General features: G+C 54.7%; 54 protein-coding genes. 16 read left to right on the top strand and 38 right to left on the bottom strand.

All coding sequences use genetic code 11. From position 1 onward, the window contains the following. Nucleotides 1-80: 80 nt before the first annotated feature. The 6 genes from MMC1_RS00270 to MMC1_RS00245 all read right to left on the bottom strand — a co-directional run bounded on the left by MMC1_RS00270 (nt 81) and on the right by MMC1_RS00245 (nt 7102). Nucleotides 81-1910: an IS1634 family transposase gene (locus MMC1_RS00270; RefSeq protein ID WP_041641528.1), complete on the bottom strand. Its 1830-nt coding sequence runs from the start codon at nt 1908-1910 to the stop codon at nt 81-83. 161 nt (nt 1911-2071) lie between these two features. Continuing rightward, on the bottom strand, nt 2072-3244 hold the full coding sequence (gene hemW, locus MMC1_RS00265) for a radical SAM family heme chaperone HemW (RefSeq protein ID WP_011711755.1): 1173 nt from the start codon (nt 3242-3244) through the stop codon (nt 2072-2074). Nucleotides 3245-3396: 152 nt separating this feature from the next. Then, entirely contained in the window at nt 3397-4128 is a 732-nt protein-coding gene (gene rph, locus MMC1_RS00260; RefSeq protein ID WP_011711754.1) for a ribonuclease PH, read from the bottom strand. After that, complete coding sequence (gene dsrK, locus MMC1_RS00255; protein ID WP_011711753.1) at nt 4129-5631, bottom strand: sulfate reduction electron transfer complex DsrMKJOP subunit DsrK; 1503 nt, start codon at nt 5629-5631, stop codon at nt 4129-4131. 107 nt (nt 5632-5738) lie between these two features. Continuing rightward, nucleotides 5739-6440 carry a respiratory nitrate reductase subunit gamma gene (locus MMC1_RS00250; RefSeq protein ID WP_011711752.1) on the bottom strand — a complete coding sequence of 234 codons (702 nt, stop codon included), beginning with the start codon at nt 6438-6440 and terminating at the stop codon, nt 5739-5741. 326 nt (nt 6441-6766) lie between these two features. After that, on the bottom strand, nt 6767-7102 hold the full coding sequence (locus MMC1_RS00245; RefSeq protein WP_011711751.1) for a TusE/DsrC/DsvC family sulfur relay protein: 336 nt from the start codon (nt 7100-7102) through the stop codon (nt 6767-6769). A 452-nt stretch (nt 7103-7554) separates the two neighbouring features. Between MMC1_RS00245 and MMC1_RS00240 the strand changes: the two genes are divergently transcribed. Further along, nucleotides 7555-7866: a (2Fe-2S) ferredoxin domain-containing protein gene (locus MMC1_RS00240; RefSeq protein WP_011711750.1), complete on the top strand. Its 312-nt coding sequence runs from the start codon at nt 7555-7557 to the stop codon at nt 7864-7866. Nucleotides 7867-8005: 139 nt separating this feature from the next. On the opposite strand, the gene dapE is transcribed toward MMC1_RS00240, so the two are convergent. The 4 genes from dapE to MMC1_RS00220 all read right to left on the bottom strand — a co-directional run bounded on the left by dapE (nt 8006) and on the right by MMC1_RS00220 (nt 12304). Next, entirely contained in the window at nt 8006-9169 is a 1164-nt protein-coding gene (gene dapE / locus MMC1_RS00235; RefSeq protein WP_011711749.1) for a succinyl-diaminopimelate desuccinylase, read from the bottom strand. Then, nucleotides 9169-10020 (bottom strand): 2,3,4,5-tetrahydropyridine-2,6-dicarboxylate N-succinyltransferase, encoded by an 852-nt coding sequence (gene dapD / locus MMC1_RS00230; protein ID WP_011711748.1) that lies wholly within the window; start codon nt 10018-10020, stop codon nt 9169-9171. Before dapD ends, dapE begins: the two co-directional genes overlap by 1 nt. 122 nt (nt 10021-10142) lie before the next feature. After that, nucleotides 10143-11360, bottom strand: coding sequence for a succinyldiaminopimelate transaminase (gene dapC / locus MMC1_RS00225; protein ID WP_011711747.1), 1218 nt, complete (start codon nt 11358-11360; stop codon nt 10143-10145). After that, on the bottom strand, nt 11357-12304 hold the full coding sequence (locus MMC1_RS00220) for a M14 family murein peptide amidase A (protein ID WP_011711746.1): 948 nt from the start codon (nt 12302-12304) through the stop codon (nt 11357-11359). The genes dapC and MMC1_RS00220 overlap by 4 nt, the downstream gene beginning before the upstream one ends. Nucleotides 12305-12645: 341 nt before the next feature. Here MMC1_RS00220 and MMC1_RS00215 point away from each other — a divergent pair, with 341 nt between their 5' ends. Genes MMC1_RS00215 through MMC1_RS00190 form a run of 6 tightly spaced genes read left to right on the top strand, consistent with a single transcriptional unit; the run spans nt 12646 to nt 17722 of the window. Beyond that, nucleotides 12646-13521, top strand: a complete 876-nt coding sequence (locus tag MMC1_RS00215; RefSeq protein ID WP_011711745.1) for a M15 family metallopeptidase — start codon at nt 12646-12648, stop codon at nt 13519-13521. Continuing rightward, on the top strand, nt 13509-14030 hold the full coding sequence (folK, locus tag MMC1_RS00210) for a 2-amino-4-hydroxy-6-hydroxymethyldihydropteridine diphosphokinase (protein ID WP_049757515.1): 522 nt from the start codon (nt 13509-13511) through the stop codon (nt 14028-14030). The genes MMC1_RS00215 and folK overlap by 13 nt, the downstream gene beginning before the upstream one ends. 57 nt (nt 14031-14087) lie before the next feature. Further along, on the top strand, nt 14088-14894 hold the full coding sequence (gene panB, locus MMC1_RS00205) for a 3-methyl-2-oxobutanoate hydroxymethyltransferase (protein WP_011711743.1): 807 nt from the start codon (nt 14088-14090) through the stop codon (nt 14892-14894). Nucleotides 14895-14902: 8 nt separating this feature from the next. Continuing rightward, nucleotides 14903-15772: a pantoate--beta-alanine ligase gene (gene panC / locus MMC1_RS00200; RefSeq protein ID WP_011711742.1), complete on the top strand. Its 870-nt coding sequence runs from the start codon at nt 14903-14905 to the stop codon at nt 15770-15772. 10 nt (nt 15773-15782) lie between these two features. Next, nucleotides 15783-15968: a hypothetical protein gene (locus MMC1_RS00195; protein ID WP_041640464.1), complete on the top strand. Its 186-nt coding sequence runs from the start codon at nt 15783-15785 to the stop codon at nt 15966-15968. Continuing rightward, a complete protein-coding gene (locus tag MMC1_RS00190) occupies nt 15968-17722 on the top strand; it encodes a tetratricopeptide repeat protein (RefSeq protein ID WP_011711741.1) in 1755 nt (584 codons plus the stop codon). The genes MMC1_RS00195 and MMC1_RS00190 overlap by 1 nt, the downstream gene beginning before the upstream one ends. 14 nt (nt 17723-17736) lie before the next feature. On the opposite strand, the gene bioA is transcribed toward MMC1_RS00190, so the two are convergent. From bioA to MMC1_RS00120, 14 genes are all read right to left on the bottom strand, one after another. Further along, nucleotides 17737-19050, bottom strand: a complete 1314-nt coding sequence (bioA, locus tag MMC1_RS00185; protein ID WP_011711740.1) for an adenosylmethionine--8-amino-7-oxononanoate transaminase — start codon at nt 19048-19050, stop codon at nt 17737-17739. Between the two features lie 134 nt (nt 19051-19184). Beyond that, nucleotides 19185-19805, bottom strand: a complete 621-nt coding sequence (gene bioD, locus MMC1_RS00180) for a dethiobiotin synthase (RefSeq protein ID WP_011711739.1) — start codon at nt 19803-19805, stop codon at nt 19185-19187. Then, nucleotides 19802-20446: a hypothetical protein gene (locus MMC1_RS00175; protein WP_011711738.1), complete on the bottom strand. Its 645-nt coding sequence runs from the start codon at nt 20444-20446 to the stop codon at nt 19802-19804. The genes bioD and MMC1_RS00175 overlap by 4 nt, the downstream gene beginning before the upstream one ends. 27 nt (nt 20447-20473) lie before the next feature. Further along, nucleotides 20474-21466, bottom strand: coding sequence for a biotin synthase BioB (bioB, locus tag MMC1_RS00170; RefSeq protein WP_227665286.1), 993 nt, complete (start codon nt 21464-21466; stop codon nt 20474-20476). 25 nt (nt 21467-21491) lie between these two features. Further along, the gene (bioC, locus tag MMC1_RS00165) at nt 21492-22304 is read right to left on the bottom strand and encodes a malonyl-ACP O-methyltransferase BioC (protein ID WP_011711736.1); all 813 of its coding nucleotides are present in this window, start codon (nt 22302-22304) and stop codon (nt 21492-21494) included. Continuing rightward, complete coding sequence (locus MMC1_RS00160; protein ID WP_011711735.1) at nt 22301-22999, bottom strand: alpha/beta hydrolase family protein; 699 nt, start codon at nt 22997-22999, stop codon at nt 22301-22303. The genes bioC and MMC1_RS00160 overlap by 4 nt, the downstream gene beginning before the upstream one ends. Nucleotides 23000-23071: 72 nt before the next feature. Continuing rightward, entirely contained in the window at nt 23072-24259 is a 1188-nt protein-coding gene (gene bioF, locus MMC1_RS00155; RefSeq protein WP_011711734.1) for an 8-amino-7-oxononanoate synthase, read from the bottom strand. 99 nt (nt 24260-24358) lie between these two features. Continuing rightward, on the bottom strand, nt 24359-24991 hold the full coding sequence (locus MMC1_RS00150) for a hypothetical protein (protein ID WP_011711733.1): 633 nt from the start codon (nt 24989-24991) through the stop codon (nt 24359-24361). 115 nt (nt 24992-25106) lie between these two features. After that, a complete protein-coding gene (locus MMC1_RS00145; protein WP_011711732.1) occupies nt 25107-25658 on the bottom strand; it encodes a c-type cytochrome in 552 nt (183 codons plus the stop codon). 70 nt (nt 25659-25728) lie between these two features. After that, nucleotides 25729-26442 (bottom strand): DNA polymerase III subunit epsilon, encoded by a 714-nt coding sequence (dnaQ, locus tag MMC1_RS00140; protein WP_011711731.1) that lies wholly within the window; start codon nt 26440-26442, stop codon nt 25729-25731. After that, nucleotides 26442-27833: a protoporphyrinogen oxidase gene (gene hemG / locus MMC1_RS00135; protein WP_011711730.1), complete on the bottom strand. Its 1392-nt coding sequence runs from the start codon at nt 27831-27833 to the stop codon at nt 26442-26444. Before hemG ends, dnaQ begins: the two co-directional genes overlap by 1 nt. A gap of 262 nt (nt 27834-28095) precedes the next feature. Beyond that, entirely contained in the window at nt 28096-29502 is a 1407-nt protein-coding gene (gene hemN / locus MMC1_RS00130) for an oxygen-independent coproporphyrinogen III oxidase (RefSeq protein ID WP_011711729.1), read from the bottom strand. After that, on the bottom strand, nt 29502-30572 hold the full coding sequence (gene hemE, locus MMC1_RS00125) for a uroporphyrinogen decarboxylase (protein WP_011711728.1): 1071 nt from the start codon (nt 30570-30572) through the stop codon (nt 29502-29504). Before hemE ends, hemN begins: the two co-directional genes overlap by 1 nt. A 398-nt stretch (nt 30573-30970) precedes the next feature. Next, nucleotides 30971-32104 (bottom strand): hypothetical protein, encoded by a 1134-nt coding sequence (locus MMC1_RS00120; protein WP_011711727.1) that lies wholly within the window; start codon nt 32102-32104, stop codon nt 30971-30973. Between the two features lie 122 nt (nt 32105-32226). Between MMC1_RS00120 and MMC1_RS00115 the strand changes: the two genes are divergently transcribed. From MMC1_RS00115 to coaE, 4 genes are all read left to right on the top strand, one after another. Continuing rightward, nucleotides 32227-32985, top strand: a complete 759-nt coding sequence (locus MMC1_RS00115; protein ID WP_011711726.1) for a Nif3-like dinuclear metal center hexameric protein — start codon at nt 32227-32229, stop codon at nt 32983-32985. Nucleotides 32986-32990: 5 nt separating this feature from the next. Then, the gene (locus MMC1_RS00110; protein ID WP_041640461.1) at nt 32991-33857 is read left to right on the top strand and encodes a shikimate dehydrogenase; all 867 of its coding nucleotides are present in this window, start codon (nt 32991-32993) and stop codon (nt 33855-33857) included. Nucleotides 33858-34215: 358 nt separating this feature from the next. After that, nucleotides 34216-34962 carry a prepilin peptidase gene (locus MMC1_RS00105; protein WP_227665339.1) on the top strand — a complete coding sequence of 249 codons (747 nt, stop codon included), beginning with the start codon at nt 34216-34218 and terminating at the stop codon, nt 34960-34962. Nucleotide 34963: 1 nt separating this feature from the next. After that, the gene (gene coaE / locus MMC1_RS00100) at nt 34964-35626 is read left to right on the top strand and encodes a dephospho-CoA kinase (protein WP_011711723.1); all 663 of its coding nucleotides are present in this window, start codon (nt 34964-34966) and stop codon (nt 35624-35626) included. Nucleotides 35627-35719: 93 nt separating this feature from the next. On the opposite strand, the gene MMC1_RS00095 is transcribed toward coaE, so the two are convergent. Beyond that, the gene (locus MMC1_RS00095) at nt 35720-36463 is read right to left on the bottom strand and encodes an arginyltransferase (protein WP_011711722.1); all 744 of its coding nucleotides are present in this window, start codon (nt 36461-36463) and stop codon (nt 35720-35722) included. A gap of 13 nt (nt 36464-36476) precedes the next feature. Beyond that, nucleotides 36477-36710, bottom strand: a complete 234-nt coding sequence (locus MMC1_RS00090) for a hypothetical protein (RefSeq protein WP_011711721.1) — start codon at nt 36708-36710, stop codon at nt 36477-36479. 143 nt (nt 36711-36853) lie between these two features. On the opposite strand from MMC1_RS00090, the gene hslV reads away from it, so the two are divergent. After that, nucleotides 36854-37390 carry an ATP-dependent protease subunit HslV gene (hslV, locus tag MMC1_RS00085; RefSeq protein WP_011711720.1) on the top strand — a complete coding sequence of 179 codons (537 nt, stop codon included), beginning with the start codon at nt 36854-36856 and terminating at the stop codon, nt 37388-37390. Between the two features lie 8 nt (nt 37391-37398). Here hslV and MMC1_RS00080 read toward each other — a convergent pair whose 3' ends face one another. Then, complete coding sequence (locus MMC1_RS00080; RefSeq protein ID WP_011711719.1) at nt 37399-38862, bottom strand: IS4-like element ISMasp2 family transposase; 1464 nt, start codon at nt 38860-38862, stop codon at nt 37399-37401. 134 nt (nt 38863-38996) lie between these two features. Between MMC1_RS00080 and hslU the strand changes: the two genes are divergently transcribed. Together hslU and thiD are read left to right on the top strand one after the other, a co-directional pair. After that, the gene (gene hslU, locus MMC1_RS00075) at nt 38997-40382 is read left to right on the top strand and encodes an ATP-dependent protease ATPase subunit HslU (RefSeq protein ID WP_011711718.1); all 1386 of its coding nucleotides are present in this window, start codon (nt 38997-38999) and stop codon (nt 40380-40382) included. 280 nt (nt 40383-40662) lie between these two features. Then, a complete protein-coding gene (thiD, locus tag MMC1_RS00070; protein ID WP_011711717.1) occupies nt 40663-41445 on the top strand; it encodes a bifunctional hydroxymethylpyrimidine kinase/phosphomethylpyrimidine kinase in 783 nt (260 codons plus the stop codon). A gap of 233 nt (nt 41446-41678) precedes the next feature. Here the strand turns inward: thiD and alaS are convergent, their stop codons facing one another. From alaS to fliQ, 5 genes are all read right to left on the bottom strand, one after another. Next, complete coding sequence (gene alaS / locus MMC1_RS00065; RefSeq protein WP_011711716.1) at nt 41679-44315, bottom strand: alanine--tRNA ligase; 2637 nt, start codon at nt 44313-44315, stop codon at nt 41679-41681. Between the two features lie 104 nt (nt 44316-44419). Then, nucleotides 44420-44872 (bottom strand): regulatory protein RecX, encoded by a 453-nt coding sequence (locus tag MMC1_RS00060; protein ID WP_011711715.1) that lies wholly within the window; start codon nt 44870-44872, stop codon nt 44420-44422. 168 nt (nt 44873-45040) lie between these two features. Further along, complete coding sequence (flhB, locus tag MMC1_RS00055; RefSeq protein ID WP_011711714.1) at nt 45041-46108, bottom strand: flagellar biosynthesis protein FlhB; 1068 nt, start codon at nt 46106-46108, stop codon at nt 45041-45043. A 30-nt stretch (nt 46109-46138) separates the two neighbouring features. Next, on the bottom strand, nt 46139-46939 hold the full coding sequence (gene fliR / locus MMC1_RS00050) for a flagellar biosynthetic protein FliR (protein WP_011711713.1): 801 nt from the start codon (nt 46937-46939) through the stop codon (nt 46139-46141). A gap of 10 nt (nt 46940-46949) precedes the next feature. After that, nucleotides 46950-47219, bottom strand: coding sequence for a flagellar biosynthesis protein FliQ (gene fliQ, locus MMC1_RS00045; protein ID WP_011711712.1), 270 nt, complete (start codon nt 47217-47219; stop codon nt 46950-46952). Between the two features lie 209 nt (nt 47220-47428). Between fliQ and MMC1_RS00040 the strand changes: the two genes are divergently transcribed. Further along, nucleotides 47429-48034, top strand: coding sequence for a hypothetical protein (locus MMC1_RS00040; RefSeq protein ID WP_011711711.1), 606 nt, complete (start codon nt 47429-47431; stop codon nt 48032-48034). Nucleotides 48035-48493: 459 nt separating this feature from the next. After that, nucleotides 48494-49117, top strand: a complete 624-nt coding sequence (locus MMC1_RS00035; protein ID WP_011711710.1) for a hypothetical protein — start codon at nt 48494-48496, stop codon at nt 49115-49117. 200 nt (nt 49118-49317) lie between these two features. Here MMC1_RS00035 and gyrB read toward each other — a convergent pair whose 3' ends face one another. The 6 genes from gyrB to dnaA are packed head-to-tail and all read right to left on the bottom strand — an operon-like array spanning nt 49318 to nt 57491. Then, the gene (gene gyrB, locus MMC1_RS00030) at nt 49318-51756 is read right to left on the bottom strand and encodes a DNA topoisomerase (ATP-hydrolyzing) subunit B (protein WP_011711709.1); all 2439 of its coding nucleotides are present in this window, start codon (nt 51754-51756) and stop codon (nt 49318-49320) included. A 6-nt stretch (nt 51757-51762) separates the two neighbouring features. Beyond that, nucleotides 51763-52452 carry an HNH endonuclease gene (locus MMC1_RS00025; RefSeq protein ID WP_011711708.1) on the bottom strand — a complete coding sequence of 230 codons (690 nt, stop codon included), beginning with the start codon at nt 52450-52452 and terminating at the stop codon, nt 51763-51765. Continuing rightward, nucleotides 52449-53813: an AAA family ATPase gene (locus MMC1_RS00020; protein ID WP_011711707.1), complete on the bottom strand. Its 1365-nt coding sequence runs from the start codon at nt 53811-53813 to the stop codon at nt 52449-52451. Before MMC1_RS00020 ends, MMC1_RS00025 begins: the two co-directional genes overlap by 4 nt. Continuing rightward, a complete protein-coding gene (recF, locus tag MMC1_RS00015) occupies nt 53813-54961 on the bottom strand; it encodes a DNA replication/repair protein RecF (protein WP_011711706.1) in 1149 nt (382 codons plus the stop codon). Before recF ends, MMC1_RS00020 begins: the two co-directional genes overlap by 1 nt. Nucleotides 54962-54971: 10 nt before the next feature. Beyond that, nucleotides 54972-56102, bottom strand: coding sequence for a DNA polymerase III subunit beta (gene dnaN / locus MMC1_RS00010; RefSeq protein WP_011711705.1), 1131 nt, complete (start codon nt 56100-56102; stop codon nt 54972-54974). 45 nt (nt 56103-56147) lie between these two features. After that, entirely contained in the window at nt 56148-57491 is a 1344-nt protein-coding gene (dnaA, locus tag MMC1_RS00005) for a chromosomal replication initiator protein DnaA (protein WP_011711704.1), read from the bottom strand. Between the last annotated feature and the right edge of the window lie 180 nt (nt 57492-57671).

Raw genomic sequence — 57671 nt, 5'->3', positions numbered from 1 at the left:
AAGATCTTAAAATACAGAATCTTACGATGTGTATTTTTTTCGAGTGGCACTACAAACTGTGCATTCTTTGGAAAATGTGCTCAGACGACCATCTTTTTCACCCCGCCTGGGTTTGCATGGATTCCAAGCGCCTGGAAGATTTTCTGTTGTTCAGGCTCAGGTCTGGTGGCTTTGCGCACCTGCAAGGAATGTCCATCGGGTCGTCGAAATGAAGCGGTAATCCGGCACTGGCTGGAGAGGATGTCTCGCAGCGTGCTCCAGCGACCGTGGATACCTTTTTCCGCCAATTGTTGACGTATTATCTGTACGATCTGGTAGGTCAGCACGGTGATAAACAGATGACCATCGCTGCGTTCCTCTTTCCGATGGAAGAGTGGACGCAAGCCCAATTCCGATTTGAGAGAGCGAAACACCGATTCCAGATCCGTGAGGGTGATGTAGGTGCGCCATAAGCGCTCCTCATCCCAGCCGGTCTCGTTGCTACGCAGGCAGTAGACCCCAGGGTGGGTCAGCGAGGTGCCATCGAGCGGTTTTTGTTTCCAATGGATGGCTTGGGCCTGCAAACCACTGTCGTCCGGGATGATTTCGATGTGGTAGTGCTGGCCTATACCACGATTTTTTTCTTTCAGCCGTCCAATGCGCTCCCAAAGTTTATCGATATTCTTTGTGGTGCGGGGCTTGGAAAGCCCCTCGGAGAGCTTAGTCAGACCGGCTTCAAAGCGCTCGGCAAAACGCCGGGAGATCCCCTTTTCCTTTTCCGCACGGCGTTGGGAATGACAGTAAAGCCTCACCTCCTGGCCATCGTCGCTGAGAACTTTTTGGATGTGGATCTGTTCCTTTGCGGCCGTTTCGATACATGCAGCACCGTTGAAATCGAATTGCCGCTCGCGTTCTCGGCTGACCACCAGATAACGATAGCCTTTGTCGCGTAACCAGACAAGATTGGCCTCAGTGGCTACCCCCCGATCCATAACCACCAAGGTACCATTGGGAGCATTCAAGCCTTTGAGCATCCCTTCCAGGGTGCTCCCTTCGGAGACATTGCCGGGGAAAATCTGCGAACGGCGCACAAACCCGCTACCGTCGAGTACCAGACCCAAGGTCAACAGGGGAGAGTCGCAACGCTTCTCCTTTGAGCGCCCCCGCTGAGCTTTGCTGTTTCCTTCTGCCTCTCCCTCAAAATAGGTATTGGTCAAATCGTATAAGGTGACGGTGCCCGGCAGGTTGAATAGATCGTTAATCTTGGAAAACAATCTGTTTTCGATAGCCTCGCGGTTTCTGATCAATAGGTCTGAAACTCGGTAAAATTGCATCAGGCTCATGGTCTCGAAGTCCACATCAAGCAACTCCCCTAGGCCGCTTTGGGCGCTGAGCCATCTATGCAGCGCCCGTTCGGAACCAGGTGCGGCCATGCGTCCAATAATGGCGCCGATGGCTGCGGCTCGCTGAGGGCCGGTTAGTCCGACATCGGCCAACAGTTCTGTAAACCCTGCCTTACCCATGGCCCATAGTCCCACCTGCTCCACCCCCACACTCCGGGGGCGGCTCATTTCAAGAGAGTCCACCAATACTGTTTGCACATCCTCTGGGGAAAGGCCGGTTTCCGTCTCCTTGGCAGACGGGATTGCTTCCGGCTGACGGGTCAACAATTGCGCGACAATACGCTGGGCCTCCCGCTCCACTTGCGAAGGACAATCAAGAGAAATCAGTGTCTTCTGAGGGCTTAGCAGTTGATCGATACGTGAACACAAGGTGGGCCAGTGATTCTGGCCTATGGCGAAATGACGGCCAAGATTCAAGAGTGTCACCTGCCTGACCTTCGTGCCGACACGAAGGGATTGAACCAGGCGATGCGTGTAGTAAGATTCGCCTGTGGCTGTATTGCGGGTTTGTGTGCGTCGTATATACATACTCGGAATGATACCAAAAGCACCATGGTGGCGCAAGACATAATAATTTATTATGGCACTACAAAACATGTTTGAATTTGTGAGTACATATAAATCAATATGTTAAAATACATCAACAGGCCAAACATGCCTAAATTCGGCAGAGAAACGTTAAACATGGGTTAAGGCTCAACCTCCATCAACTCCGCCATTACCCCATCCGCCAACCGTAACCCCCGTGGTGTCAACCACACATGCGTTGCACTCTGCGCAAGCATACCCTGTCGCTCAAACCATGCCAGCCCATCACCCACGCTCTGCTGTAAAGAGACCCCCCTTACCCACTGATAGGTCGCCTTGCTCATCCCCTCGCCCATACGCAAACCCATCACCAACGCCTCATTACCCGCCTCCTGCGGGGTCAACCGCTGATCCCTCACCCATGGCGAACGTCCCGCCTCAACACACGCCATATAACGTGCTGCATCCGCCAGATTGGCACTGCGCCACACCACGCCATCCGCATCACTCCATTTGCCATGCGCCGCCACCCCCACCCCCAAATAATCCCCAAACCGCCAATAGTTCACATTGTGCCTGCACCCATGCCCAGCCCGCGCAAAATTGCTGATTTCATAAGAAGGCAACCCCGCCGCTGTCAGCCGCTCATAGGTGGCCTCCAACAGTGCGAGCTGTCGCTCCTCATCCGCAACCAACGCCTCACCCCCCTGCTGCCGCTGAAAAAAGGGCGTGCCCGGCTCCACCGTCAAGCCGTAACAGGAGAGATGCGGCGGCGCAAAAGCCAATACCTCTGCCAACTCCTCCAACCACCCCGCCACCGTATGGCCCGGCGTGGCAAATATGAAATCCGCACTCCAGCTGCTAAACCCCGCCTGTGCCAACCACCCTAACCCCTGTAACGCCTGCGCCCGGTCATGGGGGCGCTGCAACTGACGCAACCGCCCCTCATCCAACGCCTGCACCCCCACACTCATACGGGTAATGCCCGCCTCACCGTAACCGGCCAAACGCCCCTGCGTGAGTGACTCCGGATTACCCTCCATCGTCACCTCACAACCGCTCTCCAACGGCCAAATCGCCCCAATACCGGCCATTAACCGGCCAATCTGCGGTGGATCAAATAACGATGGCGTACCCCCGCCCAAAAAAATGCTCTGCAAAGGCCGCGCATCCTGTGAAAAACGCCGCCGCCACATACCCAACTCCATGAGCAGGGCATCCACATAACGCTCCTGGGGCACCTGCACCTCGACCCGTGAATGAAAATCACAATAGGGACACTTATGCACACAGTAAGGAATATGGAGATAGAGAGAGAGGGGAAATATGGTCATGATGCCCAATTAGGAGAGAAAAGAGAGCGGTCCTACTCAAGGCCCGCCCCCAACAGAAGAGTGGTTAAGCCAAGCTACGCCTACCCCCCAAAACAAAACAAGGGGCCATGATGGCCCCTTGCACTTTGCTGCTTATCTTCAACACACCAAGCCTACCCCTTGAGCAGGGCCAGCTTCTGGGCTTGTACCAGCGCTTTGATACCTTGGTCGGCCAACGCCGCCATGCTCTCAAATTCAGGCCGGGTAAAGGGAACCCCCTCCGCCGTGCCCTGAATCTCCACAAAACCACCGGCACCGGTCATCACAAAGTTCATATCGGTGTCGCAGCGAGAGTCCTCTTGATAGTCCAGATCCAGCGCGGGCATACCGGCCACCATGCCACAACTGACCGCAGCCACATGATCCCGCAACGGATTGTGGCGTATCAAGCCCGCCTTCAGCAGACCCGTAACCGCATCGTGCATCGCCACAAAAGCACCGGTAATCGAGGCCGTGCGGGTACCCCCATCCGCTTGGATCACATCACAATCCAGCCAGATGGTGCGCTTGCCCAACGCCTGTAGATCCACCACCGCACGCATGGCACGCCCAATCAAACGCTGGATCTCCAAGGTGCGACCACTCTGCTTGCCCTTAGCAGCCTCGCGTCCCATACGTACATTGGTCGAACGGGGCAGCATGCCATACTCAGCCGTCACCCAACCCCGATCCTCATTACGCATCCACCGGGGCTGAGACTCCTCCACCGTGGCGGTACACAACACCTGAGTATCCCCAAAGGCGATTAAACAGGAGCCTTCGGCATGCTTGGTATAGTGACGGGTTATGGTCACCGCCCGCATCTCATCCGGGCGGCGCCCACTGATCCGCAGAGAGCTGTTCAATTAAACAATACCCTTCTTAGCACCCAACTGAATGGCATTACTCACCAGCTGATGCACCCCACCCACCGTATCCATGGGGATACCATAGTAGGGAAGAACCTTGGTAAACTGCGCTTTACAAATGGCGCAAATTAGGGCCAGGAAGTTGACATTATCCTCTTCCATCACCTTTTTCAGAGCTGTCACCCGTGGCATCACACCCTTAATACGCAGATCCATCAACTCGTCGGTCAACAGACCACCACCACCACCACAGCAGAAGGTCTTTTCGTGAATGGTGTCAGGATCCATATCCACAAACCGGTTGGCCGAGGCCCGAATCAAAGCGCGGGGAATCTCAAACTGACCACCGGGATTGGGTCCCATGCGTGAGGCCCGCGCCACGTTACAGGAATCGTGGAAGGTGATGATCTTGTCATCGTTGGCGCTACGATCCATGGTCAACGCACCACGGTTGTACAGATCGTTGGTAAACTCACAAATATGTTGGGGCACGGGATAGCGGGGATCCAGATAGTCAAAGGGACCATTCAACGTGTTCCAGAAGGCATAAGCCACCCGCCACGCATGGCCACACTCACCCACCACAATACGCTTGACACCCAGCTCGCGAGCCTGATCGCTAATGCGCTTGGCGATCTTCTGCATCTGGTCAAAGTTGCCGATAAACATGCCAAAGTTGGCCGCCTCGGAAGCAACCGAACTGATGGTGTAACTAATACCAGCCTGGTGAAACACCTTGGCATAGCCCATCAACGAATCCACATGCGGGGCTGAGAAAAAGTCCGCTGAAGGCGGTACCAACAGAACCTCAGCACCCTTTTGATCCAGGGGTAGACGTACCTCATGACCGGTGGTCTCTAGGATATCATCTTCCAAAAAGTCCAAAGTACCCTTGAGCGCGGGTTTAGGAATGCCCAAGTTATTGCCCAGATCATGTACCTTACCCACGATCTCCGCAGAATACTTATGACCCACGCCAATGCTGTCCATCAGCTCACGGGCCGCCATGGTCACTTCGGCGGTGTCAATACCGTAAGGGCAAAAGACCGAACAACGGCGACACTGGGAACACTGGTGGAAATAGGTAAACCACTTCTCCAGAGTCTCTTCATTAAAGTCCGACGCCTTCACCAAACTGGGGAACAGCTTGCCACCCGGTGTAAAGTAACGGCGATAGACCTCGCGCATCAGCTCGGCGCGCTGCACCGGCATGTTGTTGGGATCTTGCGTGCCCAGATAGTAATGGCACTTATCGGTGCAGGAGCCGCACTTTACGCAGATGTCCATAAACACCTGCAAAGAACGGTATTTGGAGAGCAGATCCCCAAATTTTTCAATGCCTGCCTGCTGCCAATTTTCCACCCGCTCTCCGGGGAAATCCAGCGGCTCCATATGCTTGGCTTGGGCCGGAATGGGCTTGAGATGGCTCATCGTCCCAACCACAGGGGCTGGGGTTACAATGTCGTCACCAATTTCCGGTACATGGATGTCGTCAGCCACGTGAGGACTCCTCAGCTTAGCAAACCCTGTACAGCACAGGGTGCGATGTTCGTGTTCACCACCTCAAACCAAGGTGGATGCCTGTTCCAAACCAACCCGTCGCAAACTTAATACTTGGACCAAGGGTTGACGTGCTTGGCCTCTCTTGGGGTATCGGTCTGGTTGCGGGTGGGGCTGAAGAAGATCCCAACCATATGCATCAACTTGCTGAACGGGAAGATAATCATCAACGCCAATACCAGCAAGAAATGCAGCAAGAAAACCACATCACTGGGGGTCTCAAAGCCCTGCATCCCCAACCAACCCATCATCGCCGCCTTGATCTCCACCACATCCGGGTGGATGGCAAAGGTCATCAGCAGACCACTGCCGCCAATGGCCATGAGCAGCAGCAAAATCAGATAGTCAGCCTTAGACGAGATGTGGCGAAAACGATCCACCATCAGACGGCGTAGGAACAGAAAACCCAGACCACCCACCATGGCGATGCCAGCAACAATGCCAACAATCTGAAAATGGCCAGCGACCTCTGGAATATCTTCCACGAAATAGCGCAAATGACGCAATGTCACCAGCGCCAAGGCAACGTGAAAAAGGTAGCCGCCCATCCAAGTCCACTTATCCCCCTTAAACAGGCTGTTGAAAAAGGCTACCTCGGTAAAGAGGCGCCATGCAACACCCTGTTTGGTCAATGGGGCGGGGGTCGTTGGAATTTTTAAGGGGGCGGGGGTACGGGCATATTTGACGATACGCGCAAGAATACCGACAACAAAAATGCCCAAGGCGAGATAGGCGAGGATCATCAACATCCAGGTTTCCCCTCTGGCTGTTTACAGGTTCATAACCTTACTAAATTTCCACTGGATGACCAGCCCAAGGCTACACGGCGGCCATGCCCTCGTTTAAGTAACTCGCTGTAGGTGTCCAAACCGCAAATCTATCGAACACCTATAGTCAGATCCCTGTTCCGAAGGTCAAGGAAAGACCCATTCTCATGCTTTACACAAAGAAAACCGGCTTTGGCCAAAGGTGTACAGGGGCGAAAGCCGGTCTCTTTTTGCAACCACACCTCAAGGGTGCGGCCTCTCGGTCCGGGGGGTCCCCCCACAAGGGGATCCCCCCCGGCTGATGCGTGTTAGACGCAACCGGTAGGCTTGGGCAGGCCAGCAACCTTACAGGCTTGCTTAGCAGGACCACCGGGATACAGGTCATACAGGTACTTGGTGTTGCCCTTATCTTTGCCCAGCTTCTTACCAATGGCTTTGGTCAGAATGCGGATCATGGGAGCAATCTTGTACTCTTCATAGTACTCACGCAGGAAGTGAACAACTTCCCAGTGGGACTCAGTCATGTCGATGCCTTCTTCCTTAGCGAGGTAGTTGGCAACGTCTTCGTTCCACTGACCGAGATCGACGAGGTATCCGTCTTCGTCAGTTTCGTAGGTGGTACCGTTGAGTTCAAAGCTGGACATATCTCGTTCTCCATAATGGTGACACATTGGTGCCATCGTTCAGGCAAACAACCACACAATGGGTGGCTGTACGCTTTTTCGCGCCGCGATACAGCGTTTTTCAATCAAACATTAGCATATCATGGATTCCTAACGCACTGAAGTCAACCCCTCTAATCACGCTTGCGTGAATTGAAAAAGCGCGCGTTCAACAAGAATTCTCAAAAATCCGTGGGTTGCGTGAATTATACGTCATAAATTTTGACGAATGCTAGGGATTGATTTTATCCATTAGTTGACAGAAAAGCCAAGGATGACCAGAATCCACCCCAACTTTATCTGCGCTTTGGCGCAATCAGCGCCCATGTGTGCAGGCGAAACATCGCCATACCATGGTTGCAACTTCATGAAAAAGTAGCTGTTAATCCCTGTTCCACAGCAGCTACTGGGGTTTATTGCTCAGGAGGCTCTTTATGAAACCCAAGCATCACGTTTTTGTCTGCATGAACCGTCGTCCCGAAGGCCACCCCCGTGGCTCCTGCCAAGCCAGTGGCTCCCAGGGTACCTTCGAAGCCTTTAATACCGAGCTCGAAAAGCGCGGTATGTACGAGCAGGTATTTGTTACCGGCACCTTCTGCATGGGTCCCTGTGACCGTGGCCCCGTGGCCGTGGTCTACCCCGAAGGGGTCTGGTACGGTAATGTCAAACCCGAAGATGTCAGCGAAATCTTCGACAAGCACTTTGTCGATGGCGGCGAACCCGTTGAGCGTCTGCGCATCATGTAAGGGACACACCACGGCTTAAAAAAAGGCGGCCCTCCCCTTGGAGGACCGCCTTTTTATCAACCAACACCGTGCATCCTGGGCAGCACAGGCATACACCGCCCCTTTGCCGCAGCCAAGAACCACCTCTCACCCTGGGGGCTCACCCCTGGGGGGGGTAGAGCCGCTCCAACAGCCGCCGGTATACCTCGGTCAACACCTCTAAATCCGCCACCGGCACCCGCTCATCCACTTTGTGCATGGTACTGCCCACCAGACCAAACTCCACCGTCTGCACACAATGGCGGGAGATAAAACGGGCGTCCGAGGTGCCCCCGCCGGTGGAGAGCTGCGGCTCCAACCCTGTGACCTGCGCCACCGTTGCCTTGACCGCCTCCACCAGAGGCCCACCCTCGGTAATAAAGGGCAGTCCCGAGGTCATCATCTGTAGATCATAATCGACCTCGGCCCCATCCAACACTTGGCGTATGCGGGCCTCCAAGCTCTCGGGGGTGTGCATGGCACTAAAGCGGATATTAAACCCCGCCGTCAGCTCACCCGGCACCACGTTGGTGGCACTACCACCCGACTGCACCGCCGTAAACTGAAGAGAAGTCGGCTGAAAAAACCGATCCCCTTGGTCAAACGTCATGCTGCTAATCGCCGCCAGCACCGGGGCGGCCCGGTGAATGGGATTATCCACCAAATGGGGATACGCCACATGCCCCTGCACCCCGCGAATGGTCAAACGACCGTTCACCGAACCACGCCGCCCATTCTTGATGCAATCCCCCAACTGTGCCGCACTGGTGGGCTCCCCCACCAAGCAGTAATCCATCTTCTCCTGCTGGCTCTCCAACCACTGTAACACCTTGAGGGTGCCATCCAGCGCATCCCCCTCTTCATCACCGGTAATGAGAAAACTTAGGCTATGCTGCTGCGCAAAATGGGGACGCGCCGCCAAAAAACGCGCGGTCGCGGCGACCATACAGGCCAAGCCACCCTTCATATCCACCGCCCCACGGCCCGTGATATAGCCCTCTTCCAGGGTCGCTGCAAAGGGGTCACTGGACCAGCGGCTGGTATCCCCTGCCCCCACCACATCGGTATGTCCGGCAAAGGTAAAATTGCGCCCCTTGCTGCCCAGCCGCGCGTAAAAGTTCTCCACATGACCAAAACGCAGTCGATGCACCGTAAAACCCAGATCCTCCAGATGGCGAATCAGCAGATCTTGGCAGCCATGATCCATTGGCGTCACTGACGGGGCCTGAATTAAGGCCCGCGCCAGTGCCACCGGATCCACCATTTCGGGTGAATAAACCGTCATTAGAACTCCCGCAGCAGCTCGTTGATGCCGGTCTTGGAACGGGTCTGTGCATCCACGGTTTTTACAATCACCGCACAATACAAGTTAGGGCCAGGCTGACCATTGGGCATGGGCTTGCCGGGCATGGTGCCGGAAACCACCACCGAATAGGGGGGCACATAGCCCATATGGATCTCACCGCTGGCACGATCCACAATCTTGGTGGATTTACCCAGATAAACCCCCATAGAGAGCACCGAACCCTCACCCACAATCACCCCTTCCGCCACTTCGGCGCGGGCACCAATAAAGCAATTATCCTCAATAATCACTGGATTGGCCTGTAGAGGCTCCAACACCCCACCAATACCTGCCCCCCCCGAGATGTGTACATTTTTACCAATCTGAGCACAGGAACCCACCGTTGCCCAGGTATCCACCATGGTACCAGAATCCACATAGGCACCAATGTTACAGTAAGAGGGCATCAACACCACACCAGGGGCAATATAGACCCCCTTACGGGCCGTGGCCGGGGGGACCGCGCGAAAACCAGCCTGTTTAAAACGCGCCTCGTCCCAACCCGCAAACTTCAAAGGCACCTTGTCAAAATAGGTGGCCCCCTCGTCGCCCATCACCTGATTGTCGTGCAGCTTAAAATAGAGCAGTACCGCCTTTTTGGCCCACTGGTTGACCACCCAACCATGCTCAGCCTCGGGATGATCGGGGTTTTTCTCCGCCACCCGCAATGTGCCAGCATCGATGGCTTCGATGGTCTCTAAAACGGCCCGACGCACCTCACCTGCGGTGCTGCTATTGATACCGTCACGTTCATCCCAGGCCTTCTCAATGATGGCTTGCAGATCGGACATTGGGGAATTCTCCTTCGCGTTGCACGTATGATTGCATTGAAAAAACGTTTTTTTCTGTTCAATGCATGGTTCAAAAAAGGGGTGGCGGCACCAACCGTGAACAACGCCCCCCTGGTTTTTGCTTAAACAGCCTGGGACTGCCCTATCATCTCTTGAGCGCACTGGGCAATGCGATGCATCGCCTCCCGATTTTGCTCTAACGTCGCCACTAGGGCAATACGGATATACCCATCCGCCGGGTTACCATGGGCCCCTTGACGCCCCAAATAGCCGCCGGGCAGCACCACCACATTATATTTTTCGTAGAGAGTGCGGGCAAACAACGCACCGCCACCGGGTACCTTGAGCCATAGATAAAAACTGGCCTCGGGGCGGGTCACGGGCAAAACCGGTGAGAGAATCGCCATGGACTCCTCCAGCTTGGCCCGGTAGGCCCGCCGATTCTCCTCCACATGCTGCTCATCATCCCAGGCGGCGATGGCCGCTTTTTGAATAAACGGCGGTGTGGCACAACCGGTGTAAGTGCGCAGCTTAAAGTAGTGGTCCAACAGTTGGGCATCCCCGGCGATAAAACCGGTGCGGGCCCCCGGCATGTTGGAACGCTTGGAGAGGGAGTGAAACACCAAACAGCGGGCAAAATCGTGCCGACCCATGGCCGCACACGCCTGCAACAATCCCGGCGGCGGGGCATCATACCAGATCTCCGAGTAGCACTCATCGGCACAGATCACAAAATCGTAGGTATCCGCCAGCCGAATGAGCTCCTGCAACTCCTCCAACGGATGCACCGCCCCGGTGGGGTTGGATGGGGAGCAGAGATAGACCATCTGCGTACGCGCCAACAACTCGGCATCCAACTGGGTAAAGGGGGGGCGCAAATGGGTCTCTTCCGTGGCGTCAATATGGACAGGCTCCACCCCCGCCATAAAACAGGCCCCCTCATAGATCTGGTAGAAGGGGTTGGGGGTCAATACCACCCCCCCCTTGGCCCGATCCACCACCGCCAACGCCACCGAAAAAATCGCCTCACGGGTGCCATTGGCCGACAGCACATGCCGGTCGGGATCCACACTGCCCGCTTGCAGTTCAAAACGGCGGGTCAACCAAGCCGCCATGCTTTCACGCAGGGCTCGCTCCCCTCGGGTGGTGGGATATTTGGCCATATCCCCATCCTGCAACGCCTCCATCATACGCTGGGTTACAAACGCCGGCGTGGGATGCTTGGGCTCACCAATGGAGATGTTCAGAGGGGATAACGCCCCATTGGGGGTAATTCCCTCAAACAAAACCGCCAGCTTCTCAAACGGATAGGGGTTGAGACGCGCCATTTCAGGATTCATGAATGCGATGCCTCCCTGGGGATAGCATGGTTGGTATCTTGGTCAGGGTCATGATCGACCCCCACCTGCCGGGTAGCGGGGTTAACATTACGGCTAAGCCAACGCACCAGATCCATCCAAATATTGCGGATCTCGCTGTTGCTGGGCATGATGCCCGCATATTTAAGCTCAATGGTAATGATGGGTATCTTCTTATACATGCCCGCATAGCGTCCCAAAGAGCCAGGATAGGTACCCAGCGGCGATAGATACAACGAACCCAGCCGCTTGGGGGGATTTTTGGGGGGGCCATCAAAATCCAACAACCCATAAGGGGCATGAATCGAGACGATCACATCAGGCTTAAAGCTCTCGATCTCTTGGGCGATCCAGCGGGATTCCGGCTCGCTCAAAGGGGCTGGACCCGGATAGCGGCGCGGATCGCGCAGGGTATCTTTCTCCCAATATTCTAAGGCCTTGTCGGCCCAATCTGGCGTGCCGAAATTACGGTTTAAATCAACCCCATGGGCGTTCATACGCACCGAATTTTCCTGGAGCAAACCATCTGGATTGGTCAGGGGAGCCACCCGCCAGTGAAACAACCCAGAGTGATACAAATTCAACTTTTCCAACCACCGAAAGGTAATGCTCACCGAAGAGTATTCGTCACCATGAATGCCCCCCAACACCAAAATCCGCCCCCTGGGAAGACGCTGCCCCAGGGGGGGATACTCCTTCACCAAAATGGGAATCCCCCCCACCGAATACCCACCCGTTGGGCGCAATTCTTGCGAAAGACAATCCTGTACCGAAACGCTGCCCAACTTGTTACCAATGCGCTGACAGGTCTGCTCCATGGAGAGCAACGGGCTCAAAGCACCAGTATCGCCCGCCTGTACCGGGGGGCAACCTAAAAAAAAGACAAGGGCCAATGGTAAGGCCCACCAGTGTTGAGCATGGGTCATCAGTGTCTATCCGCTAGCATGAGCACCATTTTAATGGGAACTAATAACAAACACCGTAATCTCGTTAGAAACGATGTTCGTTCACAAGGTGCATCGGGGAGTTTTACCAACCCTAGGCCCAAGCGTCAAATTGGAAACTCAAATCAGGGGAACCATTTTTTTTACGCCCCTCCGTTTTTCCGAAAGGATAGACCAAGCGGAAGCTTGTATCGGAACCGAGTTATGGGGTATAAATCTACGCTGGATCGTTTCTACTTAACAGGGCTTCTCTCTGTTACCAAAAGAGATCAAGACGGTTCGCGTCACATCCAATCTTCTATATTAAAGCGGGTAATCGGGGCATGATGCAACGACGTCAATTTTTGCAGGCTATGGCTGTAGGGGTATTCGGTGGAGCAGGAATGGTCGCCACAGAGGCCCATGCCATCGAAAAAGCTGTGCCCATGCCAAAAAAGACCGAGGCTTATCTGCGTGCCTCCATGGACCAAGCGGAGATCGAAGAGGCGGTGCGTCGCATCCGTAACTTCAATACCGCCCATAAAGACGATATTTTCCTCTCTCCCGCTCAATTTGCTACCCTAAAAAAGGTGAACATTCGCTTTACCCGGCTGGAAAATCTGGTCGGTCATGCCAATTTTCACCTGTTGGGCTTTGATGAAGCGATCAACCTGGCGAAAAATTTTAGCTCGGTGGAGTCCTTCTCCAAGGCTGAGCTGGATTTTCTGGAAGAGCTCTTTTTCCGCGATGCCGGTGCCTATGGCTTTAACGGCTACAAGCCCTTTACCCGTCTGACCGAAGAGATCCCCAAACGAGAGGTCAGCAAGTTGCCCTTCACCGGCAACTATCTCTACCGGGGCACCCCCGTACAGACCTACAATAAAATTCTCCGCGATGTGGGGGATAAGGTTATCCTTACCTCTGGTGTACGGAGCGTGATCAAGCAATTCCGTCTCTTTTTGCACAAAGCCGAAGAGAGTCAAGGCAACCTCTCCATGGCCTCCCGTTCGCTGGCCCCGCCGGGTTACTCTTTCCACGGTATCGGCGATTTTGATGTGGGGCAGGTGGGCTTTGGCTATCTTAACTTTACCGAGCACTTTGCCACCACCGAGGTGTTTAAGCGTCTGCGGGATCTCGGTTATGTCAACCTGCGCTACCCCCGCGACAACCTACTTGGGGTGCGTTTTGAACCCTGGCACATCAAGGTATTGTCGGTCTGAGCACCCCTCTGCTTGCCACACCTGTTGACGCCCAGATTGGCCTAGGAGCCAACCTGGGAGAGCCGTTGCGCAACTGCCAGCAGGCCCTGCTTATGCTGGACAAGCAGCCCCATGTCACGGTGACAGCCTGCTCATCCTGGTATCGTACCGAGCCCTTGGGACCACAACAGCCCGACTATATCAACGGCGCGGCCACCCTGACCACCACCCTGTCCCCCTTGGCGTTGCTGGCGCTCTTGTTGGATGTTGAGCAACAGATGGGACGAGACCGCCACCGGGAACAGCGCTGGGGACCCAGAGCGCTGGATCTGGATCTGCTCTTTTATGCGGACCTGCTGTTGGATCACCCTCAGCTTATCTTGCCCCACCCCCAGTTGCACCTACGCCGTTTTGTGTTGCAGCCGCTTGGGGAGATTATCCCCACCAAGCGACACCCCAAACTGGGCAAAACCGTTGACACCCTCTTGAGTGAGGTTGAAGATAGGGGCCAAGTGGAGCGCCTGAGCTAAGGCGTGTTATTCACAGAGGTTGAGCCACCTTCCTCTTTTCCCCCAGGCAGAACGGTTATGAAAAAACGCGTGCGGGTACCGGATCTGGTACGCATGAAACAGCAGGGCGAGCCCATTGTGGCCCTGACCGCCTATGATTACACCCTGGCCCGCTTGGTGGACGCCGCCGATGTGGATCTGGTACTGGTAGGGGATTCGCTGGGTATGGTGGTACAGGGGCACGAAACCACCCTGCCCGTCACCCTGGATGAGATGATCTATCACACCCGCGCCGTTGCGCGGGGTTGCCAACGCGCCTTGGTGGTGCTGGATATGCCCTTTGGCTCGACCCAAAACGGCCCAGAGCGCACCTTTGAACAGGCCGCACGGGCTATGAAAGAGAGCGGTGCCGCCGCCATTAAGCTGGAGGGGGGGCAGGCTATGGCCGCCACGGTGGCCTATTTGACTGAACGCGCCATCCCCGTCATTGGCCATTTGGGACTCACCCCCCAATCGGTCCACGCCTTTGGTGGCTTTAAGATCCAGGGGCGTGACCAAGCCGCCGCCCAGCGCATCGCCGACGACGCCCTCGCCCTACAACAGGCCGGGGCAGGAGCCATTATTCTGGAGGGCATACCTGCGGCACTGGCCCAACAGGTAAGCCAATCCCTGACCATTCCCACCATTGGTATCGGTGCCGGGGTGGGGTGCGATGGGCAGGTTTTGGTTATCTATGATATGCTGGGACTGTATGGCGATCTGGCCCCCAAATTTGTCAAACGCTATCTTGATGGGGTACCCGTCATAGGGGGTGCCATTGGGGCCTATGTGCAAGAGGTCCGCAACCGCCAATTCCCCACCCCAGACCATAGCTTTGAGAAGTAGGATCAACCATGGAGAGCCTGCAAGATCGCGCCGCACTGCTGGCTTGGCGTAAACGCCAGGGCCACCAAAACATCGGCTTTGTACCCACCATGGGCTGCCTGCATGAGGGCCATTTGACCCTGCTGCGAGAGGCCCGCCAACGCTGTGAGCAGGTGGTGGTCTCGATCTTTGTCAACCCAACCCAATTTGGCCCCAATGAGGATTTTGACCTCTACCCCCGCACCTTTGAGGCCGATTGGGCACTGCTGGAGGCCGAGGGCTGCGATGCCCTGTTCCACCCCACGGTGGCCGCCATCTACCCCCCAGAGAACCCCAACCTGACCCATGTAACCCTACCAGCCCTCGCGGGTATGCTGTGTGGGGCGGTGCGTCCTGGCCATTTTGATGGGGTCGCTACTGTCGTGACCCTGCTGCTCAATCTGGTACGTCCCACCTCTGCCTTTTTTGGTTTAAAGGATTACCAGCAGTTTACCGTGTTACGCAGCATGGTGCAGGATCTGGCCATGCCGGTGGAGGTGATTGGTATACCCACCGTACGGGAGCCAGATGGCTTGGCCATGTCCAGCCGCAACCGCTATCTGGATGCCCCAGCCAGGGCCCAAGCTGTGGCCCTTAGTCAGGGGCTCAACCGCGCCTACCACGCCTATCAAGAGGGGCTGCATGACGCCACCGCATTGGCGCATTTGGTCGAACAAACCTTGCGGCAGGCAGGCATTGCGCGTATCGACTATGTAGCCGTGCGGGATGCCCTTACCCTGCAACCCTGGCAGGGTAAGGGGGCACCCGTGGTGCTGATTGCTGCCCATGTGGGGGCCGCGCGTTTGATTGATAATCTGGTTTTGGGTGCCCAACCCATCCCATCTGTTACCCAAGAATGAGGTTCAAACCATGAATCGCAGAACACGCTATGATGGCCTAAGCGGCACCCGTACCACCAAACAGCGATGGCCTAAACGGGTTCTATTGGTGGTCATCGTGCTGGGCGTGATCACCCTTGCTTTGCAGAGCTGCCAGGGTAAACGGATTGAGTCCACCGAGCGCTACGAATCGTTGACGATCCCGGAGAAAAAGTGATGAAACCGCAGCATGGGCTCAAGGGTGGGCGACCCCAGCGTCGAGGACAAGGCCCGGCCATGCTGCTTGCCGCCGCTTTGATGTGGGGCTCTGCCCAGGCTCAGGAGGCCCCTCCCCAGGTACAGGATGTGATCCCTCAAGGCAGTGCCATTGCCCCACCCGATGCCATTGAGTCATCGGCCCTCACCGGGTTTGAGTCCATTGGGCGGCCCTTTCCCCTTACCCCCAATGCGGTACGCCGCATGCTGGAGCAGGGTCAGGCCCAGTTGGCGCTGATGCTCAGTGAACAGGCCCTCAACCGGGGCAGTGGAGCACCGGTCACGGCGTTGCGTTGGCGGGAGCTCAAGGCCCGTGCCCATATGGCCCTAGGTCAGCAAAGCCAGGCATTGGAGGTACTGGAAAGCCTACCCACCGACACCATTGACCACACCCCGGAACTGGTGTTGATGATGGCCCAAGCGCAGCTCGCTAACGGTCAATTTCAAGAGGCCAGGGGGCGCTTTTCCCGCTTTTTAGTAGAGAATCCCGGCCACCCCCACGCCTATATTGCCCAGCGGGGCATCGGTATCTGTGAGTTAAAGCTTGGCGCGTTGGATCGAGCCCGCCTCCAGTTAGGACTCTACCGGGAGCGCCCAGACCGGCCCGAGCCTGACCCTGAGTGGATCTTGGCCATGGCTGAGCTCTCCCTTGCCCAAGGCGGGTGGGAGATGGCCCGTCATGGTCTTAAACAGCTGCCGGAAGAGACCCGCCGCAGCCAACCTGCGCGGGCGATCTTTTACCGCGCGGTACGCATGCAGGTCGCAGAAGCTGCCCAAACAGAGTTCACCCCCAAGCTGCTCATTGATCTGGAAAGTGCCCTGGCCCATAACCCTGGCGAGACCGAGGCACAGGAGCTGCGCATCCTGCACGCGAAGCTGTTTCACCAGTGGGCCACAACCCCGATTAAACGCGAAAAAAAGCCCACTGCCACGGTTCAACGCCTTATGCAGCGGCGCTGTCTGCTGCGCACTTTGCTTAACGCACCGCAGGGTTTGGAGCAGGCTCTCTTTCTAACCCAGCTGTTGGAACTGGAACAAGAAGCCCCCTTGGGACTCACCGCAGCGGGAGGGCTATTAACCCCTGAGGGTTTGGGCCTGACCCCCCTCACCCCACCGGTGCGGGCGGTCTTGGCTGAAACCCTGCTCCAGCAGCAGCGTCTTGCCGAGGCGGTCGCACTGTTAGGTTCCCAGCGCGAGCGGGATGGGGATCTGATCCGGTTGCAACTGCTGGCCATGGATACCTCCATGAGCGATGTCACCCTGGAGAGCCTTTTAGAAGAGCTGTCGCCCTCTGGCACCAACGGGGAACCTATGGTGTTACCCAGCCCCCTGCTTGAACCCATCGCCAAAGCGCTGCTGGCCTATACGCGGCATGGTCGTGAAGCCCAGGCTGAGCTGCTGTTGGCCCAGCTACAGACCCGTGAGGATGATCCCGCTGTTATACGGCTGCTGGCCTACCAAAAGGGGCTGATGTTGGAGTCACTGGGGGATCTGGAAGAGGCGCTGCTGCACTATGCAGGTATGAGCTTTCCCGCCGAAAAGATTGCCCCAGCTGCCGACCGCCTGCTGCCGGAGAGCCCCAAGGAGGCCACCGCCCGCCTGCTTATTCAACTGGGTAAAACCAGCGAAGCGGACAAACTGCTGGGAAAAACCGAAACCCCGTCAAACAGCCCCAAGGGTGGCACCCCCACCCCTGCTGGTGTGGTCAAACCCTAAGCGGCTTTTGTCCCCTACAGCAGCGTATCCAGGGCCTCTTCAATAGCGTCCCAGCCCTGGTGCAGTTGTGCATCGCTCACACAATAGGGTGGCAGTAGATAGACGGTATTCCCCAAGGGGCGCATCAACAATCCCTTTTCAATAAAAAAGGCCTTCAACTTGGGGCCAATCTCTGCCCCATAGCCGCCATCGGCCACCCGCAGGTCAATGGCCCCAATGCTCCCACAGACCCGGGGCCGCACCGCCTTGGCATGCTTCTGCAAAGGCTCTAAGCGCTGCTGGTGTAGTGCGGCGATCTGGCCAATCCGGGCCAAGCTGCCCTCTTGCTCAAACAGCTCCAACGAGGCCAGCGCCGCCACACACCCCAGCGGATTGGCGGTAAAGGAGTGGCCATGGGCCAACGCCCGTTCAAACCCCTCCCCCATAAATGCCTGATAGATGGGCTCTCGCACCACCGTCACCGACATGGGCATAAATCCTGCGGTCAAGCCTTTGGAGAGACAAATAATATCCGGGTAATCCCCACATTGCTGAAAGGCAAACAGCGTTCCGGTACGGCCAAAGCCGGTCATCACTTCATCCAAAATCACCAACACCCCGGCGGCCCGGCAGCGCTCCATCACCTGCTGCACAAAACCCGCACGGGCCATACGCATACCCGCAGCTCCCTGCACCAAGGGCTCCATAAGCAGCGCCCCACACTGCGGGCCATGGGTGGCGAGGTAGTCATCCAACTGGCTTAATACCAGCGCCTCCCGCAGCTCGGGGGTGGGATCACCCAGCCAGGTGGCCGGATAGTCCAGCAGATCCACATGAAACAGCATGGCTTGAAAGGCGTCAAAAAAGCCCGAGCCCTGCCCCATCGACATGGCCCCCACCGTATCCCCATGATAGCCCCCACGAAACGCCACAAAGCGATGCCGTGGAGTACCCTGGTTAATATGGTATTGGGCCGCCATTTTAAGCGCCACCTCCACCGCCGTAGAGCCATCATCGGAAAAAAAGACGCGGTCTAAATCACCCCCCAATGTTTCACTCAGCCGCGTTGCCAAATTCACCGCCGGGGCATGGGTAAACCCAGCAAAAATCACCTGCTCAAGGGTCTGTGCCTGTTGGGCAATGGCGGCGGCAATGGCGGGATGGGCATGACCGTGGGTCGTTACCCACCAAGAGGCATTTAAATCAATAAAGGTACGGCCATCCACACTGGTCAGGGTGGCACCACGAGCCGAGGCCATGGGAATGGGATCTGGAGCGGTTTGCGCCTGAGTAAAGGGGTGCCAACAGTGACGTTTATCCCATTGGATCAGATCGGCTGAAGGGGTCATCGGTTTCTACGCTCAAAAAGGAGTGATGGAGCATTAAGCCCACGGTAACGCACCCCAGAGCCGCGCACACACTCGGCGGAGGCCCCCTTCGATGGTGCGTTTTGACCACACATCCACCCACCAAACGACCGCGCCTACTCCGCCCAACCCACCGCCGCCAACCGCTCTGGGGTGAGGGGCTCAAGGGGAGGAATATGGGCCAACAGAGGTCGCTGGCCAAAGTGCCGCAAGGCGGCAAAGTTGGAGGGATTGGCCTCGCCACAGGCGATTAATCCCAGCACCTGCAAGCCCCGCCCCTCTAGCGCTTGCAGGGTAAGCAGGGTGTGATTAAGGGTACCCAATCCGGTGCGCGTTACCACAATCACCGGCAGCCCCAACCACACCATAAGGTCCAACATGGTGTGCTGTTGGTTGATGGGCACCAAAACACCACCAGCCCCCTCCACCACCAGTGGAGCCTCACACGGGGGCAGTTGAAAATCCTCCAGATGGATGGCAATGCCCTGGGCCGCAGCCGATGCATGGGGCGAGAGGGGGGCCTGTAGGCGAAACCGTTCGGCAAACAGCCGGCTGCTATCCAGTTGCGCCAGCTCCGTCACCACTTGGCTATCGGTGGCTCCCTCCAAGCCCGACTGAATGGGTTTCCAATAGCTGGCTTGCCACTGATGCAGCAACCAAGCGCTGGCAACACTCTTACCCACGTGGGTATCGGTACCGGTTACAAAGACACCACGGGCAGGCGGGGTTAAGATCAAGGCCGCTTGTCCCGATAGTTTTCGGCCTGATCTTCCAAATTTTCCATGCGTTTGTCCGACAGGCCCAACTTTTTACCAAACCCTTTCAACACCTGACGATCCAGCTCCGAAGGTTGATAATCCGCATCCACCCCTGCGGATTCTGCCAAACCCATGAGCTCTTGTTTTTTCTGCTCCAGGTAGCCATGATCAACCCCTTTAAGGGCTTCTCGCACGCCACCATCGCGTAGGGCATCCAACAGCTCGGGGTTATCCCCCATCGTCTCATCGACAATGCCCAGCGCTTCACGGCCCGCATGGATTTTACGCTTCAAATCCTCCAGCAGGCCACCCCCTTCCAGATGCCCCGCATTGAGCTCTTCCTCTGGCCCCATGTCTATCCCCCCTTCACGGATCACCAGCTCATGCTCTTTAGAGGTATCCGCCTTTACCTGACTCCAACCCAGATAGTCCAAGAGGGGATTCCAGCGCTCTGGGGTCAAATAGTAGTCCGCGGGCAACTCCGCCTGCCGCTGCTTCTCCTCCAGATAGGACTCCACAAAGGGCTCCCAATCGTTTTTTGGGGGGCTGGAATCGGAGCATCCAGCCAACAGCAGTAGGCTTAGCGCAGCGCTCCAAAATCGGTCGCGGGGGGACAACATACTTCAAGCTCCTTGGTCGAAGAGGGGCTACTCCTCCTCTATTTTCTCCACAAAAAAACCAGCATCTTCCACCATTTTAACGGTCTTCTCCGCCATATGACCAGTGGTATTCAGATAGCCTTCTGCAAACAGGGAGTTCGCCGGGTAGAGGGCCATGGACTCCATACCCCGTAGATTGCTCTCTCGCCCCCCTGCTGCCCGTACCTCGGCATCGGGATTAAAAAAGCGGAACAGCGCCAAGGCCCGCAAAGCATACGCCGGCGTCAACTGGTCCACCGCCCCCAGTTGAGCCCCCTCGACATGCACATAAAAATTAACGGGGATCGAGCGGGCCTGCAAGCTCCGCAGGGTGGTGGCAACCTCCACAATCTCTTCGGGCTTTTCCCCCATGCCGATAATGATGCCACTGCACACCTCCAGCCCTGCGCGGCGGGCCTCCTGCAAGGTGTTCAGACGGTCCCCATAGCTATGGGTGGTACAAATAGAGCCATAATAACCATCGGCGGTATTGAGATTATGGTTGTAGCGGTCCAACCCAGCCTCTTTCAGCTCACGGGCTTTGTTGGCATCCAAAAAGCCGGCCGACAAACAGACCTCCACCGGCCAGCGGGATTTAATCTCCCGAATCAGCTTGGACATATGGTCGATGCGCTCCGCATGGGGCGAACGCCCCGACGACACCATGCAGTAACGATAGGCCCCGGATTCATAGGCTTTGCGTGCCCCTTCCAGGATCTCCTCATCACTTTTGATGCTGTATTTCTCAATGGGTGCCTTACTATTTTTAGCCTGGGCGCAGTAGTTACAATCCTCAGAGCAGTAGCCATTCTGCACATTGTTGAGAATATGGATGCGTACACCCCGCCCAAAATGGTGAAACCGCACCCGAAAGGCCGCTTGCAATAAGGGTAGCAGCTCGATACCCGGATCGGTCAACAGCCGCAACCCACTCTGGGCGTCGGGTAGCTGACCAGCCAAGGCGGCCTCGGCCATACTATCCAGCCATGCATGACCGCTCAAACCCGGTTCACCCCGGCGACCCGTTTCAATGGATGGGGCGGTCGTCGAAACTGCGTGTATAGAATCCGTAGAGTACATGATAAGTCACCGTAAAACCGTGTTGTCCACCCCGGGTTGCCTGCAACATGCGCCGCATCAGCGCTGCCGATACCGGACGATGCTGCCCAGAGGGTTGATGCGCCCCAACCTCGCGCAAGGCGCGTAAAAAACCGTGTCCCGAACTGTGGGCCACCGGAATATGATCCTCCTCCACATCCCCCTCACCACCGCTGGGCCACATCTCCTGCAACTGAGCCACATCGGGATAATCCGGGCGCCCAAAGGGGGAGCCATATTGGGCACACACCCCCCGCCACTCCCGAAAGGTCTCATCCCCCAGGGTGGCAAAGGCCAACATACCATTGGTCTTTAACAGCGAACTTAACCCCTGTAATGCCCCTGGCAGATCACCAAACCACTGCATCGCCATGCTCGATACCACTAGGTCAAAGGGACCACGCACCGCGCAGTGCTCCCCATCCATCACCATAAACTGGCGCTGACCCGGTAGATCCGAGAGATGGGATTGGCAGCGCACCAACATGGGCGCTGAAATATCGGTAAACAGAAACGACCCCCCCGGCCACTGGCGCATCAAATGGCGGCTTAAAAAACCGGTCCCGCAACCAATTTCCAACACCCGTGGCCGCTCCGGCAGTGGAAAATCCACCAACCGCTCCGCCAACTCATCGGCCACATGCTGCTGTACCAGCGCCTTACGGTGGTAGTTCAGCGCCCGACCAAAATTTTTCCCCACACGTCCATTGCGGTTGCCTTCCCCTCGGTTGGGCAGGTTCATAACCACGACTCCAAACTCTGTTGTAACGCTGCGGCCATCTGCTGACCATGGGTCAACGGTAAGAGGTGACTACCCCCCTCGATCCACTGTAATGCCGATCCACCAAACATCTGCTCACTCATGGCGGCGCTCACAATGGCATCTTCACGGCTGGCAATGGCCAAAAAGGGGTGCGACCACCCCTGTAATATCGCCCGCCCATCCCAACGGCTAATCGCCGCCAACCCCTCATCCAAACGGGCCACATGGGGCTTGACCCCAGGGGGCAGACCCATGACCGGCAAACCACTCCGGCTGCCAAAATCCCGCAGCACCTGCATGGCATCCACCGTCAACTGCTTGCGCATGCGCCCAATCACCCGCGCACCCACCCCATGGGGAAAATCAGCACCCTGGTGAAAACGGCTAAAACCGTTGATAAAAACCAAGCCCCGGCAACGCTCCTTACAGCGGGCGAGTGCCGCCATCTGCGGGGTTTCGGCCTCCCCCAGCAGCGCTTGCAGCAACCACAACCCCCCCATGGAGTGCCCAACCCCCAGCCAATCCCCCTCCGGCAGGGGCACCGTCACCTGTCCATGGGGATGAAAAAAACCCAAATCGGCCCGTAACAGCTCCACGGGCCCCATATGCCCCAGCATGGGCCGCCACAGGCCAGGAGCCAAGCCCCAACCATGGACCATCAACACGGTTCTCATCGCACACCCATGCCAAAGAGCCTTGCCCTTGCCAATCCTCGACCACCCTTTGACCCCGCCCAAACCCCAGTCTCAACCATTGATCTCTCGCAAACAGCGGGGCACCGCAGCGGCCAGCAGGCTCCAATCCTCATCGCTGTGGGCGGCACTCAAAGAGAGCCTTAAGCGACTGGTTCCCTCCGGCACGGTCGGTGGACGGATGGCGATCCCCAACAGACCCTCTGCCCGCAACCCCTCACTCAACGCCAAAGTACGCTGCTCATCCCCCACCATCACCGGAATAATCGGCGTCGAACTGTTACCTGTATCCAAACCCGCTGCGCGCAAAGCAGCTCGTACCCGCTGGGCACCCGCCAACACCCGCGCCCGTACCTCGCCCATCTGGGGCAGCAACTCCAACGCGGCATCCATCGCCCCCAACACCCCAGGGGGGAGAGCCGTGCTGTAGATAAACCCCCCTGCCCGATTGATCAGGTAGGCCCGCAGCGCGTGGCTACAGGTCACATACGCGCCAAATCCCCCCAACCCCTTGCTAAAGGTCCCCATCACCAAATCCACCTGCCCCGGATAGGCCGCCGCCAAACCAAAGCCATCGGGTCCCAATACCCCGGTGGCATGGGCTTCATCCAGATATAAAAAGGCCCCATAACGCTGTTTGAGCGCGATCAACCCCCCCACATCAATCCGGTCTCCATCCATACTGAACACCGTTTCGGAGAGGATAAATTTAGCGACCTTTTCCCCTGCGTGCCTCTTTAACAACCTCTCCAGATGGTCCAGATCGCCATGCCGATAGCGTAGCTGCCGCACCCCCGCCAATTGGACACCGTGATGCATGGAGGCATGGTTTAACCGGTCGGAAAAAACCAGTGGCTCCCCCCCCAACACCCGTTTATCCAACAGCGCCGGAATCACCGAACTGTTGGCCTGATAGCCCGCATTGAGCACCAATGCAGCCTCACACCCCTTACCTGCCACCAAGCGGGCTTCAATGCGTGCAAAGGGCTCCAGATCGCCACACACCAGCCGCGAAGCCTGGGCCCCTGTCCCCCACTGCTCGGTCCACGCCATGGCCCGCTGCTTCAACAGGGGGTGATCTGCCAAACCCATGTAGTTGTTGGATGAAAAGTTGATCAGCTCCACCCCATCCCGCAACACCCGGCCACGGGGCAGCGGCTGCACCGCGTGCAGCTGACGCCATTGACCCGCCGCCTCTCTGCTTTGACAAAAGGCACGGTATGCTAAGTGTGGTTGCTCCATAGCCGCCAGTTTAGTCAACTTACTAAACAAAGAAAAGGTTTACTTAGCCCACCGGTCACGGCTTTGATGCAGAGGGTAAAAGGTAGGCTGGAGCAAGGTTTAATAACGCATTTTATACCAGCAGACAAAGCTGTGGTTGGCTTGGCTCTTATTACGCTGTCGCATGGGGTCCTGTTGATCCATCTCCAAGATGGAGCGACAGCGCAGTGTCCCTTGTGTACGGGAAAGCGATTCATCCAACAACGCTTCCAGGGTGGCAAACAACGTGGGCGAGACCCCCTCCAGGCGCATCACATTCCCCACCAGCCCTACCCCAATCGCCTCAGAGGCGGTGCTAATGGACTCAAAAGCGAGGCGTAAATGGTGTATATAGCCCTGCTCGTCGTTGTAGCGGTAGCTGTTGATGCCTCCCTCACCATCGCCCTGGGGAAGCTGCATAACGATGCCAGAAAATTGCGTTTCAAAGGCGGCCTCTAGCGGAACATGGGTACGTCCCGTATTGGAGGGGTCTCCTGGTACGCGGCCCGTGCGTTCATGGTAAAGATCATAGGCTTGTACCCAGCCGCCTATAAAAACGCGGGCGATCTTTTTGTTCTGCGCATTGTGTTGCAGCTCAATCCCCACCATGACGATACCCAACAACCCGCCGATAATGAGCAGACCTAGCAGCATCTCAATCAAGGTGATACCCAACATTTTGTCATGGCGATGACAGCACCACCGCAAAAACATGGTTTACCCCCCCTATTTTATCATGCCGGGCCATGCACCCATGGAATACCAAACCCCCCGCAGCACCCACCCCACACGGTTAAGCTGGCTCGACCTCACTTACACGATGAAGCTTTTAACGATTGTTGGCATAAAAATGGACCACATCCTCGATCTGCTCATCGTTTAATTCGCCGATAAAATTGCGCATTTTTTCTGGCTGTGGCGGTATTTTACCCGCTGTTCTAAACTGGTGTAGGCGCAGACGCAGATAGGCCATGCGCTGACCGGCCAAGCGGGGATTTTCATCAAATTGCACCCTACCCCCCTCGCGGTGACAGCGCTCACAGCCCTTAACCAAGCTTTTGCCCCGCTCTGCCCGCTTTTGCTCCACCGGTTGCCAGGGACTTACCCAACGTTGCTGGGCAAAGTGGGCAGCATAGGCCGCCTGTTGGTGCGGGGGTATCTGCCTATGGGCGGCCACCTCGGTGGGGCGTTTGCCTGTGGCATAATCTTTTAAAACCTCTGTTAAATAAAATGTATTTTGGCTGCCAATCAGCGGCGTAACATCGGTTTTAACCGGTTCACCGCTCTTTTTGTGGCAGGGCAGACAGGGCTCTAACAGCGAACCTCCGTAGGATGGACTGGGGATCATCAAAACCGCCACCACACACAGCCGCAGTAACATGCTTGGTTTGACTCCACTTAACAGAATCTACAGCGTTCAGGCACGCCCAGGGATGGATGGACAATACCCCCTAGTTTTTGTTCCACACTGCACCGCCGGACTCTCTGTCCAACAACTGCAAAAAGGCCTCATGGGCCTGCGTGCTCTCTTCACTCACCTGCCAGTCGCGGGGAGCCATCATCAGCCCTGGACCGGGTGCGCCATCTTTTGGGCTATCCGACGGCTGCGCAATTCGGCCGCTCTCATCGGCGGCCATCTCTAAACTAAACTGGTTGCCCCCCATCAGCTCCACATAGACTTCTGCCAATAGGTGGGCATCCAGCAGTGCGCCGTGGAAGGTCCGTCCCGAGTTATCAACCCCCAACCGTTTACACAGGGCATCCAGGTTGACCGTGGAGCCGGGAAATTTACGCCGGGCTAAGGGAATGGTATCAATGGCCCGTTCCATGGGCATGACCAAGCGTTTATTCAGACGGGTAAGTTCGGCATTTAAAAAGCGCATATCAAATTCGGCGTTGTGGATAACCAAGCTATCCTCGCCGATAAAGGCCAAAAATTCGTGGTATATTTCCTTAAATTTTGGGCTGTTGGCCACATCGGCATCGGTAATACCGTGTACTTTGGTGGCGTCAGCGGGTATCTCCCGCTCGGGATTGACATACCATTGCCGTTCATCCCCTTTGCGCATATTGACCAGTTCAACACAACCGATTTCAATAATGCGGTGGCCCTCTTTGGGATCAAAGCCGGTGGTTTCTGTATCCAGAACGATCAATCTCTCCATCAGGAAACCCCCGCTAGGATCTTCTGTGCGCTCTTCTCGCCGTTTAATACACAGTCGGATACGCTCACCCCATCCCGCCAGTTAGCACGCAAATGCAGCCCTTTGTAGCCTGCCAATGCCCTATCAATATCCCCTACCCGTTGCAAATGGCCCTGTTCATATTGGGCGATGGCATGAGTATAGCGGGTTAGGTGGACATATTCGGCCCCGTGTTGGATGCCTAGGGCGGCCATCATATCCTGATCCACCTGAGTCACCACCTTCTCCTCTGACCATTGGGTGATGGAGGGGTTGGTCATACCCCCGATAAAGCAGGTGAGCAGCGCTTTATCTTGGGGAGCTCGACCTGGGAACAGGGTGGTGGAAAAGAGTCCACCAAGGGTTGTAACCTGCTCTTTTCGTGGTATTAAAAAACCAAATCCATCGAGAGAATGGTTTATATCTTGTTTGGCATAGCCCAGGGCCACCGAATCCACAGGGGCGTAGCGGATGCTCTCCAGCAGGTCTGCGGCTTGAGGGCTTAGGGGGCGCAGCAGTTGGGCGGAGACTGAAGCGGGAGTGGCCAGCACCACTTGGGAGGCGATGATGCTGTGGGGTTCACCCCCGTGTTGCCCCCCTTGTTGCCAGCTAACCTGCCACGCAGCGCCATGTTGGCAGAGGGCGGTTACTTGGGCGTTGGTGTGGATGCTCTGGTGGGGCAACCTGTTCGCGATGGTGGCGGGCAGAGTTTCCATACCTGTCTCAAAAGAGATCATGCGTCCACGGGGCATGCCGGCGGCTTTACGGATTTTTCCCAGGGCGATGGCCCCTTTAATCAGGGAGCCATATTTGGCTTCGAGCGCATAGATTTTAGCCACAGCGGCCCGTACAGAGAGCTGTTTAGGGTCGCCTGCGTAGACGCCAGAGACAAAGGGTTCAATGGCGTAATCGAGGAACTCTTGACCCAAACGTCGGATGACAAATTGGGCAATACTCTCTTCTTGTTCGCTCTTACCGATAAAGGGCTCCAGGCATAAGCGTAGTTTGGCAGAGAGGGAAAACAGGGGTGTTTTTATAAATCCTGGTGGGGAGGTTGGCAGCACATGCAGTTGACCCCCTTTCATAACAAAGCGGCGGGCGGCTAGGGGGTTGGCTTCTTGAAGTTCGGATTCCAACGCCATATCTGTGATGATACGGCCCAAGGCATCTTCTTCGTCGCCGGGTTTTTGCAGGGTGGAGTTGGGTCCGTGTTCGATCAGGTAGCCTTCCGGGTTACGGCTGGTGCGTATATTACCGCCCACGCGGTCACGGGACTCCAGCAATATGACTTTTTCTCCCTTTTTATGCAGAAACCAGGCTGTGGAGAGACCGGAGATACCGCCGCCGATGATAAGAATGGGATTTTTTGTCATGCTGTTATAATCCTGAACGGGGCTGGGTGGGGGATCTCTTTTTCAAAGGATAAATTTTTCCGAGGATCATACCTTATTTCATTGTTTTTACGATTGAAAAAAGGTTAAGCGCCACCCTGCACCCGCTGGGTGGGCAAGCAGAGCTCACCCACCCAGCCTCCCCCGATCCCTTTTCATAAGGCTCTAGGGTATGCAAGGTCTCTCCAATAGCCCCTCTACCATATCGACCCGTGCAAGGATCTCCATGGCGATAAACCCCTTACTATATCGTCCGCGAAAAAGTCTTCTTCTGCTCTGCATTCCGTAAATACCAATCAAACGTCATGCATATGTTGCGTATCAATAACCGACCACCCGGCGTACACCGTATCAAACGTCCATCATCCTCAATCAACCCCTCCTCTACCATACGCTTGATATCCTCCTGCTCAACACTAAAATATTGATCAAAATCAATATGATGTTTTTTGGATATCTGCTCACGATCCAACTGAAAATCGCAAATCATGCGCATAATAACATCCTGACGCAACATGTCATCTTCCGTCAGCTCCAAACCCTTGAAAATGGCCAATTCGCCACGCTCAATACGCTCATAATAGGGTTCTAACTCCTTGATGTTCTGCGCAAACGTATTGCCAATCTGGCTGATGGATGTCGAGCCCATCGAAACCAAATCACACTCCGCATGGGTTGTGTAACCCTGAAAATTGCGATGCAATACCCCCTGCCGCTGCGCCACCGCTAACTCATCATCCGGCTTGGCAAAATGGTCCATGCCAATGTACACATAACCCGCTTCCACCAACATCTGCGCCGCCATCTCCAATATCTTTAACTTGGTGTCCGGCGATGGTAAATCCGCCTCGTTGATGCGCCGCTGAGGCTTAAAATATTGCGGTAAATGGGCATAATTAAAAACCGCTAAACGATCTGGATCCAAATCCTCAATGGTCGCCCTCAAAGTTTCCCTAAAACCTGCCTCGCTCTGAAAGGGTAAACCATAAATCAAATCCACATTCACCGACGCATAACCAGAATCCCGTGCCTCATCCACCACCCGCTTGGTCAAATCCAATGGCTGTATGCGGTTCACCGCCTTCTGCACCACCGGATCCAAATCCTGTACACCTATAGAGATTCGATTCATCCCCATCTTGCGCAAACCCGCCACCGCCCCAACCGGTAACTCCCGTGGGTCTGCCTCAAAGCTATACTCCCCCCGCGCATCCTCCACCAACGTAAAGTGCGCGTTCACCGCATCCCACAACCGTTGCAACTGCCCATTGTCCAAATAGGTGGGGGTACCTCCCCCCAAATGCAACTGCACAACCTCCCGCTTGCGGTCAAATAAGGCCCCCATACGGGCGACTTCCTGAAGCAAATACTCCAAATAACGCGCCCCCCGCGCACGATCTGGCGTAATCACCTTATTGCACGCGCAGTAATAACAAACCGTGTCACAAAAGGGGATGTGAAAATAGAGCGATAATGGCTTGCCAGGATCCTTCTGCTGAGAACGCGCCACCGCCTGCCTAAACGCATCAGGACCAAAATCCTCACGAAAATGCGGCGCCGTTGGATACGACGTATAACGCGGACCCGACTTGTTGTAGCGGTTGATCAGCTCTAAATCAAATTGCCATACCTGGCTAATGGGCGCATGCATCACGCTACTCCCTGATGAATTTTCAAGCCCTCTTCCTTTACCGCCCTTACCAACGCTTCAACATGATCCGGGCTCATATCCGGTGCCATGCCATGCCCCAAATTAAAGATATGTCCCGGATGCGGCCCAAACGCCTGCAAAACCTCCCGCGCACCTTGAGCGATACGCTCTGGCGATGCATACAACAGCGCAGGGTCCATATTGCCCTGTAAGGCAACCTTATGACCAATCCGTTCCCTTAATGGACCAATCTCCGAGGTCCAATCCAGACCCACTACATCACAACCACTCTGCGCAATATCTTCCACCATGGCGTTGCAACCCTTGGCAAACAGAATCACCGGTATCCGCTCACCCGCGCTATTGGTCCGATCCAAACGATCCACCACCGCCTTCATGCTGCGCAACGAAAATTCCCTAAAAGTCGGCTGACTCAATACCCCACCCCAGGTATCAAAAATCTGCACCGCCTGTGCGCCATGTCTAATCTGCGCATTTAAATAGGCCGCCACCATATCTGCTAACTTGTCCAGCAGCAGATGCATCGACTCTGGCGCGTCATAGAGCATGCCCTTAACCAAACCAAAGGTCTTACTCGACCCCCCCTCCACCATATAGGTCGCCAACGTCCAAGGAGAACCCGAAAAACCAATCAAAGGGATCTCCTCGTTCAACGCCTTACGAATCGAGGCCACCGCCCGCATCACATAATCCAAACTATCCTCTGGATCGGTATGTATAAGCTTTTCAATATCTCCATGCACACGCACCGGCGGATCCAAAAGAGGACCCTCCCCCGTGGCAAACCGAACATCCATACCCATCGCTTCAGGAATGACCAAAATATCCGAAAACAGAATCGCCGCATCCAACCCATACCGGCGAATGGGCTGCATCGTCACCTCAGTTGCCAACTCTGTATTTTTGCACAACGCCATAAAATCCCCAGCCTGTGCCCGTGTTTTCCGATACTCCGGCAGATAACGCCCCGCTTGACGCATTAACCAAATAGGCGTGCGGTCTACAGGCTGACGAAAACAGGCTTGGATAAAGCGGTGTTTGGATTTCATGAGAAACTTTCACAAAAATAGTAACGGCAAAACAAGCACCCTGTTTTTCAACCATGGTGCGACTTGCCAAACTTAAACAGAGAAGAGTCAGTTCTATGGACTATACGGATTTGGCGGGCGCAGTGTCAATTCCAGGGACCACCGCAGGTTAACAATTATTTCTAAATAGATTTTAAAAGATTGAATTAGAAAAAGGTGCTGTGGATAACTGGAATAAACAAAAAAACATATTGAAATTCAAATCATTAAAAGAGCATATAAACGTGCATAAAGCCTAGGATGATCCCCCTATAATTTGGGGAGCAAAAGATAATCACGTCAAAAAAACGAGTTATGAACAGCCAGAGATAGCAGGTCAACAGGGGTTTTGCACAACGTGTTGTGGATAAGTTTTTCCCCTACTTCACAGGTAAGGGACAAGATTTACCATCCACCTCAGCGGTATCCTTTTTATAAGCTACCGGATAACCAATAAACGCTTGAGCCCCCCCATGCAGGGGTATAATGGTCTCCTCTGTCAAGCGTATCCAACGCTCTCGCACATTAAGTTCCCGCAGTGTTCCATCGGCGTTGGGTTGGGCCGCTTCGGTGTGTTGATAAACCAGACGCATAACCACCACAGGTTGCGTGCTCTTCTGTGGATGGATCAAATAGTGGTTACGGATATCCAATGCCACATCCTTACCCCACTGTTTGAGTGTTTTATACTCATCCGGCTCTAACGAAAGCAAAACATACTGTTCAATTTTAAGATCATGGCTATCGTTGTAGGTGGTTAACAACGTCAGCCGCCGATCCTGCTGAGAAGTGCTAAAAATGGTGGCTTCCTGCTGCTCCATAGCCAATACCTGAGCCGCTAAAGCACTGGCTCCACGACGCCCAGCCGCATTGTGGTAGTAGTTAAAATATTCAAAAAATTTACGTTCCAACTGGTCAATAAAGGTCTCTCCCTGCTCATAGAGGCCCCGTTCCAGATAGTTAAGATGGTGCCCCATGGTGCGCAGCGCCATATCCAACAGTCGCTCAATTTTGACGTGAAAGTTGGTCAACTGATACCGATCATCCTCGTCACTGGGCTGCACCAACAGAGCAAAATCCAAGGGTAACATCATACGCATGAGTTTAATAAAACCCTCATGATGCACATCCCGCCATGCGGTATCGTACTCGTTTAGCCCCGGTAGATCCGGTGCCACCCCCGCAATATTTTTTTTAATCACCCGGTTGGCCAAACGACACCGAAAATGCTTGCGCAGAGAAGCGGGCATAACATCCGCCAGCAGCACCACCAAGGCGCTGTTATGCAGTTTATACTCTTTGGATGAGACCACCGAACCCGGACGTAATGAAGAACGACTGATAAAAGGATAGGGCTCACGCGCTTTGCGAAATTTATTATAGGAATCAATGAGTGTATGTTTGATGAGCGTATCTAAAATTTTTTCCCGCGCTTGCCAATAGGAATCAGCCTCCAAAACCCGCTGGATATTTGGGTCTGGATCAATGCGAAACATATCCCGTGGCATGGTCATGGGTGTGACAACTCCCTAAAGGTAAAAGGGGGAGGCAACCCAGAAACTATCCAAATAGATGGCCTCAAGGTTATACTCATTGAAACAGAGAAAATCGCTTTGAACAAGGATTGACGAAATTTATGGCCAACTTGACCGAGATTGAAACCCACCTACGCAACATACTCCAGTGCGACCGTATTGATGACTACTGCCCCAACGGCGTCCAGGTGCGTGGTGGGCACAACATCACCCGTGTGGTAAGTGGCGTAACCGCCTGTATGGCACTGTTTGAGGCTGCGGTGGCTGTTAATGCGCAGTTGATCATAACCCACCATGGTCTGTTTTGGAATAAAGACCCACGGGTTGTCGAGGGCATGCTTAAACATAGGCTTAAACTACTGTTAGAGCATGATATAACCCTGATGGGGTTTCACCTACCCCTGGACATGCATCCCGAGTTGGGTAACAATGCCCAAATTCTCAATCGGTTGCAACTCATAGCCGGTGAGCCTTTTGGTGTTTATAAGGGCAGTGCCCTTTCCAAAATGGGCCATTGGGAACAATCCCTGTCTTTGGATCAGGTCCAGCAAAAGCTGCAAAAGCTGTTTGGTGGAGAGCCTTTGGTACTGCCCTATGGACCACCAAACATTCGCAAAGTGGCCGTCTGTAGCGGGGGGGCACCAGAGTTGATTCACGAGGCCGTTACCGCTGGTGCCGATCTGTTTTTAACCGGCGAAGCCTCTGAACCGGTTTACCATGTGGCCCGTGAGATGGGCATTCACTTTGTCGCGGCTGGGCACCACCGCACCGAAATGTTTGGGGTGCAGGCTGTGGGTGAAAGGTTGGCCCAAACCTTTTCCCTGGAACACACCTTTATTGATATTCCCAACCCCATATAGGGTTCATGAACATGCTCTCTAAAGCGCTTAATATTAATGGTGAAACAGGCCTACTTGCGGTCATTGGGGACCCTGTAAGTCACTCCCTTTCACCCAAGATGCACAATCTGGCCCTGCGTCATTGTCAACTCAATTATTGTTATGTGGCGCTACCGGTCAAACCACACAATTTAGTGCGAGCGGTGCAGGGTTTTGCGGCTATGGGCATGCGCGGTTTTAATGCCACCATTCCCCACAAAGAGAACCTGCTCCCGCTGATGCACACCCTTAGTGAAGAGGCCAGCCATATTGGTGCCGTTAACACCGTGGTGATTGATGACGATGGCAAAATGACCGGTCATAATACCGATGCCTATGGGTTTATTACCGGACTTAAAGAGGCTTGGCGTAGTGACCTGTCGGGGTTAACCGCCATTATGTTGGGTTCTGGTGGCGCGGCACGGGCCATTTTATATGGACTTATTCAAGCCAAAGCCGCACGGGTTATCATCGCCAACCGTACCATTGAGCGTGCGCAGGCTCTGATTGAGGCCATGCAACCCTATGCACCCAACACACAGCTTATGGTTGCACCGACCCAAGCCGATCAACTGCCGCTGGAGTCGTGTGACCTGCTTATTAACACCACCAGTATGGGGTTAAAGGGAGAGACCATTCCCTATATTGACTTGGCACGACTTCCACACCACGCCTTCGTTAGTGATATTGTCTATGGTGCCCATCCTACCCCACTGCTACGGGCCACCGCACAACATCAATTAGGCGGGCAGGATGGTCTGCCCATGTTGATCCATCAAGGGGCCAAAGCCTTTGAATTATGGACAGGGCACAGCATGCCCGTTGAGCTGGTTGAGCATACACTACGTCAGTAACATGTTTAAATAGATCGGTATTTTATAAAGCTATGGGTTATCCACAGAGGGCTGTTTAAAAGTCGCTGTAAGTGGCCCTGTGGTTATGTTCATAACGTCGTTTTTTTATGAGGTAGCCCTTTCATCCCCAACTTCAACAGAGGATCTAAGGGTAGATACTCCACCTGAGTGTGTCCCTAAAAGAGTTTGTTAAAGAGAGGGTTAACAGGGTTATTCTAGTTATCCACAGGCCCTTTTTATTCTACAATCTCTTTTATTTAAGATAGAACTGTTTGTTAAGAACCCTTTTTCACCAGGAGTTGCTCCATTGCCCCCAACCGCTTGGCTTGATCTTGGCACAGCTCTGGTCATTGGACTGGTGTTTGGCAGTTTTCTCAATGTTTGTGTTCACCGTATCCCCCTAAAAGAGAGCGTGGTTAACCCGCCATCCCACTGCCCCTTCTGTAAAAAAAATATTGTTTGGTATCATAATATACCAATATTTAGTTGGTTATGGTTAAAAGCACGCTGTGCCTATTGTCACCATCCCATCCATTGGCGTTACCCTTTGATGGAGTTATTGGGAGGGGTTGTGGTGGTGATGGCCATTGCCCGTTTTGGTTCAAATGCAGAAGGATGGTTATTGGCACTGTTTGGACTGGCGCTCTTGCTGCTCTCTGCGATAGATATGGAAAAGCGCATTCTGCCCAATATAATCACCTATCCCTTGCTGGTGGTGGGTGTGGTGTGTAGCGCACTGCCCATGTTGGGTAGTCCCTTTCCCTCAATGGGGGATGCCCTTTTGGGTATGGTGGTGGGGGCTGGTGGGTTGTTGGTACTCATTGAGGTGTGGTATCGCGTCACGGGGCGGGTGGCAATGGGCTTGGGGGATGTCAAGCTGGTGGGGGTATTGAGTGCTTGGTTGGGTTGGCAAGCGCTCTATTTTATTATTTTTGGTTCAGCTTTGTTGGGGGTCGTGGTGGGGGGTGGTTGGTTGATATGGGGGGGGAAAGAGAAACAGACCCCTATACCCTTTGGTCCCTTTTTGGCTTTATCGGCTTGGATTTATCTGTTTTTGGATGAATCCTTCAAGCAGGGTTATCTGCTGTGGATGGTTAGGAGTTAGCATGTATCTATTGGGTTTAACCGGTTCTATTGGCAGTGGCAAAAGCACGGTTGCGGCCATGTTGGTGGAGCGTGGCGCACGTTTATTGGATTCTGACCGGTTTGCGCGGGAAGCGTTAGAGCCTGGCACTGAGCAGTGGCATGCGGTGGTAGCCCGTTTTGGTCAAGATATTATGGAGGAAGGCGAGGGGGATATCCGCGCCTTGGATCGTCGAAAATTGGGTCAGATTGTTTTTGCCGATGAGCTTGCCCGTAAGGATTTAGAGTCCATTGTGCATCCTTATGTGTGGCGTATGCAGAGTAAATTATTGGCAAAATGGGCTGAAGAAGAGCCCAATACGGTGGTGGTGATAGATATTCCTTTGCTGTTTGAGACCAATGGCGAGGGGCGCTGTGACATGGCGGTGGTGGTAGGGTGTGGGGATCAACAGTGGGCACGGTTGGAGAATCGCCGGGGTATGAGTGATGATATGAAACGGCGGATTATTGCCCAGCAGATGCCCGAAGAAGAAAAAATTAAGCGTGGGGATTGGGTTATCTGGAATACAGGGACGCTGGATGAGACGGAGAAACAGATTGGTCAATTGTGGAACATGGTCTCGCTAGGGGCCAAAAATGGGGTAGGGGAGGCTTGGCCGGATGGATGGCACAAGTACGGGTACTGAGCCCTGTATAAAGGGATGGGGTAGGGGGGTGCTGGTTGGCCCACGTCAGGGTGGTGCCATGGTACAAGGTTAGGGCGCGGTTTGGCGGTGTGTTTAAGCCAATTCGCTGGGGGTTAGGTCACGCCAGCGGCGGTCGCGGTACCCTTCCAGGGGGGTGAATCTGGATTTATAGCGCATTTTTGGCGACTGTTTGATCCAATAGCCCAAGTAGACCCAGGGTTGCGCGGCCTGTTTAGCCGCTTCGGTTTGCCACAAGATGGCGTAGGTACCGAGACTGCGGGCTTTTTCATTGGGGTCGAAAAAGGTATAAACGGCAGAGAGGCTTTTGGGTTGATCGTCAACCACCGCCACCATGATCAAGCGACCGTTCAACCGAAACTCCACAAACCGGGTATGGGACCAAGAGGCGTTAAGAAACTCCATAAACTGGCTGGGTTGGGGGTCATCCATGGGGCCGCCGGCATGGCGTGAAGCGAGGTAGCGCCGGTAGAGTTCAAACCACTCTTCGCGGTGGGTTGGTGTGGCGGATGCAACGGTTAGGTCTTCATTACGTTTCCATATCCGGCGCATATTACGGCTCATTTTAAACCGCTCGACGGGAATACGTACAGAGACACAGGCATCGCATTGGGCGCAGTAGGGGCGGTAGACATGTTCACTGCTGCGACGAAACCCTCGCTCCATGAGATGCTCATAGAGGGGCGCACTCATGGGCAGGCTGGGTTCTACGAATAGAATGGCCGCTTCATGATTGTCTAAATAGCTGCATGCGTGTGGAGGGGTTAAGAGCAGATCCAAACGCTGCGCTGTTGCATCAATACGTGACATGCCAGTCATGAATTAAACCGTTTTAGCTGAGTACATAAGGTGGTTCGGCGACACCAATGTCGGGATAGCGGCTAATTTTACCCTCTGCGACCAAGGCATCCAACATGCGTTGAACACGCTGTTCATTTTCGCTGTTTGGCTGGCGGCCAAACAGTTTTCGATAGAACATAGTATAGGCCATAACGCGCGTTCCATCCTCAATATTTTTAGGGGTCAGCAGCGCCAGGATTCGATCTTTCATCTCTTGATCGGTCACGGGTTCGTTCTCCTACACTGTTTTTACGAGTTTTGGGTAACCGTGTTAACGTTTTCAGGTGCGCTTGCATTCCCGCCCCGCACGGGGCACCATGCAGCTTTGTACCATTTTTCGATAAGACGAAGATACAGGGAGTATCCACTTTGTTTAAAGGTACCACCATTCTTAGTGTGCGTCGGGGTAACCACGTGGTGATGGGTGGGGACGGTCAGGTCTCTATTGGCAACACCGTGGCAAAATCCAACGCGCGTAAGGTTAGATTAATGTCGGACGGGAAGGTTCTGGCTGGATTTGCGGGATCTACGGCGGACGCTTTTACCCTCTTTGAGCGTTTTGAGGGCAAGCTTTCCAAGCATGGGGGTAACCTGACGCGTGCGGCTGTGGAGATGGCTAAGGATTGGCGCACGGATCGGGTATTACGGCGTTTGGAGGCAATGTTGGCTGTGGCCGATGAGCATTGCAGCCTGTTGATCTCTGGCAATGGTGATGTTTTAGAGCCCGAAGAGGGGGTTATTGCCATTGGTTCGGGGGGTCCTTATGCCTTATCGGCGGCACGCGCACTATTGCGGCATACATCGTTAAATCCGCGTCAGATTGTGGAGAGCAGTCTGGAGGTCGCGGCGGAGATCTGTGTGTTTACCAACAACAATTTGACCATTGAAGAGTTGGGTGGCGAATAGTTATGTCCTCAAGTTTCGCAGTTCGTTTCGGCCAGAATTTGACGTTGTGAACCAAGGGGATCGAGCATCAATGCCTTGCTGAGCCAAGCCTCGACCTCCTGTTCAAAGAGTTCAATTACCTCGTTTTTTTGGTGATTTTCAAGAATGGATGTTCGGCCAAGGGCATCATTGAAGATGGCGCGGAAGGTATGCCAGAGCTTTCGGGCATAGGTCAAAGCGGCCAGATTGTGGGCGAGTTGATCCCGCTGGCTGCCTTTGATCGCCACCATGCTGGAGAGAACAGCATGGCGCATGGCAGCTAGGTGTAGGCAGGCGATGACTGCTTCGAAGGATCGGACGGATTCATTAAGGAAACCAAGGTGCTGTTTGGATTCCTTGTAGAAAACTTCGATTCCCCAGCGGTTGGCGTAGTGCTCGATCATATTTGACAGCCCCATTGACCGGTCTGTGGTCAGAAAGACGGCCCACTCCTTCGAGCCGGTTTTCGGATCGATCAGCCGGACGAAGAACAGACGTATAAGGCCGATTTCGGGGTGCTCTGCATCTAGGAAGGTTCCTTTGAAGCGCTTGGACCCCTTAGCTTTCCTGATCTTGCCCTTGGCAAACCGGGTGTAAAGTTCGGCACTGGTCAGTCTCTCGCCCTGGAATAGGAACTTGGTGTTGTTGCGCTTCCATCGGATCAGGGGGACCACGCCCAGATCCAGGATTTTCTTGACGAACTTAACCGATGAGTACCAAGCATCGGCGAGAAAATACTGGGCCGGAATCCCAGCTTGAATGGCTCTGGCAACCATGTCGACAGTCTGATCAAGCTTAGACATCTTGGCCGCCTCACGGTAACGCCGTCCAAGATGTGAGCGACAATCGAACCGGTAACTGAGGATGTGGAGCAGATTGCTGATCAGAGGCCGCTTTGAAAAACGCAAAGCGGCATCCAGTGGCAAGGTTCCCTGCTTGTTAACCCAGACCAAGTGGGCTGCTTCAAAACCTGCAACTGAGCGGCCGGTATTGTGGTCATGATGCCAGCAAACACCTTCAATACGATCACCACGCTTCTCTTTGACGGTGGTATCGGCAACAAGGTAGCCGGGGCCGAGATCCAGCGTTCGCCACTGGGGTAGTAACTTTTTGATTAGCGCCCAATGCGCATTCCGCCATGGAAATTGGCGTTGGAGCAACCGGTAGAAGGTATCCTTGCCTACCGCGAAGACCGACAGAAAGTGGTCGCGGCAAAAAAGGTGAATGGATGGCACCTTCAACAGAGGATGCAGGATCAGTAACATGATCAGCGTCGGAAGATCCTTCCCCGTTCGTTTGCTCCATCCGCGCCGATTGAATATCGCCTGGAAGCCAATTTCCTGGAGAAAATCGACGATAGCGTTATCTACGCCGAATACTCCAAAGGATTGGGTTTTGATCTCGTCAATCATGGGGGTAGGCACAGTAGCCTGTTCCCTGTTATGCTGATTCATGAAGCTGGCCTCGTCCCTGAGCTATCTGACTGATTCGACACCAGAATTATAGCATACACGAGGCAGCTTTGCCCTTGACTTGGTTGGCAAATATCAGTCCAATTGATCGGTCAACGAACTGCGAAACTTGAGTTATGTCTGAGTTTACCCCCCGTGAGATTGTTTCGGAGTTGGATCGTTATATTATTGGTCAGAACATGGCAAAGAGGGCGGTAGCCATTGCATTGCGCAATCGTTGGCGGCGTCAGCGCTTGAGTGCGGAGATGCGGGAGGAGGTCTATCCCAAAAACATTCTCATGATCGGGCCAACGGGTGTGGGCAAGACGGAGATTGCGCGTCGATTGGCCAAGTTGGCGCGTGCGCCGTTTATTAAGGTTGAGGCGACCAAATTTACCGAGGTTGGTTATGTGGGCCGGGATGTTGAGTCCATTGTGCGGGATTTGGTGGAGATGGGCATAACCATGGTAACGGAGGAGGCCAAGGTTAAGGTGCAGTTTCAGGCCGAAGATCAGGCTGAGGAGCGGTTACTGGATATTTTATTGCCTTTACCGAGCACGGGTCAGGGTGAGGGTAGCGCTCATTTTGGTCTGTTTGGTCAGATGGAGGGTTCATCGGTCAAGCCAGAGCCTACGGCGCAGCAGAAGGAGAGCCGTCAAAAGATGCGCAAAATGCTGCGGGAGGGCAAATTGGATGACCGGGAGATCGACATTGATTTAAAGGAGCAGCGGCGGGTGCCGATGATGGAGGTGATTACACCTCAGGGTATGGAGGGGATTAATTTACAGGATATGTTGGGCGGATTGATGGGGGGGCGCACCAAGACCCGGCGGGTCAAGGTGGGAGAGGCCATGAAGTTGCTCACGGAAGAAGAAGCGGGCAAGTTGGTGGATCAAGATACGGTGCAGCAGGTAGCCATTGAGCGGGTGGAGCAGTCGGGCATTGTCTTTTTGGACGAACTGGACAAAGTGTGCGCGCGGGGGAGTGAAACACGGGGCGGGGATGTATCCCGCGAGGGTGTGCAGCGTGATCTTTTGCCTTTGGTGGAGGGCACCACGGTATCGACCAAGTATGGCATGGTTAAGAGTGACCATATTCTTTTCATTGCGTCGGGTGCGTTTCAATTAGCCAAGCCGTCGGATTTATTACCGGAGTTACAGGGTCGTTTACCGATTAGGGTTGAGTTAGAGAGTTTGGGCAAGGGGGAGTTTGTACGTATTTTGACGGAGCCAGAGAACGCGTTGACACGTCAGTATGCGGCGCTGATGGGGGTTGAAAACATCGAGTTGGTTTTCACGGATGAGGGTATTGAGGCGTTGGCAGAGATCGCCACCCGGGTGAACGAGACGGCGGAGAATATTGGGGCGCGTCGTTTGCACACGGTGATGGAGAAGTTATTGGATGAGTTATCATTCAGTGCGCCAGATCGTGGTGGTGAGCGGGTTGTGATTGATGCGGCGTATGTAAACCGTCAATTGAGCGATTTGGCGGCGGATGAGGACCTTTCGCGCTTTATCCTGTAGTTAGGGGATTAAAACAGACGAAACAGCCGTTGAGAGGCCATACAGCGCTTCTCAACGGTTTTTTTATGGTGCAACAACAGGGCATGGGTTTGGCCATCGCATCATAAGTGTGAAAAGAGTCTAAAAAACCTTAGATAAATAAGTATATAGAGTGGTTAATCCTGCTTGTGTAGGATGGTCGTGCATAAATTTCAGTTTGCCCTTTTCATCATTCTATTCTCTAAAATGGGGATACCTTGAGCCGCTTTTCCTTTTAACCCACGATCAAAGGAGATGCATCATGTTGCCTTGTGTTTTGACCATTGCCGGTTCGGATCCCTGCGCGGGGGCAGGCTTGCAGGCCGATCTGAAAACCATTACCGCGCTGGGTGGTTATGGCGCAACGGTTGTGACCGCCATAACGGTGCAGAACAGCGTCAAGGTCTCGCAGGTCCATCCGGTGGAGGGCTCTTTGGTGGCGGCCCAGATGAGGGCGGTGCTGTCGGACCTACCCATTAAGGCGATTAAACTGGGCATGCTGGGTAATCGTGGGGTGGTGGAGGCGGTGTTGAGCGTATTGGACCACTACCCCGAGATACCGGTGGTGGCTGACACGGTGTTGCGGGGCTCTGCGGGTGGGGCTCTGCTGGCGGATGAGGATGTGGCGCACTTTGTCCAGCATCTTTTACCCCGCTGCCATCTGATAACCCCCAATCTGGATGAGGCCCAGCGTCTGACCGGGCTTGAGGGTGGGGTTGGGGTGGCGGATCTGGAGTCCCTGGCTTATCGTTTGATGGGGTTGGGGTGTGGGGGTGTGGTGCTGACCGGGGGTCATCTGGTAGGGAATAAGGTGGTGGATACCTTGGTCTGCAAGGGTGGGATTAAGCGTTGGATAGGGGAGAAAATTGCGAGCAAAGAGGGGTTTCACGGGACCGGTTGCACCCTGGCCTCGGCGGTGGCATTGGGGGTGGCGAAGGGGTTGGATGATTTTGAGGCGGTGGAGGAGGGGATTGCCTATGTCAGGCAGACCATTCGCCGCAGCATAAAACTCGGCAGTGGTCAGCGCTTTTTGGGGCATGGATAGCCATTTCAGGGGGAGAATGTTTAAATACATTTTGAGTAGTGGATAAAAAAATATAAATATATTCAACAGTATGGATAACTTATTCTTTTTTATAAAAAGCAACCCCCAAGCCAGACGAAGCAGCGCCCCAGCCAGGTTCTGAACCGGTTAAGCCTTAAATTCTGTCGGTTTAGAAAAAACTTAGGGGTCTGTAGCACATACAGACCCCTAGGTTTAGAATCCATGTTCTTGGGTTAGCCAAGCTGTTCCTGTAACCAACCAGGAATCGCGGTCAACATGGTGGGGATAGCCGCAACCTCGGTACCACCCCCCTGCGCCATGTCTGGACGACCTCCACCCTTGCCCCCCACCATGGCGGCGGCAAAGGCCATCAAATCCCCCGCCTTGACCCGCTTGCCCGCCAAATCCTTGGTCACACCAGCGACCAACGAGACCTTATCCCCTCCCAACGCCAACAGAATCACCCCTGAACCCAGCTTATCCTTAACTTGGTCCACCATCTCCCGTAGCGCCTTGCCATCAACCCCCTTAACCTCTACCGCCAGCAGTTTAATACCGCCAACCTCGACAGCCTGCTCCAACAACGCCTCTACCATGCCCCCCGCCTGCGCCGATTGCAGCTTCTCTAAACTCTTCTCCAACTCTTTCTGCTTGCCCAAAAGACGCTCAATACCCTCAGCCAGTTTATTCGGTTGTGTCTTCAAGAGCGCAGCCGCGGCCTTGAGCGCCTCTTGGTCGCCACGGAAGATGGCTCGGGCACGTCCCCCACACACCGCCTCTAAACGGCGTACACCGGCAGCCACAGCGCTCTCAGAGAGGATATGAAAGATACCCATATCCCCACTGCGGCTTACGTGGGTACCCCCACAGAGTTCCATGCTGTCGCCAATACGGACCACCCGCACCTCATCCCCATACTTCTCCCCAAACAGCGCCATGGCCCCTGCGGCCACCGCCTCTTGCGGGGTCATCACGGCGGTCTCTTGGCTGACATTGCTCAATATCGCCCCATTGACCCGATCCTCCACCGCCCGCAACTCCTCTTCACTCATCCCCTGAAAGTGAGAAAAATCGAGACGTAAACGCTCCGCGCTCACATGCGAGCCCGCCTGCTTAACATGCTCCCCCAACACCGCCCGTAGCGCATGGTGCATCAAATGGGTAGCCGAGTGGTGCAGACGAATCGCCTGACGGGTTGCGCCATCTACCTGTAACTCGGCATGATCCCCAAGATGCACCGTACCAGTGACCATTTTACCATGGTGTACAATCAAATCGGGCAGGGGCTTTTGCGTATCGGTCACGGTAAAGCGGGCACCATTGGCCAACTGAATCACACCCCGATCCCCCACTTGGCCACCGGACTCCCCATAAAAGGGGGTCTGGTTGCAGACCACGGAGCCCTCATCCCCCGCCGTCAGACTCTCCACCTCAGCCCCGTTTTTAATCAAGGCCACCACACTGGCCGAGGCTGATTCATGCACATATCCCAAAAACTCACTGGCTCCCACACGCTCCAACAGCGGATGATAAAGGGCGCCCAGACTGGCCTCACCACTGCCCGACCATGCGGCGCGGGCACGCTCCCGCTGCTCTTTCATGCAAGCGCTAAAGCCCTCCTGATCCACCCCAATCTCACGATCACGCAGGATGTCCGCCGTCAAATCCAGCGGGAAACCAAAGGTGTCGTAAAGGGTAAAAAGGGTCTTGCCATCCAGCACATCCCCCATACGCAGACCTGCGACCGCCTCCTCCAAATGTTTAAGACCCGTGCCCAAAGTCGCAGCAAAGCGCTTCTCTTCGGTCTCAATCACCATCGCCAAGGTTTTACGTTGGGCGGTAAGCTCAGGATAGGTATCCCCCATCAATGCCCCTAACGTCTCCACCAACTTGTGCATAAAGGGCTGTTCTAGCCCCAGCAGGCGGCCATGGCGCATGCCCCGCCGCATGATGCGGCGTAACACGTAACCCCGCCCTTCGTTGGAGGGCAACACACCGTCGGCAATTAAAAAACTGACCGAACGAATATGGTCGGCAATCACCCGCAATGAGACCAACTGCTCCGCCGAGCATGTGGTATCATCCACCCCCGCCAAAGCCGCAGCGGCCTTGATAAGAGGCTGAAAAAGGTCGGTATCATAGTTGTTGGTCTTGCCTTGCAGCACCGAAGCCAGCCGTTCCAGCCCGGCACCAGTATCAATGCTGGGTTTGGGCAGGGGGGTTAAGGTACCGTCGCTGCTGCGGTCATACTGCATAAAGACCAAGTTCCAGATCTCGACAAAGCGATCACCATCCTCATCTTCCGAGCCAGGGGGACCCCCCGCTACGGTGTCGCCATAGTCATAGAAAATTTCACTACAGGGGCCGCAAGGGCCGGTATCGCCCATGGACCAAAAGTTATCGGTGGTGGGTATACGGATCACCTTGTCAGCGGGCAGGCCGATCTGTTGGGTCCAGATGGCATAGGCTTCGTCATCTTCGCTATAGACCGTGACCAGCAGGCGCTGGGCATCAATACCCAGATCTTCGGTGACAAAGCGCCAGCCCAGGCGGATCGCCTCCTCCTTGAAATAATCTCCAAAAGAGAAGTTACCCAGCATCTCAAAGAAAGTGTGGTGGCGGGCGGTACGCCCCACATTCTCCAGATCATTATGCTTACCCCCGGCACGCACGCATTTTTGCGCACTGACGGCGCGGCTGTAATCCCGCCGCTCTTCGCCCAAAAAAAGACTTTTAAACTGCACCATACCGGCGTTGGTGAAAAGTAGGGTGGGGTCGTTGCGCGGCACCAGGCTGGAGGATTCCACATGGGTATGCCCATGTTGTTGGAAAAACGCTACAAACCTTTTACGGATCTCATTACCGTTCATCTTCAATTCACCTGCTCAGCATGCATAGGAGCGTCCCACCGGGATGGGTACGGGGTCGGGGTGGGGTTGCAAAAGCAAACCCCAAACGGTTGTTTATAAGGCTTTCAGCCCAAGGCTTCAAGAACCATCCGAATGGTTTGCCCATCAAAACCCCTTCTTGTCAAAAAATCGTGGCGTTTTTTACGGGCTTTCAGATCTTCTGGGGGGGTGGGGCCAAACCGTTTTACCAAGGCTCGGTGGGCATTTTCTTGGGCGGTATCATTAGGGGCCAGCTCGGCGAGGCTGCTTTCGATAATAAGGGCAGGCACCCCTTTTTGTTGCAGTTCATGGCGAATACGCAGGCTGCCTTGGCCCCGCCGGGTGCGATCACGCACCAGCGCCTCGGCAAAGCGCACATCACTGAGATAGTCCATGGCAAGTAGGCGCTCCACCACCTTATTGACCAGCTCCAGAGAGACTTCGGGCAGCGTGCGCAGGCGGTTGCGCAGCTCCATTTCGCCATATTCCCGGCGGCCAAGCCAGCGCAACGCTTGCTCATAGAGTTCTATCTCAGTCATGCGACGGCATCTTTAAGTGGCTGTTTTTTAGGTGGCCCCACCCCGCCCCCCGAGCTGTCGAGTCCTATGAGGTCAGCAAAGGACGCCATGCCCAAAGCTGGGCTTAAGGCGCTTCGGTAGGGGCCGCTGGTGGAGGGTAAAAGAGCACGCCCAGTGCGGTTATACCCTCTACGACCGGCGATTTTTCAGGCTGAAGACATAGGCCAACACCTCAGCCACCGCCTTAAATAACTCTGGTGGAATAAACTGCTCCAACTCCACATCCCGGTATAGGGTGCGTGCCAATGGGGGGTTTTCCACCCTTGGAATGTTGTTTTCATCCGCCAATTCACGAATGCGTGCCGCAATCAGTCCCTTGCCCTTGGCGACCAATTTGGGCGCACTCATCTGCCCAGGGGTATATTGCAAGGCACAGGCATAGTGGGTCGGGTTGGTGATGATAACATCCGCTTTGGGAACCTCCTGCATCATACGGCTCTGGGCCAACTCACGCTGGATCTGACGGATGCGCCCTTTGAGCAGAGGATCCCCCTCCATCTGCTTCATCTCATCCTTAATCTCCTGCTTGCTCATGCGCAAGCCCTTGATATAGTCAAATTTTTGATAAATAAAATCCAATACCGCAATCAGCAAAAAGGCCAGCGTTACCCGCCATAAAATTTCCAACGAGTCTTTAAACATCAAGGTGGTAAATTCTGTGATGGTGGTATCTGCCAACCCCAAAATCTGGTCAATGTTGTTACGCATCGCCAAATAGACGGCAAAACTAATCACAAAAATTTTGACGATGGATTTAAACGCCTCCACCAACGAACGTACCGAAAACAGCCGCTTGAGCCCTTGCAGCGGGTTGACCTTGGAGAATTTGGGCATCAACGGTTCAAAGGTGATTAACCAACCGTGTTGAATAAGGCCAGAGATGATGGCAACCACGAGAAAAAGCGCAAAAAAGGGCGCCAAATCCATCACCACCGCGCGGATGATCTCATTAAAAATAAGCGACACCCCTGTCGGGGTAATATCGTCGGAGATCTGCCCAGACAGAAAAAAATGCATTTTGCGCTGTAAAGCCTGCCACAGCTCATTACCCTGCACCAAAAAAACCGCCAACGCCGCCAACATCAGCAGCGCCGTGGGTACCTCCTTGGAACTAACCACCTGACCCTTATTGCGTGAGTCAGAGAGCCGTTTGGATGTGGGTTCTTCGGTTTTTGAGTCCTTGTCTTCATCTGCCATATCTGGATGCTCCCGATCTCAGGCCGGATACTAGGGCGTAAGCCCAACCACCCGGAAGGCAAGGTTGATAAACAGCTCCATCTCGCGGGTTAAACGCTGCCCGAAAATGGAAAGAGTGAGTCCCATAATTAAAAATCCCATCAACTGTGCCACCGGCATGGCCAGAAAAAAGACCTGGATCTGCGGTGAAGCACGGTTGATCAAACCCATGCCCAAATAGAGCAGCTTGGCGGCCGCAACCACCGGGGCTGCCAGCAGCAGCGCCAGCTCAAACATGTGTACAATACCCTGTAATACAATGGTAATCATGGGTTCACCATGGGGCAAAGGGCTGCCCAATGGCATGCTCACAAACGAGCGGGCCAGCCCTTCTAATAGCCAATGGTGGCCATTGAGCAGTAAAAAAAGCATTAACCCAAAAAGATATAAAAGGTTAGCTAAAACGCCTTCCTGCACGCCCGAGGTAGGGTCCATCACCATTGCCATGGAGAGACCCATCTCAAAGCCGATCATGGTACCCGCAATCTGTACCGACACCAGTACCCAATGGGCGATCATCCCGATCATGATGCCCATGCTAAACTCCACCACGCCCGTAAAGACCATGCGTATCACCTCGCCATTGCCCTCCCCCGGCCAGGGTGGAACGATGGGGTAGATCACGATGGTGATCCATAATAACAGTATCACCCGAATACGTTTGGGCCCAACATTGCGGGAGAAAAAGGGGGCGGCCAAAAAGAGCCCCGAAAGACGGGACATGATCAGCACCATGCGCTCCACCTCGCCAATGGTGAAGCCAAAAAAATCCATCATGGCGGCAGGATCCACGCCTGCCCCCTTAGCTGATTAAAGTGGGAATGGTGTCGAAAAGGTGGCGGAAGTAGTCCGTCAGCTTTTGGATCATCCAGGGCAGGGTGAGCATCAGCGCGAGAAAGGTGGCAAGAATTTTGGGAATAAAGGTCAAGGTCATCTCTTGAATCTGCGTCACCGCTTGCAGCAATGAGATGGTGATACCCACAACCAATGCCGTCAGCAGCATGGGTGCCGAAATCAGCAGGGCTAGGCGGAGGGCCTCAACAACCAGATTTTGGACGGTATCAGCGGTCATGATGCCAGTGGTCCTTTACACAAGCGTGGATCCATCCACCCATCATAACCCGAAGAAAGCAGCAGCCACAGGGATGTTAACGCGCCTCTGGCATGTTTTTTTCAACATACGCCACTCAGAGACCCCCAAAACACCCTTAGGTGGCTGTATCACACAGCATGTGGGCCAATTATGCCGCTTAGACCGACCCTTCCAGGGAGTATAGACCCATGCGTCACCTTGCTTTTGCAGCCCTATTGCTGCTGTTGGCTGCGCCTCTACAGGCCGCCCAACCCTCCGAACATGCGCCAGCTATGGTCAAAATGGCCCGTCAGGCGGTCAAAGATGCCAAATCCGCGCTGTTGCAGACCAACCATGACGCCATGACCTTCGCCACCGATGTTGAGGCGCTGCATGCACGCATCAACCACCTAGAGATGCGCTATACCGAACTGCTCAAAGAGGTCACCACCAAACGGGCCGCCTTTACCCTGCTGGAAGAGGAGCTACGTGCCGCTGATCTGACCCTCAAGGATATGGAAAAGCCCATGCGGGAGGCCAAAGAGCAGTATCGAAAGGCGCAGCTCATGTCCCTGGAGTACCCCGAGGTCTCCACCGAAAAAGAGCGTAAAGCCTATTATGACGTGCAAAAATTGGTCAGCCAACAGACCAAAGGGCAGTTACAAGGGCTGGCTGTGCTAAAAAACCGCCTCACCCTTGCGTATGAATCCCTGGAGAGCGCCGAACAGGCCCTCGAACGTACCCGCCACGAAGCCGAGCAACTGCGCAGTCAACTGGCCGAAGCCAATGGGGTTATCCGCCCCGTGGCCGATTAATACCAGCCCCCAAAATCTTCCCCAAGCTAAGCTCTGGCGTGCAAAACATGCCAGAGCTTTTTTTAGGTGTGTGCCCGGCTGTATGGATTTATAGCCCTCAGGTTTCATCATTTTGTTGCGGTAAAATGCTTAAAAAAATTTAAATAAAACAACTAAATAAAGAACCATTCATACAGACCTTTTTACCCCATGGGTGGTTTCTTCTCATCTGATAGTACTAGAATAGATCTTAATAGTACTAAATATGGTTATTGAGTATTGACGTGCTAGTTATTGAATGATACCTTTAAATTGCTTATTAACTAAGTCTTTTGAACGGATTTTCAGGGAAGTATGGAACTAAAAACCGTTCATTGAAACGCGGATAACCGACACCAAACAAAAATAGTTTAAGTTTCCATAGGGTTATGCGAAACGGTTGGTGTGCAGGTGGTCGGCTCTGTGGTAGGGGCGTTTGCCATGATGTCAAAAAAAGAGCGGAAGGAAAAAATTGCACAGGCTTTTGAGAAGCGGATGGCCCAGCTTGACCGCATTAAAAATGCCGTCTTAAACCAGCATCTGGAACAAAAAGCCTTGGCTTTTATGAGTAAAACCGTGGTGGCGAAACTGCATCAAACGCGCGTGGATCTTTATGCAGCAGAGCGGTTTAAGTTGCTGACTCGCGTCATTAAGGATGAGAGTAAGGCCCAGCGTCAAAAACGGGCGCAAGAGCAATTTAGAATGCGTTGTAAGGCCTTTGATGCACAGAATTTATGGAGTGAGCCCGATCCGCTGGAGGCCCAGCAAAGGGCTGAGGTTGAACAAACGTTACAACGCAAGGCAGAGAAGCGTCTGATCCTGAAAAGGCGCATGCTGGCACCGCTGGTTCCTGCCATCATCTTTTTTATCGCCACGGCTTCAATCTGGGCAACCGGCGAATTGCGAGAGTTGGGTAATACCCTGAAAAAATCCCCCTTTCAGTTTGAGATGTGGGAGGAGGATCACCCGATCATGGGGGAGGTGGTGCGCTTTATCTATGAAGAAAAGAGCAAAAACCGCGAAAAATGGAACAATGTGAACCAGTTCGTGAAAAACCTAAAATAGCTCCACCAAGTGCCTCAGCCGGTATGAACCCTGTTGCCGCCAGCGCGACGGGGGTTCCCGAAGGGTACCTCCCCCAAAAGGGGGGTACCGTATCGGTTGCCGAGGCGCTTTTTGAGCAACAACCCCAAGGTTACGGCTCCTGCTCAAAAACATGGGGGCACTCGGCCCCCATCTGGATAAAATCGCTATGATCCAGCCGACTAAACGTCGAGGTTGGTCACATTCAATGCGTTTTCCTGAATAAAGTCCCGACGTGGTTCCACCACATCCCCCATCAGAGTGGTAAACACCTCGTTGGCACCGACCTCGTCATCGACCCGTACCTGCAACAGGGTGCGCACCGAGGGGTCCATGGTGGTTTCCCACAGCTGATCCGGGTTCATCTCACCCAGCCCCTTATAACGCTGGATAGTCAGACCGCGACGCCCCTCATCCAACACCAACTGTAAAAAGTCCGCGACGCGACCCGCAGGGCTGGATTTCTCATTTTTAACCAATTGGCCCTCATCCCCCATCTCTTCCTGGTAGCGTTTGGCAATGGCCAACATCGCCTTGTACTCGGCAGAGTGCACCATGGCCAAATTAAGGCGCGTAAACTGCAACATGCCATGCACCGCACGCTCCACCAAAATGACCCAACTGCTGGTCTCTGGATCGTGCAGCAGTGAGACCTGCAACCGCTCCTCCTCACCCCCGCGAGCCTGCAACATTTCGGTAAAGGGGGCGATCAACGCACCAGCCGCCGCGCTGTCTTTAAGGATAGCCTCGTCAATATGCAGAGCACTGGCGGCAATATCCAGCGCCAAGGCATCATGATGACGACCCAGACGATCCAGCATTTTACGGTAACGGGCGGCATCCCGCACCAACACCGACAGGGCGGCCTCATCCAGCACCTTGCTGCCGTTGCGCCCCTCCACCCCATGCAGACCATAGTTCATCAAAAGCTGGTTCAGGGCGTCATCATCCTTCAAATATTGCTCCTGTTTGCCCTTAGAGACCCGATAGAGGGGGGGCTGAGCAATATAAAGGTGGCCCCGCTTCACAATCTCCGGCATCTGCCGATAGAAAAAGGTCAAGAGCAGGGTGCGAATGTGCGCACCATCCACATCCGCGTCGGTCATGATGATAATGTGGTGGTAACGCAGCTTTTCAATATTATACTCTTCCCGTCCTATCCCGGTGCCAAGGGCGGTAATAAGCGTGCCAACCTCTTGAGAAGAGATCATTTTATCAAAACGTGCCTTCTCCACATTAAGAATTTTACCCTTCAGGGGTAAGACCGCTTGATGCTTACGATCCCGCGCCTGCTTGGCGGAGCCGCCAGCGGAGTCGCCCTCCACCAAGTAGAGTTCACACTTGGCTGGATCCCGCTCCTGACAATCGGCCAATTTGCCCGGTAGGGATGAGATCTCCAGGGCGCTTTTGCGACGGGTCAGTTCACGGGCCTTGCGGGCCGCTTCGCGGGCATTGGCAGCCTCCACACTCTTGGCAATGATGGCCTTGGCCTCGGCGGGGTGCTCCTCAAAAAAGGTGCCAAGAGACTCCCCAATCACGCTCTCAACAACGGGGCGCACCTCCGATGAGACCAACTTATCTTTGGTTTGAGAAGAGAATTTGGGGTCGGGTACCTTGACGGAAATAACGGCGGTCAAGCCCTCTCGACAATCATCCCCAGAGATGGTGACTTTCTCTTTTTTCAGAAGATTATTGGCCGATGCATAGTTGTTGATGGTACGGGTCAGGGCCCCGCGAAAACCGGCTAGGTGGGTACCCCCATCCCGCTGGGGAATGTTGTTGGTAAAGCAGTAGACATTCTCTTGGTAACTGTCATTCCACTGTAGGGCCACCTCGGCGGTAATGCCGTTGCGCTCATCGCGAAAATGGATGGGGGGCATTAAGGGGGTGCGGGCTTTGTTCAAATATTCAACAAAGGAGCGAATGCCCCCTTCATAGAAAAAGTTGTGGCTCTTATCATCGCGCTCATCGTGGATAAAAATGCGCACGCCGTCATTGAGGAAGGAGAGCTCCCGCAGACGCTGAGAGAGGGTATCGAAGGAGAACTCCAGCACATTGTGAAAAATCAATGGGCTGGGTTTAAACCGCACGGTGGTACCAGAGTCGGGGGTATCACCAATCACCGCCAAGGGTGCGGTGGGCTCCCCCAGATGATAGGTTTGGTGGCAGACCTTACCCCCCCGTTTGATGGTGAGCTCCAGGGTTTCTGACAGGGCGTTGACCACCGATACCCCAACCCCGTGCAGACCACCGGAGATTTTGTAGGAGTTATCGTCAAACTTACCCCCGGCGTGGAGCACGGTCATAATCACCTCGGCGGCGCTACGACCCTCTTCTTTGTGCATATCCGTGGGGATACCCCGGCCATTATCGCTCACCGAGCAACTGCCATCGGTGTGCAGGATGACCTCGACCCGGTCACAGTGGCCCGCCAACGCTTCGTCAATGGCATTATCCACCACCTCAAACACCATATGGTGCAAGCCGGTTCCATCATCGGTATCACCGATATACATGCCTGGACGTTTACGTACCGCATCCAGCCCTTTAAGCACTTTGATGTTGGTTGAATCGTAGGTGCTGTGATCGTGCTGAGCTTCTGGTGCGTTCTCAGTGGTCATGGGTGATCATCTCTCTTCAAGCGTGTTGTCGATGGGCTCAACGTGTGGCCAATCTTGAAAGTGCAGTTTGCGGGCCGTGATAAATGCCCTGTGTTTTCCGTTGGTTTTTCCCAGTTCCAAATCCAGGAAATGGGCAACGGCACTCCCGTTAAGATCTTTTAAACATAGATAACCTTCATGCAACATCTCGGCCCGCTCGCGAACCAGCCGTTTGTTGTTGAGGTTCAACAATTCGATCGCTTTTTTAATGTCCTCCACCTGCTCGGGGGGGCGATCTGGATTGGGCTCAACCTTACCCGAAAGGGTGTACGTAAAGAGTGATTCACAGTCAGGGTGCGTGGGGTCCATATCCTTAGGTAACGCTTGATTGCCTTTAGCGTGACCACAACTGAGCTTTCCGCTCACCGCACCTTGGGATCCACTTGCTATGCAAGAGAGTACCAGATTGTGCCAGACAAAAGTTTGCTTAGGGTTGGGACCCTTTGGCTGAATATGATCGATATGGTAGCCAAGCTCCGTGTCCAAACTCACTTGACAGTAGGCACAAAGGCCGTCTTGCAGGAGTTTAAGTTGTTTGGCCACATCGTCTTTATGTTTAAAGCCTCTCCAAGCTTTTGCTGGATCTGTCGGGCAAGGATCTTTAGTCTTTGCACGGTCTAGCTTGGTGAGAGACGCTGTGTGTTTGACGTGCCTCATTTGCTCTGGGCTCGCATGGCGCGATATTTATGGATCGCACAATCTGCCACACGCAGCTTGGTGTAATCCTTACCATAGATCTGCTCCAAAATTGCCCGCAGATTCAGTGCTTCAATCGTGTCACCATTGCCTTGCCCAACCATATCCAAATAGTGTTTTAGCTGTGTGGTGGGTTCAATAGGTGGTCGGGCATCGACCTGCATTACATCCTCAATGGTCTCCCGGTTATCCCGACCCAAGGTCTGCGTGAGCGGGGGGCGGGCCGTGCCACGACCGTTTTCAATCTCCAAAACCCGGATGTTTTCCCGTTTTACCGTGGTTAGCACCTGGGGACTATGGGTGGTGACCACAAACTGCACCTTAGGAAATGCCTTGCGTAGGTCGGTAAGCACAACCTGCTGCCAAGCGGGGTGCAGATGCATGTCTACTTCATCAATCAACACAACGCCTTCCACGCGTTGGGCAGCCTCTACACCCAGATGCGGGTTGAGTCGCACAGCGCGATAGGCCATATCCGCGACCAGACCAATCATATTGCGGATGCCATCACTAAGCAGATGCACGGGTAAAATGCCGTGCGCCGGGTGTGATACCACAATGCGCCTATGTGTACCACTATACCGTAGCGTACCCCATTGAACCGATTCCAAAGCGAGATCCACAGCCCCTCGTACAGCGTCTAACGCCTGTCCAAATGGGTTATCCCGTTCTGGTGAGGCCAAAAATGCGTTGGCTCCACCATAGTTTGTGGGGCCATCAGAGTGTTCTAATTGATAATCATAATGGGCGCGATCCGTGTCCTGGAACCAACGCTCAAAGCTGTTAAAGCTAGAGGCCGGGCTTAGGGCGTTGGTGTAGCCAAGGGTTCGGCTACCCCACCCCTGTTTTGTTGAGGTGGTTACACGAATGTTGCGCCATAACCGCCCCGTTCCGTAGTAGGCCAGCAATGGCAGATCAACGGAGATTCCTTGGCGTATCCGCACTTGCTGATTTTTTGCAACGAGCACGAGATTTTTGGCACCTGCAACCGTGGTCTTGGATTTTTTGCCTTTTAAGGCACGTTCCCAGTGGATCTCTTGACCTTCGGCCACACCATGGGCAACCAGCGTTAGTGGATAGAGACTCTCCATAGACGGCTGTGTGTGGCTGGGTTTTGTGCGCACATCTTCCGGGGAAAAATGGCTACCTACAGCCTCATCAAATGCCCCTAAATAGGGTCCAAGGGCAACACCAATGGCATCTAGAATAGCCGTTTTACCACCGCCATTTTGGGCGACCAGAACCGTTAGATAATCATCAAATGTGATCTCCAAGGATTCAAAGCAGCGAAAATTCGACAGTGTAAGCGTGTTCAGCTTCATCAAAGGCTCTCCAGGGGTATCTCCTCAGTCAACGCAAACACACCCTGATCCACATAAAAACGTTGGGGGGCCAAGCCTGACCAAGGAATGGTCTGCGCCCGGCAACTGGCCACAAATATCTGTCCCCCGCAACGGGCCAAGAGCCCCATCAAGCGGCTCATGCCATCCGTATCCAACTCCGCCGCCGGATCATCCAGCACAAACAGTGGCCACTCCCCCAGCTGCTCCTGCAACAGCTGCGCCTCCGCCAGCTTTAAGGCCAGCGCAGCCCGCTTCTGCTGCCCCTGGGAGCCAAATTGCGCCAAGGCATGACCATCCAGCCGTAACACCAAATCATCCCGGTGAGGACCTATCGCCGTACCACCACTGCGCCGCTCTGACGCCCGGTTTTCCGCCAGCAACCGGCGGTAAAGGCTCGCCGCCGCCGATTCATCCTCGGCCCAATGTGTCCCATGGCGGTCCAACTGGCAGCTCAGCGTGATGGTCAACCGCTGTGCCATGCCTAAATCTTCCAACATACGGTCCAAATGGGGTTGTAAGCGCTGAAGAACTTGGTAGCGATTGCGGGCCATCTTGGCCCCCAAGGTGGCCAACTGGCTCTCCCAAGCCAGCCACTCTCCAGCCTCTACCCGTGGTAGCTTGAGCAGCCGATTGCGGGCCTTGAGCGCCTTTTGATAGTCACCCGCCACCACCGCATGGCTCAAGGCACCCTGCTGGCGTCCACAGGTAAAGGCGACCCAATCCACAAACCCACGCCGCACCCCTGGCCCATCCTGCACCAGCCGCAGCGTATCCGGTGTGACAATCACCGCCGCCAACGCCTGCCCCAGGGCCGATGCCGCCGAGGCCGATTTGCCATTAATCTTAACCGCCTGCCGCCCGGCCTGCCCAAAAAACTCCAACCGATGCCCCAGATCCCGTGCCGTGGTTTCGCCCCGTAGATGAAACCAAGGCTGTCCATAGCGCCGCAAGGCCGCAGCGGGAGCCCGCCGAAAAGAGCGCCCCGTCGCCAGCAGACCAATGGCCTCCAGTAGGTTGCTCTTGCCGTGACCATTGGGGCCGGTGATCAGATTTAAGCCGGGACCAAACCTGAGCTCCGCCTCTGTGATGTTGCGAAAATCCCGCAGCGTCAACCGATCCAGTTGCATGGATCTATCATCACACCCGCATGGGCATGAGTACATACAGATAGCCGGTAGCCGAGTGCTCCTCAACCAACACGGGGGACTCCTCATCGCGCAATTTCATGCGCACGGTATCCCCATTGGCAACCGAGACAATCTCTTGCAGATAGCGGGCATTAAAGCCCACGGTCATATCTTTACCGGCAAAAGAGCAGGGCATCTCCTCTTCCGCAGCCTCCTGCTCGGGGTTTTGCGCACTCACCTTAATGTGGTCCGAGCTCAGCGCCATGCGGATACCACGGGATTTTTCGTGAGAGAGCACCATCATCCGCTTAACCACCCCAAACAGAGGCTCCTTCTCCAGCTCCAGCAGATGAGGGTTGTCGGTGGGAATCACCCGCTGATAGTTGGGAAAACGCCCACTCACCAGCTTGGAGGTAAGCACAATACCTGGCTTGGAAACGCGGATAAAATTTTCATCCAGGCCCAGCTCTACCGCCTCATCATCCTCTTCTACCAGCTTGCGGATCTCCTGCACCCCCTTGCGGGGAATAATCAACTCAGCGCTCTCCTCCACCGGGATATCCAGCGCCATTTCAGCCATGGCTAAGCGGTGGGTATCGGTGGCGACAATCCGCACCAAGCCGTTCTCCCCTGCCAACTCGGCATCGGCGGCGCTGACCAGATGCAGCAAAATGCCGTTCAGGGTATAACGGGTCTCATCCTGGCTCATGGCAAAGTGGGTCTTGGCGATCATCTCGGCCAGACGCGGGCCAGACAGGGTAAAGCTTTGTCCCTGGGTGGTCTCCGGAAAGGGGGGAAATATATCCGCTCTAATACCCACCAGGGTAAAACGGGCGCGACCACAGGTTAGTACCAGCCGCTCCCCAGCTTCGCTGCGTAGCCGCAGGCTATCTTGAGGCAGCTCCCGTACGATCTCAAACAGCTTACGTGCCGAAACCGCAATGGCACCGCTGCTCTCCACCTCGGCGGGGCAGTGGCTCTTCATGGAGACCTCTAGGTCGGTGGCGGTGAGGGTTAGACCCTCGGCGCTGGCTTCCAGCAGGGCATTGCCCAACTCTGGCATGGTGTTACGCTTCTCCACCACACTCTGCAAACGTTGCAGGGCTTTGAGAAAGGGTTCGCGGCTGACGTGAAATTCCATGGGTGCCTCGCTGTTAATGCTTTGCCGGTGTGCTGGATTGACCGGTTATTTTTGCAACATGCTCTTCAGAGATGCCAACTCATCGGCCAAGGCCGGGGTGCTGCCCTGTTTTTTATCCACCTGACTCACCGCGTAGAGTACCGTGGTGTGGTCGCGGCCTCCAAAACGGTGCCCAATCTCTGGATAAGAGTGCTGGGTAAGCTGTTTGCACAGATACATCGCAATCTGCCTGGGGTGGCTGTAGATGCGCGAACGGCTGTTGGAGCAGAGATCCGTAACCTTGACCTTATAATAATTGGCGACCGTCTTTTGAATCTGCTCCACCGTGACCGCCCGATCCTGCCCCCGCACGATATCCTTCAACGACTCCTTGACCAGCGCCATGGTAATGGGCTTGCCGGTCAGTGAGGCGTAGGCCGAAACCCGAATCAAGGCCCCTTCCAGCTCCCGCACGTTGGTCTGTACCGCATCAGCCAGAAAAAAGGCCACCTCGTCGGCCAATCTAAGCCCTTCGCTGCCTGCCTTTTTTTGTAAAATGGCCACCCGGGTTTCCAGATCTGGTGGTTGCATATCGGCCACCAGCCCCATGCCAAAGCGGGAGCGCAGACGCTCCTCTAAATGTTCAATTTCATGGGGAAAGCTGTCTGCGGTCATGACAATCTGCTTTTTAGCCTCATAGAGGGCATTGAAGGTGTGAAAAAACTCCTCCTGGGTCGCCTTTTTACCCGCAATAAACTGAATATCATCCACCAGCAGCACATCGACCGAGCGAAAATTTTCTTTAAAATCAAATACCCGCTTAAAACGCAGGGAGTTGATAAGCTGGGTCATAAAGTTTTCTGAAGAGATATAGAGTACCCGCTTGTCGGGGTCGATCTCCAATACCCGATTGCCGATCGCCTGCATCACGTGGGTTTTGCCTAGGCCAACCCCACCGTGAATAAACAGGGGGTTGTAGGCGGCGGCTGGGGCTTCGGCCACGCGGGCGGCGGCGGCGTGAACAAACTGGTTGCAGCCCCCCACCACAAAGCTGTCAAAGGTATAGCGGGGGTCAAGGCCGCTATGAAAGTTCTCTTGATCGCCCGTTTCACCACCGCTCTGCACCGGGGTGACGGTCTGGGTTTTGGAGGCGACCGGTTTTTCCAAGGCAGGGTCCGCCGCAAACAACAGGGTGACAGGCTCCCCAAGCTGTTCGCTTAAAATCTCTTCCAGCAATCCGCCATAGCGTTTTTTTACCCAATCGGCAGAAAAATCGTTGGCCGCGTAGACCTGAAATTGGCCATCGCCCACCTCACCCCCTGCTTTCAGGGGGCGTATCCATGCCTCAAACACCTGGACCGAGACCTGCTCGGCCACCGCGTCCATCGCTTTGGACCAAAAATCCTGCATTGTGCCTCTGTGCTCTCCTGCCGGGCAGGCGCGTGTGGCCCCATTGGGGTGGCCGCCTCAATCATCACGGGTTGATGGTGGATGGGGCATTGCCACAACCACAACACCCCATGGTACTCGGGAACGGTGCCGGTCTCAATGGATAGAAGAACGCAACGCGCGCGTTATATCGGTCATTTA

Source organism: Magnetococcus marinus MC-1 (assembly GCF_000014865.1).
GTDB classification, from domain to species: domain Bacteria; phylum Pseudomonadota; class Magnetococcia; order Magnetococcales; family Magnetococcaceae; genus Magnetococcus; species Magnetococcus marinus.
This window is presented reverse-complemented; position numbering and strand designations above follow the sequence as displayed.

Bases quoted from the DNA above. Each gene is read 5' to 3' on its own strand.
- MMC1_RS00270 (WP_041641528.1), bottom strand. From the start codon at position 1,910: ATGTATATACGACGCACACAAACCCGCAATACAGCCACAGGCGAATCT.
- hemW (WP_011711755.1), bottom strand. From the start codon at position 3,244: ATGACCATATTTCCCCTCTCTCTCTATCTCCATATTCCTTACTGTGTG.
- MMC1_RS00250 (WP_011711752.1), bottom strand. From the start codon at position 6,440: ATGTTGATGATCCTCGCCTATCTCGCCTTGGGCATTTTTGTTGTCGGT.
- MMC1_RS00245 (WP_011711751.1), bottom strand. From the start codon at position 7,102: ATGTCCAGCTTTGAACTCAACGGTACCACCTACGAAACTGACGAAGAC.
- MMC1_RS00240 (WP_011711750.1), top strand. From the start codon at position 7,555: ATGAAACCCAAGCATCACGTTTTTGTCTGCATGAACCGTCGTCCCGAA.
- dapE (WP_011711749.1), bottom strand. From the start codon at position 9,169: ATGACGGTTTATTCACCCGAAATGGTGGATCCGGTGGCACTGGCGCGG.
- dapD (WP_011711748.1), bottom strand. From the start codon at position 10,020: ATGTCCGATCTGCAAGCCATCATTGAGAAGGCCTGGGATGAACGTGAC.
- dapC (WP_011711747.1), bottom strand. From the start codon at position 11,360: ATGAATCCTGAAATGGCGCGTCTCAACCCCTATCCGTTTGAGAAGCTG.
- MMC1_RS00220 (WP_011711746.1), bottom strand. From the start codon at position 12,304: ATGACCCATGCTCAACACTGGTGGGCCTTACCATTGGCCCTTGTCTTT.
- MMC1_RS00215 (WP_011711745.1), top strand. From the start codon at position 12,646: ATGATGCAACGACGTCAATTTTTGCAGGCTATGGCTGTAGGGGTATTC.
- panB (WP_011711743.1), top strand. From the start codon at position 14,088: ATGAAAAAACGCGTGCGGGTACCGGATCTGGTACGCATGAAACAGCAG.
- panC (WP_011711742.1), top strand. From the start codon at position 14,903: ATGGAGAGCCTGCAAGATCGCGCCGCACTGCTGGCTTGGCGTAAACGC.
- MMC1_RS00195 (WP_041640464.1), top strand. From the start codon at position 15,783: ATGAATCGCAGAACACGCTATGATGGCCTAAGCGGCACCCGTACCACC.
- MMC1_RS00190 (WP_011711741.1), top strand. From the start codon at position 15,968: ATGAAACCGCAGCATGGGCTCAAGGGTGGGCGACCCCAGCGTCGAGGA.
- bioA (WP_011711740.1), bottom strand. From the start codon at position 19,050: ATGACCCCTTCAGCCGATCTGATCCAATGGGATAAACGTCACTGTTGG.
- MMC1_RS00175 (WP_011711738.1), bottom strand. From the start codon at position 20,446: ATGTTGTCCCCCCGCGACCGATTTTGGAGCGCTGCGCTAAGCCTACTG.
- bioC (WP_011711736.1), bottom strand. From the start codon at position 22,304: ATGAACCTGCCCAACCGAGGGGAAGGCAACCGCAATGGACGTGTGGGG.
- MMC1_RS00160 (WP_011711735.1), bottom strand. From the start codon at position 22,999: ATGAGAACCGTGTTGATGGTCCATGGTTGGGGCTTGGCTCCTGGCCTG.
- bioF (WP_011711734.1), bottom strand. From the start codon at position 24,259: ATGGAGCAACCACACTTAGCATACCGTGCCTTTTGTCAAAGCAGAGAG.
- MMC1_RS00150 (WP_011711733.1), bottom strand. From the start codon at position 24,991: ATGTTTTTGCGGTGGTGCTGTCATCGCCATGACAAAATGTTGGGTATC.
- MMC1_RS00145 (WP_011711732.1), bottom strand. From the start codon at position 25,658: ATGTTACTGCGGCTGTGTGTGGTGGCGGTTTTGATGATCCCCAGTCCA.
- dnaQ (WP_011711731.1), bottom strand. From the start codon at position 26,442: ATGGAGAGATTGATCGTTCTGGATACAGAAACCACCGGCTTTGATCCC.
- hemG (WP_011711730.1), bottom strand. From the start codon at position 27,833: ATGACAAAAAATCCCATTCTTATCATCGGCGGCGGTATCTCCGGTCTC.
- hemN (WP_011711729.1), bottom strand. From the start codon at position 29,502: ATGCATGCGCCCATTAGCCAGGTATGGCAATTTGATTTAGAGCTGATC.
- hemE (WP_011711728.1), bottom strand. From the start codon at position 30,572: ATGAAATCCAAACACCGCTTTATCCAAGCCTGTTTTCGTCAGCCTGTA.
- MMC1_RS00120 (WP_011711727.1), bottom strand. From the start codon at position 32,104: ATGACCATGCCACGGGATATGTTTCGCATTGATCCAGACCCAAATATC.
- MMC1_RS00115 (WP_011711726.1), top strand. From the start codon at position 32,227: ATGGCCAACTTGACCGAGATTGAAACCCACCTACGCAACATACTCCAG.
- MMC1_RS00110 (WP_041640461.1), top strand. From the start codon at position 32,991: ATGAACATGCTCTCTAAAGCGCTTAATATTAATGGTGAAACAGGCCTA.
- coaE (WP_011711723.1), top strand. From the start codon at position 34,964: ATGTATCTATTGGGTTTAACCGGTTCTATTGGCAGTGGCAAAAGCACG.
- MMC1_RS00095 (WP_011711722.1), bottom strand. From the start codon at position 36,463: ATGACTGGCATGTCACGTATTGATGCAACAGCGCAGCGTTTGGATCTG.
- MMC1_RS00080 (WP_011711719.1), bottom strand. From the start codon at position 38,862: ATGAATCAGCATAACAGGGAACAGGCTACTGTGCCTACCCCCATGATT.
- hslU (WP_011711718.1), top strand. From the start codon at position 38,997: ATGTCTGAGTTTACCCCCCGTGAGATTGTTTCGGAGTTGGATCGTTAT.
- thiD (WP_011711717.1), top strand. From the start codon at position 40,663: ATGTTGCCTTGTGTTTTGACCATTGCCGGTTCGGATCCCTGCGCGGGG.
- alaS (WP_011711716.1), bottom strand. From the start codon at position 44,315: ATGAACGGTAATGAGATCCGTAAAAGGTTTGTAGCGTTTTTCCAACAA.
- MMC1_RS00060 (WP_011711715.1), bottom strand. From the start codon at position 44,872: ATGACTGAGATAGAACTCTATGAGCAAGCGTTGCGCTGGCTTGGCCGC.
- flhB (WP_011711714.1), bottom strand. From the start codon at position 46,108: ATGGCAGATGAAGACAAGGACTCAAAAACCGAAGAACCCACATCCAAA.
- fliQ (WP_011711712.1), bottom strand. From the start codon at position 47,219: ATGACCGCTGATACCGTCCAAAATCTGGTTGTTGAGGCCCTCCGCCTA.
- MMC1_RS00040 (WP_011711711.1), top strand. From the start codon at position 47,429: ATGCGTCACCTTGCTTTTGCAGCCCTATTGCTGCTGTTGGCTGCGCCT.
- MMC1_RS00035 (WP_011711710.1), top strand. From the start codon at position 48,494: ATGATGTCAAAAAAAGAGCGGAAGGAAAAAATTGCACAGGCTTTTGAG.
- gyrB (WP_011711709.1), bottom strand. From the start codon at position 51,756: ATGACCACTGAGAACGCACCAGAAGCTCAGCACGATCACAGCACCTAC.
- MMC1_RS00025 (WP_011711708.1), bottom strand. From the start codon at position 52,452: ATGAGGCACGTCAAACACACAGCGTCTCTCACCAAGCTAGACCGTGCA.
- MMC1_RS00020 (WP_011711707.1), bottom strand. From the start codon at position 53,813: ATGAAGCTGAACACGCTTACACTGTCGAATTTTCGCTGCTTTGAATCC.
- recF (WP_011711706.1), bottom strand. From the start codon at position 54,961: ATGCAACTGGATCGGTTGACGCTGCGGGATTTTCGCAACATCACAGAG.
- dnaN (WP_011711705.1), bottom strand. From the start codon at position 56,102: ATGGAATTTCACGTCAGCCGCGAACCCTTTCTCAAAGCCCTGCAACGT.
- dnaA (WP_011711704.1), bottom strand. From the start codon at position 57,491: ATGCAGGATTTTTGGTCCAAAGCGATGGACGCGGTGGCCGAGCAGGTC.